51 protein-coding genes and 2 pseudogenes (2 of these 53 only partly in view) are annotated in these 56,879 nt (G+C 74.4%); 36 read left to right on the top strand and 17 right to left on the bottom strand.

Annotation, left to right across the window (positions count from 1 at the left end):
- On the top strand, window positions 1–503 hold the 3' portion of the coding sequence (locus AB0H53_RS09915; RefSeq protein WP_362109420.1) for a hypothetical protein. It extends 244 nt beyond the left edge of the window; only the last 503 of its 747 coding nucleotides appear in the window; its start codon lies beyond the left edge, outside the window; the stop codon is at window positions 501–503.
- 89 nt (window positions 504–592) lie between these two features.
- Window positions 593–1,675: a glycosyltransferase family 4 protein gene (locus AB0H53_RS09910; RefSeq protein ID WP_362109418.1), complete on the top strand. Its 1,083-nt coding sequence runs from the start codon at window positions 593–595 to the stop codon at window positions 1,673–1,675.
- Between the two features lie 81 nt (window positions 1,676–1,756).
- On the opposite strand, the gene AB0H53_RS09905 is transcribed toward AB0H53_RS09910, so the two are convergent.
- On the bottom strand, window positions 1,757–3,430 hold the full coding sequence (locus AB0H53_RS09905; RefSeq protein ID WP_362109416.1) for a PucR family transcriptional regulator: 1,674 nt from the start codon (window positions 3,428–3,430) through the stop codon (window positions 1,757–1,759).
- A 207-nt stretch (window positions 3,431–3,637) separates the two neighbouring features.
- A complete protein-coding gene (locus AB0H53_RS09900) occupies window positions 3,638–5,443 on the bottom strand; it encodes a glycoside hydrolase family 15 protein (protein ID WP_362109414.1) in 1,806 nt (601 codons plus the stop codon).
- Between the two features lie 412 nt (window positions 5,444–5,855).
- Here AB0H53_RS09900 and AB0H53_RS09895 point away from each other — a divergent pair, with 412 nt between their 5' ends.
- From AB0H53_RS09895 to AB0H53_RS09840, 12 genes are all read left to right on the top strand, one after another.
- Entirely contained in the window at window positions 5,856–7,505 is a 1,650-nt protein-coding gene (locus AB0H53_RS09895; protein ID WP_362109412.1) for a CTP synthase, read from the top strand.
- An 84-nt stretch (window positions 7,506–7,589) separates the two neighbouring features.
- The gene (locus AB0H53_RS09890; protein ID WP_362109410.1) at window positions 7,590–8,216 is read left to right on the top strand and encodes an NUDIX hydrolase; all 627 of its coding nucleotides are present in this window, start codon (window positions 7,590–7,592) and stop codon (window positions 8,214–8,216) included.
- A gap of 297 nt (window positions 8,217–8,513) precedes the next feature.
- Window positions 8,514–10,550, top strand: a complete 2,037-nt coding sequence (locus AB0H53_RS09885) for a tetratricopeptide repeat protein (protein WP_362109466.1) — start codon at window positions 8,514–8,516, stop codon at window positions 10,548–10,550.
- Between the two features lie 141 nt (window positions 10,551–10,691).
- Window positions 10,692–11,807 carry an alanine dehydrogenase gene (gene ald / locus AB0H53_RS09880; RefSeq protein ID WP_362109464.1) on the top strand — a complete coding sequence of 372 codons (1,116 nt, stop codon included), beginning with the start codon at window positions 10,692–10,694 and terminating at the stop codon, window positions 11,805–11,807.
- A gap of 353 nt (window positions 11,808–12,160) precedes the next feature.
- Window positions 12,161–13,330 (top strand): ParA family protein, encoded by a 1,170-nt coding sequence (locus AB0H53_RS09875; RefSeq protein ID WP_362109408.1) that lies wholly within the window; start codon window positions 12,161–12,163, stop codon window positions 13,328–13,330.
- The gene (locus AB0H53_RS09870; protein WP_362109407.1) at window positions 13,315–13,863 is read left to right on the top strand and encodes a hypothetical protein; all 549 of its coding nucleotides are present in this window, start codon (window positions 13,315–13,317) and stop codon (window positions 13,861–13,863) included. Before AB0H53_RS09875 ends, AB0H53_RS09870 begins: the two co-directional genes overlap by 16 nt.
- A gap of 51 nt (window positions 13,864–13,914) precedes the next feature.
- Window positions 13,915–14,979: a segregation/condensation protein A gene (locus AB0H53_RS09865; RefSeq protein ID WP_362109405.1), complete on the top strand. Its 1,065-nt coding sequence runs from the start codon at window positions 13,915–13,917 to the stop codon at window positions 14,977–14,979.
- Complete coding sequence (gene scpB, locus AB0H53_RS09860) at window positions 14,979–15,581, top strand: SMC-Scp complex subunit ScpB (RefSeq protein ID WP_362109403.1); 603 nt, start codon at window positions 14,979–14,981, stop codon at window positions 15,579–15,581. The genes AB0H53_RS09865 and scpB overlap by 1 nt, the downstream gene beginning before the upstream one ends.
- A complete protein-coding gene (locus AB0H53_RS09855) occupies window positions 15,581–16,693 on the top strand; it encodes a pseudouridine synthase (RefSeq protein ID WP_362109401.1) in 1,113 nt (370 codons plus the stop codon). Before scpB ends, AB0H53_RS09855 begins: the two co-directional genes overlap by 1 nt.
- Window positions 16,694–16,944: 251 nt before the next feature.
- Window positions 16,945–17,691: an NUDIX domain-containing protein gene (locus AB0H53_RS09850; RefSeq protein ID WP_362109399.1), complete on the top strand. Its 747-nt coding sequence runs from the start codon at window positions 16,945–16,947 to the stop codon at window positions 17,689–17,691.
- Window positions 17,688–18,713 (top strand): ADP-ribosylglycohydrolase family protein, encoded by a 1,026-nt coding sequence (locus tag AB0H53_RS09845; RefSeq protein WP_362109397.1) that lies wholly within the window; start codon window positions 17,688–17,690, stop codon window positions 18,711–18,713. Before AB0H53_RS09850 ends, AB0H53_RS09845 begins: the two co-directional genes overlap by 4 nt.
- A 4-nt stretch (window positions 18,714–18,717) precedes the next feature.
- On the top strand, window positions 18,718–19,473 hold the full coding sequence (locus AB0H53_RS09840) for a nucleotidyltransferase domain-containing protein (RefSeq protein WP_362109395.1): 756 nt from the start codon (window positions 18,718–18,720) through the stop codon (window positions 19,471–19,473).
- Here the strand turns inward: AB0H53_RS09840 and AB0H53_RS09835 are convergent.
- Together AB0H53_RS09835 and AB0H53_RS09830 are read right to left on the bottom strand one after the other, a co-directional pair.
- A complete protein-coding gene (locus tag AB0H53_RS09835) occupies window positions 19,405–20,142 on the bottom strand; it encodes a nucleotidyltransferase domain-containing protein (protein ID WP_362109393.1) in 738 nt (245 codons plus the stop codon). The two genes, AB0H53_RS09840 and AB0H53_RS09835, sit on opposite strands and share 69 nt — an antisense overlap.
- Window positions 20,143–20,153: 11 nt before the next feature.
- Window positions 20,154–20,570, bottom strand: coding sequence for a DUF952 domain-containing protein (locus AB0H53_RS09830; RefSeq protein ID WP_362109391.1), 417 nt, complete (start codon window positions 20,568–20,570; stop codon window positions 20,154–20,156).
- A 99-nt stretch (window positions 20,571–20,669) separates the two neighbouring features.
- On the opposite strand from AB0H53_RS09830, the gene aroH reads away from it, so the two are divergent.
- From aroH to der, 5 genes are all read left to right on the top strand, one after another.
- Complete coding sequence (gene aroH / locus AB0H53_RS09825; RefSeq protein ID WP_362109389.1) at window positions 20,670–21,032, top strand: chorismate mutase; 363 nt, start codon at window positions 20,670–20,672, stop codon at window positions 21,030–21,032.
- Window positions 21,029–22,114: a prephenate dehydrogenase gene (locus AB0H53_RS09820; RefSeq protein ID WP_362109387.1), complete on the top strand. Its 1,086-nt coding sequence runs from the start codon at window positions 21,029–21,031 to the stop codon at window positions 22,112–22,114. The genes aroH and AB0H53_RS09820 overlap by 4 nt, the downstream gene beginning before the upstream one ends.
- Window positions 22,115–22,335: 221 nt before the next feature.
- Window positions 22,336–23,007 (top strand): (d)CMP kinase, encoded by a 672-nt coding sequence (gene cmk / locus AB0H53_RS09815; RefSeq protein WP_362109385.1) that lies wholly within the window; start codon window positions 22,336–22,338, stop codon window positions 23,005–23,007.
- On the top strand, window positions 22,965–23,648 hold the full coding sequence (locus AB0H53_RS09810; protein ID WP_362109383.1) for a lysophospholipid acyltransferase family protein: 684 nt from the start codon (window positions 22,965–22,967) through the stop codon (window positions 23,646–23,648). The genes cmk and AB0H53_RS09810 overlap by 43 nt, the downstream gene beginning before the upstream one ends.
- A 58-nt stretch (window positions 23,649–23,706) precedes the next feature.
- Window positions 23,707–25,155: a ribosome biogenesis GTPase Der gene (gene der, locus AB0H53_RS09805; protein WP_362109462.1), complete on the top strand. Its 1,449-nt coding sequence runs from the start codon at window positions 23,707–23,709 to the stop codon at window positions 25,153–25,155.
- A gap of 88 nt (window positions 25,156–25,243) precedes the next feature.
- On the opposite strand, the gene AB0H53_RS09800 is transcribed toward der, so the two are convergent.
- The gene (locus AB0H53_RS09800; RefSeq protein WP_362109381.1) at window positions 25,244–25,582 is read right to left on the bottom strand and encodes a hypothetical protein; all 339 of its coding nucleotides are present in this window, start codon (window positions 25,580–25,582) and stop codon (window positions 25,244–25,246) included.
- 152 nt (window positions 25,583–25,734) lie between these two features.
- A complete protein-coding gene (locus AB0H53_RS09795) occupies window positions 25,735–26,541 on the bottom strand; it encodes a hypothetical protein (protein WP_362109379.1) in 807 nt (268 codons plus the stop codon).
- A 204-nt stretch (window positions 26,542–26,745) separates the two neighbouring features.
- On the opposite strand from AB0H53_RS09795, the gene AB0H53_RS09790 reads away from it, so the two are divergent.
- From AB0H53_RS09790 to AB0H53_RS09770, 5 genes are all read left to right on the top strand, one after another.
- The gene (locus AB0H53_RS09790; RefSeq protein ID WP_362109377.1) at window positions 26,746–27,396 is read left to right on the top strand and encodes a transglycosylase family protein; all 651 of its coding nucleotides are present in this window, start codon (window positions 26,746–26,748) and stop codon (window positions 27,394–27,396) included.
- 185 nt (window positions 27,397–27,581) lie between these two features.
- Entirely contained in the window at window positions 27,582–28,865 is a 1,284-nt protein-coding gene (locus AB0H53_RS09785) for a glycosyltransferase family 4 protein (protein WP_362109375.1), read from the top strand.
- Window positions 28,862–29,647, top strand: a complete 786-nt coding sequence (locus AB0H53_RS09780; RefSeq protein WP_362109373.1) for a hypothetical protein — start codon at window positions 28,862–28,864, stop codon at window positions 29,645–29,647. Before AB0H53_RS09785 ends, AB0H53_RS09780 begins: the two co-directional genes overlap by 4 nt.
- 57 nt (window positions 29,648–29,704) lie before the next feature.
- Window positions 29,705–30,745 (top strand): YafY family protein, encoded by a 1,041-nt coding sequence (locus tag AB0H53_RS09775; RefSeq protein ID WP_362109371.1) that lies wholly within the window; start codon window positions 29,705–29,707, stop codon window positions 30,743–30,745.
- A gap of 220 nt (window positions 30,746–30,965) precedes the next feature.
- Window positions 30,966–31,181: an I78 family peptidase inhibitor gene (locus AB0H53_RS09770; RefSeq protein WP_362109369.1), complete on the top strand. Its 216-nt coding sequence runs from the start codon at window positions 30,966–30,968 to the stop codon at window positions 31,179–31,181.
- A gap of 130 nt (window positions 31,182–31,311) precedes the next feature.
- On the opposite strand, the gene AB0H53_RS09765 is transcribed toward AB0H53_RS09770, so the two are convergent.
- Window positions 31,312–32,316: a phosphatase PAP2 family protein gene (locus AB0H53_RS09765; RefSeq protein WP_362109367.1), complete on the bottom strand. Its 1,005-nt coding sequence runs from the start codon at window positions 32,314–32,316 to the stop codon at window positions 31,312–31,314.
- 419 nt (window positions 32,317–32,735) lie between these two features.
- Here AB0H53_RS09765 and AB0H53_RS09760 point away from each other — a divergent pair, with 419 nt between their 5' ends.
- A complete protein-coding gene (locus AB0H53_RS09760) occupies window positions 32,736–34,445 on the top strand; it encodes an MFS transporter (RefSeq protein WP_362109365.1) in 1,710 nt (569 codons plus the stop codon).
- 132 nt (window positions 34,446–34,577) lie between these two features.
- Window positions 34,578–35,780, top strand: coding sequence for an acyl-CoA dehydrogenase family protein (locus AB0H53_RS09755; protein WP_362109363.1), 1,203 nt, complete (start codon window positions 34,578–34,580; stop codon window positions 35,778–35,780).
- A 13-nt stretch (window positions 35,781–35,793) separates the two neighbouring features.
- Here the strand turns inward: AB0H53_RS09755 and AB0H53_RS09750 are convergent, their stop codons facing one another.
- Window positions 35,794–36,228: a cell division protein SepF gene (locus AB0H53_RS09750; protein WP_362109361.1), complete on the bottom strand. Its 435-nt coding sequence runs from the start codon at window positions 36,226–36,228 to the stop codon at window positions 35,794–35,796.
- 290 nt (window positions 36,229–36,518) lie between these two features.
- Between AB0H53_RS09750 and AB0H53_RS09745 the strand changes: the two genes are divergently transcribed.
- From AB0H53_RS09745 to AB0H53_RS09730, 4 genes are all read left to right on the top strand, one after another.
- Window positions 36,519–37,757 (top strand): DUF5685 family protein, encoded by a 1,239-nt coding sequence (locus AB0H53_RS09745; RefSeq protein ID WP_362109359.1) that lies wholly within the window; start codon window positions 36,519–36,521, stop codon window positions 37,755–37,757.
- Between the two features lie 60 nt (window positions 37,758–37,817).
- Window positions 37,818–38,606 carry a DUF1684 domain-containing protein gene (locus tag AB0H53_RS09740; RefSeq protein WP_362109357.1) on the top strand — a complete coding sequence of 263 codons (789 nt, stop codon included), beginning with the start codon at window positions 37,818–37,820 and terminating at the stop codon, window positions 38,604–38,606.
- Window positions 38,607–38,849: 243 nt separating this feature from the next.
- A complete protein-coding gene (locus AB0H53_RS09735; RefSeq protein ID WP_362109355.1) occupies window positions 38,850–39,752 on the top strand; it encodes a S1 family peptidase in 903 nt (300 codons plus the stop codon).
- Window positions 39,753–39,999: 247 nt separating this feature from the next.
- The gene (locus AB0H53_RS09730; protein ID WP_362109460.1) at window positions 40,000–41,085 is read left to right on the top strand and encodes a S1 family peptidase; all 1,086 of its coding nucleotides are present in this window, start codon (window positions 40,000–40,002) and stop codon (window positions 41,083–41,085) included.
- Between the two features lie 60 nt (window positions 41,086–41,145).
- Here the strand turns inward: AB0H53_RS09730 and AB0H53_RS09725 are convergent, their stop codons facing one another.
- Window positions 41,146–42,171, bottom strand: a complete 1,026-nt coding sequence (locus AB0H53_RS09725) for a DUF3533 domain-containing protein (protein WP_362109353.1) — start codon at window positions 42,169–42,171, stop codon at window positions 41,146–41,148.
- Between the two features lie 155 nt (window positions 42,172–42,326).
- On the opposite strand from AB0H53_RS09725, the gene AB0H53_RS09720 reads away from it, so the two are divergent.
- Window positions 42,327–45,773 carry a DNA polymerase III subunit alpha gene (locus AB0H53_RS09720; protein ID WP_362109351.1) on the top strand — a complete coding sequence of 1,149 codons (3,447 nt, stop codon included), beginning with the start codon at window positions 42,327–42,329 and terminating at the stop codon, window positions 45,771–45,773.
- On the top strand, window positions 45,770–46,744 hold the full coding sequence (locus AB0H53_RS09715; RefSeq protein WP_362109349.1) for a hypothetical protein: 975 nt from the start codon (window positions 45,770–45,772) through the stop codon (window positions 46,742–46,744). Before AB0H53_RS09720 ends, AB0H53_RS09715 begins: the two co-directional genes overlap by 4 nt.
- Window positions 46,745–47,024: 280 nt before the next feature.
- Here the strand turns inward: AB0H53_RS09715 and AB0H53_RS09710 are convergent.
- A pseudogene (locus AB0H53_RS09710) lies at window positions 47,025–47,159 on the bottom strand (LAETG motif-containing sortase-dependent surface protein); the annotation flags it as partial.
- Between the two features lie 434 nt (window positions 47,160–47,593).
- On the opposite strand from AB0H53_RS09710, the gene AB0H53_RS09705 reads away from it, so the two are divergent.
- Window positions 47,594–47,986 carry an alpha-amylase gene (locus AB0H53_RS09705; protein WP_362109347.1) on the top strand — a complete coding sequence of 131 codons (393 nt, stop codon included), beginning with the start codon at window positions 47,594–47,596 and terminating at the stop codon, window positions 47,984–47,986.
- Here the strand turns inward: AB0H53_RS09705 and AB0H53_RS09700 are convergent.
- The 3 genes and pseudogenes from AB0H53_RS09700 to AB0H53_RS09690 form a co-directional block, all read right to left on the bottom strand.
- Window positions 47,968–48,140: pseudogene (locus tag AB0H53_RS09700) on the bottom strand (two-component system response regulator); the annotation flags it as partial. The gene AB0H53_RS09705 and the pseudogene AB0H53_RS09700 sit on opposite strands and share 19 nt — an antisense overlap.
- 122 nt (window positions 48,141–48,262) lie before the next feature.
- Window positions 48,263–48,763, bottom strand: a complete 501-nt coding sequence (locus AB0H53_RS09695; RefSeq protein WP_362109345.1) for a DUF402 domain-containing protein — start codon at window positions 48,761–48,763, stop codon at window positions 48,263–48,265.
- Complete coding sequence (locus tag AB0H53_RS09690; protein ID WP_362109343.1) at window positions 48,744–49,169, bottom strand: hypothetical protein; 426 nt, start codon at window positions 49,167–49,169, stop codon at window positions 48,744–48,746. The genes AB0H53_RS09695 and AB0H53_RS09690 overlap by 20 nt, the downstream gene beginning before the upstream one ends.
- Before the next feature lie 70 nt (window positions 49,170–49,239).
- Between AB0H53_RS09690 and AB0H53_RS09685 the strand changes: the two genes are divergently transcribed.
- Entirely contained in the window at window positions 49,240–49,614 is a 375-nt protein-coding gene (locus AB0H53_RS09685) for a GntR family transcriptional regulator (protein ID WP_362109341.1), read from the top strand.
- A gap of 172 nt (window positions 49,615–49,786) precedes the next feature.
- Here AB0H53_RS09685 and AB0H53_RS09680 read toward each other — a convergent pair whose 3' ends face one another.
- Window positions 49,787–50,884, bottom strand: a complete 1,098-nt coding sequence (locus AB0H53_RS09680) for a DUF5925 domain-containing protein (RefSeq protein WP_362109339.1) — start codon at window positions 50,882–50,884, stop codon at window positions 49,787–49,789.
- 716 nt (window positions 50,885–51,600) lie between these two features.
- Here AB0H53_RS09680 and AB0H53_RS09675 point away from each other — a divergent pair.
- Together AB0H53_RS09675 and AB0H53_RS09670 are read left to right on the top strand one after the other, a co-directional pair.
- The gene (locus AB0H53_RS09675) at window positions 51,601–52,410 is read left to right on the top strand and encodes an SGNH/GDSL hydrolase family protein (protein ID WP_362109337.1); all 810 of its coding nucleotides are present in this window, start codon (window positions 51,601–51,603) and stop codon (window positions 52,408–52,410) included.
- Between the two features lie 816 nt (window positions 52,411–53,226).
- Window positions 53,227–53,490: a hypothetical protein gene (locus tag AB0H53_RS09670; protein WP_362109335.1), complete on the top strand. Its 264-nt coding sequence runs from the start codon at window positions 53,227–53,229 to the stop codon at window positions 53,488–53,490.
- Between the two features lie 282 nt (window positions 53,491–53,772).
- Here the strand turns inward: AB0H53_RS09670 and AB0H53_RS09665 are convergent, their stop codons facing one another.
- The 3 genes from AB0H53_RS09665 to AB0H53_RS09655 form a co-directional block, all read right to left on the bottom strand.
- Window positions 53,773–54,975, bottom strand: coding sequence for a CaiB/BaiF CoA-transferase family protein (locus AB0H53_RS09665; RefSeq protein WP_362109333.1), 1,203 nt, complete (start codon window positions 54,973–54,975; stop codon window positions 53,773–53,775).
- 163 nt (window positions 54,976–55,138) lie between these two features.
- The gene (locus AB0H53_RS09660; RefSeq protein ID WP_362109331.1) at window positions 55,139–56,329 is read right to left on the bottom strand and encodes a type ISP restriction/modification enzyme; all 1,191 of its coding nucleotides are present in this window, start codon (window positions 56,327–56,329) and stop codon (window positions 55,139–55,141) included.
- Between the two features lie 14 nt (window positions 56,330–56,343).
- On the bottom strand, window positions 56,344–56,879 hold the 3' portion of the coding sequence (locus tag AB0H53_RS09655) for a GntR family transcriptional regulator (protein ID WP_362109329.1). The gene runs 214 nt beyond the window's last position; only the last 536 of its 750 coding nucleotides appear in the window; the start codon falls outside the window, past its right edge — the gene reads right to left on this strand; its stop codon occupies window positions 56,344–56,346.

The following is a 56,879-nucleotide window of genomic DNA, read 5'->3' as shown; positions in this document are numbered from 1 at the left end:
GCGCGTACGACGACGTCAGGGGTGACCACCGGCGGGGTTTCCGGGCCCACCTGGGGGCACTGCGGGACGGTGAGGTCACCAGTGGGGCGGTCAAGCTGTTCGGGATCGGCGCCGCCGGGCTCGTCGCGGGTGCCCTGCTCAAGGAACGGCCCCTGGACAGGGCGCTGGCCGGTGTGGTGATCGCGGGCACCGCCCACCTCGTCAACCTGGTGGACGTACGGCCCGGACGGGCGGCCCTGGCGGTGCTCGCGCTCGGGGCGCCCGGGTTGTCGCGCGGAGCGCTGGCCGCCGCGCCGATGGGCGCGGCGGCCGCCGTCGTCGCCGACGACCTCGGCGAGCGGGTCATGCTGGGGGACGCGGGCGCCCACGCGCTGGGCGCGGCGCTCGGCACCGCCGTCGCGGCCGGCAGCGGCAGGCTCGGGCTCGCCTGCCACGCGGCCGGGCTGATCGTCGCCGCCGGTTTCGGCGACCGGGTCAGCCGCCTGGCACGTTCACCCGTGTGAGTGATCCTCGGGGCGGGTTACGGCCCCCGCACCGGGAACAGGCGTCCCACCGGTGCCGGAACGTGCGTACGGACTGGCATCCTGGGCGCGTGACACAGCTGCGTACGGTCCAAGTGCTGGGCGGCGGCGGCGCGGGCAGCAGCGCCCATGTCAGATCACTGGCCGCCGGGCTGGTGGCGAGGGGCGTGCGGGTGACCGTGTGCGCACCGGCCGAACTGGACCACGCCTACGACTTCCTGGGCGCCGGGGCCCGCTTCGTACCCCTGCCGCGCCGCGGCGGCCCGCTCGCCACAGGGGCGCTGCGCACCGCCTGCGCGGGCGCGGACGTCGTGCACGCGCACGGGCTGCACGCCGCGGTGGGGGCCGGCCTGGCCCTCGGCCGGCGGCACGTACCGCTCGTCGTGACCTGGCACACCCGCACCCCGGCCGAGGGCGCCCGGGCCCGGTTGGCCGGGCTCATGGAGCGAAGGGCCGTGAGCGCGGCGGCCGTTGTCCTCGCCGCCTCCTCCGAACTCGTCGACCGGGCACGCGGACGGGGCGCCCGCGACGCCAGGCTCGGGCCCATCGCGCTGCCCGCGCCCCGGCCCGGCACCGACCTCGCCGACGGCAAGGCCCGGGCCGAACTCGGGCTGATGGACCGGCCGTTGGTCATGGCCGTCGGCTCGCTGGAACCGCACCGGGGGTACGGCACGCTGCTGGACGCCTCCCGGCGGTGGCTCGGCCACGACCCGGTCCCGCTGGTGGCCGTCGCGGGTGAGGGACGGCGCCGGGCGGCGCTGCAACGGCGCATCGACGCCGAGGAGTTGCCGGTCCGGCTGCTGGGGCGCCGGGACGACGTGACCGCCCTGCTCGCCGCCGCGGACGTCGCGGTGCTGCCGAGCCGCTGGGAAGCGCGCGCCCTGTTCGCCCAGGAGGCCCTGCGCCTGGGCGTCCCGCTGGTCGCCACCGCGGTCGGCGGGGTGCCGGAACTGGTCGGCGACGCGGCCGTCCTGGTCCCGTACGGCGACGCGCCCGCGCTGGCCGCCGCGGTGAGCGGCCTCCTCGCGGACCCGGCGCGGCGGGCGGACCTGGCGGCGGCGGGCCGGGCGCAGGCGGCGACCTGGCCCACGGAGGACGAGACCGTCGCACAGGTGCTCAGCGTCTACGACGAGCTGTGCGCGCGGGGCGGCTGACGCGGCACGGTCCCCGCCGCTGGCGGCGCGCCCGCCGGGGCACCCGGTGACGGGCCCCCGGGGCCCGGCCGGTGCCCCGGCTCAGGGGGTGTGCCGCCGGGCGCGCAGGGCCAGCGAGAGGGCCAGGACGGTCTGCGGGTCGTCCAGGTCCGTGCCCAGCAGGTCCCCGATGCGGGCCAGCCGGTTGTACAGGGTCTGGCGGTTGAGGTGGAGCTCGCGTGCCGTCTCCGCCTTGCGGCCCGCGTGCGCCAGATAGGTCTCCAGCGTCGGCAGCAGGGGCGGACGGGACGTCCGGTCGTGCTCCCGCAGCGGGCCGATCGCCCGGTCCACGAACGCGGCCAGCGCGGCGCCCTCACCGTGCCCGCGCAGCCGCCACAGCAGCAGGTCGATGTCCAGGCGCCGGGCGTCGTGCCAGGGCCGGTCCGGCAGGCCCCGCGCCGCGCTCGCCGCCTCCGCCGCGTGCCGCAGGCCCGCCGACGCCGCCGCCCACCCGCCGGCGACGCCCACCACGACGGCCGGAGGCTGCCCGCCCCGCCCCCGCGCCCCGCCCGCGCCCCCGGGCCCGGTGTCGGCCAGCCCGGCCCGCGCCACCCCGGCCCGCAGCGCGGCGGCCACCCGGTCGGCGACCGCCGTGCGCTCCGACTCGGTACGCAGGCCCAGCAGCAGCGGGACCCGGCCCTCCACCGGACGGACGCCCAGCAGGACCGGGACGCCCACCCCGGCCAGCTCCTCCAGCACCACGCGGGCCAGCAGCGCCCAGTTGCCGGACGGGGCCGGCTCGGGGCTCAGCCGCATCACCACCGGCAGCAGCGGGCCGTCACCGGGCCGGAAGCCCAGCACCCGGGCCTGCGCGGGCGCGTCCTCCGCCGTGATCCGGCCCTCGGCCAGGTCGGTGAGGAAGTCGCCCCGCCCGCGTGCCGCCAGCTCCTCCTCCTGTCGGGCCTGCATCAGCACCACCGCCAGGATGCCCGCCGCCCGTTCCGCCGCCATCCGGTGCACCGGCCGCAGCGCGCCCGACACCGCGGGTACCACCAGGCGGGCCCGCACCGGCCCGCCCGCCGGGCCGCCACCCGGCACGTCCACCAGCACCGCGCCGGCCGGCGGCCCGGCCTCGCGGGACTCCCGCTGGCCGCGCAGCCCGTCCCACACCTGGAGCGGATCGGCACAGGCGGGCGGCCCCGCATCGGTGCCCGCCGCGTACAGCAGCCGGCCGTCCGCCGTCTCCAGGAACACCGGGTTCGCCGCGAAATCGGCGAGGATCCCCAGCACCTGTGGTACTCCGCCACCGCCGAGCACCGCCCCGGTGCACCGCCGGTGCACCTCCTCGGCCTGCCGCAGCAGCGCGTAGTGCCCGTTGACGATCTCGGTGTGGACCTCCTCGGTCACCGAGACGAAGGCGACCTCCCGGTGCAGCTGGACCAGGGGCAGACCGGCCGCCCGGGCCGTCTCGACGATCGTGGCGGGCAGCCGCGAGAACCTCGGGCCCAGCTCCACCACCAGCGCCGCGATGCCGCGCTCGGCGAGCCGGCGCACGAACGCCCGCTGCTCGGCCGGCCGGGTACCGAGCCCGAGCCCCGTGGTCAGCAGCAGCTCACCGCCCTTGAGCAGCGAGGCGATGTTCGGCACCTCTCCGGCGTGCACCCAGCGCACCGTGCGGTGCAGCCGGTCCGCCCCGGCCACCACTTCCGGGAGCCCGCCGCGCAGCCCGGGCAGCTCCAGCGCCCGCTGCACGGTGATCCCGCCCTGTTCGTCCATGCAGCCGGACGCTACCCGTGCCGCTGTGCGCACGGCATCACCCGGCCGTCGCCGGACGGCCGGCCCGCGCGACAACTCGCCGCGCGCTCCGGGCGATTGCCCGGCCCCTCGCCGTTTGTGGCGTACGTCACCACGGAGGAGGCCGCGTGGACATCCCGGCGCCGGGACATCCCGGCGACGGCGGGCTGTCCCGTCGCCGGGTACCCCTCAGCCGCCGTACGCGCCCGACGCCGTCAGCCGCAGGGCCGTGTCGATCAGCGGCACATGGCTGAACGCCTGCGGGAAGTTGCCGACCTGGCGCTGGAGGCGCGGGTCCCACTCCTCCGCCAGCAGCCCCAGGTCGTTCCGCAGCGCCAGCAGCTTCTCGAACAGCTTGCGCGCCTCGTCGACCCGGCCGATCATCGCCAGGTCGTCCGCCATCCAGAACGAGCACGCCAGGAAGGCGCCCTCGTCGCCCGGCAGGCCGTCCACGCCCTCGTCGGCGCCCTCGGTCGGGTAGCGCAGGATGAAACCGTCCGAGGTGGACAGCTCCCGCTGGATCGCCTCGATGGTGCCGATGACCCGCTTGTCGTCCGGGGGCAGGAAGCCGACCTGCGGGATCAGCAGCAGCGAGGCGTCCAGCTCCTTCGAGCCGTACGACTGCGTGAACGTGTTGCGCTCGGGGTCGTAGCCCTTCTCGCACACGTCCCGGTGGATGGTGTCGCGCAGCTCGCGCCACTCCTCCAGCGGACCGTCCGCGTCCCCCGACTCGATCAGCTTGATCGTCCGGTCGACCGCGACCCACGCCATCACCTTGGAGTGCACGAAATGGCGGCGCGGCCCGCGCACCTCCCAGATGCCCTCGTCCGGCTGGTCCCAGTGGTCCTTGAGGTACCGGATCAGCTTCAGCTGGAGCAGCGAGGCGTAGTCGTTGCGCGCCAGCCCGGTCATGTGCGCCAGGTGCAGCGCCTCGGTGACCTCGCCGTACACATCCAGCTGGAGCTGGTTGGCGGCACCGTTGCCGACGCGCACCGGAGCGGAGTTCTCGTAGCCGGGCAGCCAGTCGAGCTCGGCCTCGCCCAGCTCGCGCTCGCCCGCGATGCCGTACATGATCTGCAGGTTCTCCGGGTCGCCCGCCACCGCGCGCAGCAGCCACTCGCGCCAGGCGCGGGCCTCCTCGCGGTAGCCGGTGCGCAGCAGCGAGGAGAGGGTGATGGCGGCGTCCCGCAGCCAGGTGTAGCGGTAGTCCCAGTTCCGTACGCCGCCGATGTCCTCCGGCAGCGAGGTGGTGGGCGCGGCGACGATCCCGCCCGTCGGGGCGTACGTCAGCGCCTTCAGGGTGATCAGCGAGCGGACCACGGCCTCCCGGTAGGGACCGCGGTAGGTGCAGTGCTCCACCCACTCCCGCCAGAAGGCGGAGGTGGCCTCCAGGGCGCCCTCCGGGTCGGGCAGCGGCGGCGGCTGGTGGTGGGAGGGCTGCCAGCTGATGGTGAAGGCGACCCGCTCGCCCGCCGAGACGGTGAAGTCGGAGTACGTGGTCAGGTTCTCGCCGTGCGTCTCCACCTCGGTGTCCAGCCAGACCGAGTCCGGGCCGGCGACGGCGACCGTGCGGTTGTCGACCTTGTGCACCCAGGGCACCACCCGCCCGTAGGAGAACCGCATCCGCAGCGCGGAGCGCATCCGCACCCGGCCGGTGACGCCCTCCACGATCCGCACGAGCTGCGGCGCGCCGTCACGGGGAGGCATGAAGTCGGTCACGCGAACCGTGCCGCGTCCCGGCGTGTCCCACTCGGATTCCAGGATCAGCGAGTCGTCGACGTACCGCCGCCGGTCGGCGGCCGGCGGCGGTGCCTCCTCGGCGTGCGCCGGGCCGATCCGCCAGAATCCGTGTTCCTCGGTACCGAGGATTCCTGCGAAGACGGCATGCGAGTCGAAGCGGGGCAGGCACAGCCAGTCGGCCGTGCCGTCCCGGCAGACCAGTGCGGCGGTCTGCATGTCTCCGATGAGTGCGTAGTCCTCGATGCGCCCGGCCACGTGCAATCTCCAGTCGAACGGCCACGTTCGCCCCTCGGGGCGCTTACTGGGGTCAGGGGTCAAGGTCGTCAACGAGCTCGTGTTCCCGCGGACGGGCGGGTGATTCCTCATGGGCCCGGCTCGGAGACGAATGTTTGAGCAGGATACGACGCGCCCCGCCCGTCTGTGTGATCGTCCTGGTAGAGCACTTGGGCCGATCGGGTGAGCCGGTAGCGGGCTGTGCGGAAGCGGGTGCCTTGCGTGGTCGGGAGCGGTCACCCCGGGTCGCTGATACCCTGGTAGCCCGTGGACCGGTGGGCGCCGCACCTCGAATCGGCGGCCCCCGAACCGCAGCGACGGCACCCCCGGAACCCTTCGGACCGGACGCCGGTACGCACCTCCAGACCGCGACCACGGGAGCCCCCTCTTGGCCATGCCGCCCAAATCCACGACGACCAAGCACATCTTCGTCACCGGGGGTGTCGCGTCCTCCCTCGGCAAGGGCCTGACCGCCTCCAGCCTGGGTGCGCTCCTCAAGGCCCGGGGCCTTCGGGTCACCATGCAGAAGCTCGACCCCTATCTGAACGTCGACCCGGGCACGATGAACCCCTTCCAGCACGGTGAGGTGTTCGTCACCAACGACGGCGCCGAGACCGACCTGGACATCGGCCACTACGAGCGGTTCCTCGACGTCGACCTCGACGGCTCGGCCAACGTCACCACCGGCCAGGTCTACAGCCAGGTCATCGCCAAGGAGCGGCGCGGCGAGTACCTCGGCGACACCGTCCAGGTCATCCCGCACATCACCAACGAGATCAAGCACCGCATCCGCCGGATGGCGGCCGACGACGTCGACGTCGTCATCACGGAGGTCGGCGGCACGGTCGGCGACATCGAGTCGCTGCCGTTCCTGGAGACCGTCCGCCAGGTCCGCCACGAGGTCGGCCGGGACAACGTCTTCGTGGTGCACATCTCGCTGCTGCCCTACATCGGCCCGTCCGGCGAGCTGAAGACCAAGCCGACCCAGCACTCGGTCGCCGCCCTGCGCAACATCGGTATCCAGCCGGACGCGATCGTACTGCGCGCCGACCGCGACGTGCCGACCGCGATCAAGCGCAAGATCTCGCTGATGTGCGACGTCGACGAGGCGGCCGTGGTCGCGGCCATCGACGCCAAGTCGATCTACGACATCCCCAAGGTGCTGCACACCGAGGGCCTGGACGCCTACGTGGTGCGCAAGCTGGACCTGCCGTTCCGTGACGTCGACTGGACGACCTGGGACGACCTGCTGGACCGCGTCCACAACCCCGACCACGAGGTCACCGTCGCGCTGGTCGGCAAGTACATCGACCTGCCCGACGCCTACCTGTCGGTCACCGAGGCGATGCGCGCCGGCGGCTTCGCCAACAAGGCCCGCGTCAAGGTCAAGTGGGTCACCTCCGACGACTGCAAGACGCAGGCCGGCGCCGCCAATCAGCTCGGCGACGTCGACGCGATCGTCATCCCCGGCGGCTTCGGCGAGCGCGGCGTCAACGGCAAGGTCGGCGCCATCCAGTACGCCCGGGAGAACAAGGTCCCGCTGCTGGGCCTGTGCCTGGGCCTGCAGTGCATCGTGGTCGAGGCCGCGCGCAACCTGGCGGGCATCGCGGACGCCAACTCCACCGAGTTCGACCCGGCCACCTCGCACCCGGTGATCTCCACGATGGAGGAGCAGCTCGCGTACGTCGAGGGCGCCGGCGACCTGGGCGGGACGATGCGTCTCGGCCTCTACCCGGCGAAGCTGGCCGAGGGCTCCATCGTGCGCGAGGTCTACGGCGACGAGCCCTACGTGGAGGAGCGCCACCGCCACCGCTACGAGGTGAACAACGCCTACCGCGCCGAGCTGGAGAAGAAGGCGGGCATCCTCTTCTCCGGCACCTCCCCGGACAACAAGCTGGTGGAGTACGTGGAGTACCCGCGCGAGGTGCACCCCTACCTGGTCGCCACCCAGGCGCACCCGGAGCTCCGCTCCCGCCCGACCCGCCCGCACCCGCTGTTCGCGGGCCTGGTCAAGGCCGCTGTGGAGCGCAAGACGGGCAAGTGACGCGCTAGCGATACGGTTGACCGGGGTACGTGCCTGATCAGGGCACGTGCCCCGGTTTTCTTCGTTCGAGGGAGGACGTCTTTCATGACCATCCAGGACACGCCCGAGGAGTGGCGGGTCACCGCGACCGCCGTGCCGTTCAAGGGGAACAAGACGAGTGTCCGCACCGACGACGTGGTCATGCCCGACGGCTCGGTCCACCGCCGCGACTACCAGGTCCACCCGGGCTCGGTGGCGGTCCTCGCCCTGGACGACGAGGGGCAGGTCCTGGTCCTGCGCCAGTACCGCCACCCGGTGCGCCACAAGCTGTGGGAGATCCCGGCCGGCCTGCTGGACGTGCCCGGCGAGAACCCGCTGCGCGCGGCCCAGCGCGAGCTGTACGAGGAGGCGCACGTCAAGGCCGAGCGGTGGCACGTCCTGACCGACGTGTACACCTCGCCCGGCGGCTGCGACGAGGCCGTGCGCGTCTTCCTGGCCCGTGACCTGTCGGCCGCGGACGGGGACCGCTTCGAGGTCGCCGAGGAGGAGGCCGACATGGAGCTGGCGCGGGTGCCGCTGGAGGAGCTGGTACGCGGCGTGCTCGCCGGCGAGCTGCACAACACCTGCCTGGTCGTGGGCGTCCTGTCCCTGCTGGCCGCCCGCACCGGGGACGGCCTGGACGCCCTCCGCCCGGCCGGGGCCCCCTGGCCGGCCCGCCCCTTCGAGTCCTGAGCCGGCCGGCGGGGGCCGGTGCCCGGGCCCCGGGCCGGGCGCGCCGGCGGGGCCGGGCGGGCCCTGGTCCGGCCCCTCGCACCACCCGTCCGGGGCGCCCGCCGGGACCGCTGGTGTGACGATCGGCTGATCCGATCGGGCGACCCGCCCGCCCCGCCCCGCTGGACCGCCCACGGGGCTGAACTACGCTCGGGATCACCCGTCCGGAGACCCGGCGGGGACCAGTTCGTGCGCAGGTGGACGGGAGCGTGGCCCGTGACGGATCAGGTGGTGGACCTCGGCGGCGCCGACCGGCCCCTGGAGGCCGCCGCCACACCGGCACACGCCCACCCCCGGCCCGCGCGCCGCCGTTTCCACGGCCGGCAGCGGGAGCTGAACGCGCTGCGGGCGGACATCGCCCGGGCCGGGCTGGACACGCTCTCCGGACGCAAGGCCCCCCGGGCCCGGGTGCTGCTGATCGCCGGCCGGCCGGGCAGCGGACGCACCGCGCTCGCCGAGGAACTGGTCGGTGACCTCGCCCGCGGGTACCGCGACGGCGTGCTGCGGGCCCGGCTCTCGGAGCCCGGCGGGTCGCCGGTGCCCACCGAGCGGGTCGCCCGGGGCCTCCTGGACGACCTGGGGATCCCGGCGCCCGCCGGGGCCGCCGAGGACGAGCTGGCCCAGCTCCTGCGGGACACCTTCGCCGAGCGCAAGGGCCTGCTGCTGCTGGACGACGCCGTGGACGCCGAGCAGGTCGACCCGCTCCTGCCGGACAACCCCGCCTGTCTGGTGGTGGCGGTCTCGCAGGGACCGCTCACCGGCATCCCGGACGTCCGGCCCTGCACGGTCGGCGGGCTGGACGCCAAGTCGGCCATCGAGCTGCTGGACGGCTTCGCCGGCTCGGTGCGCATCACCGTGGACCCGCAGGCCGCCGAGGCGCTCACCGAGCTGTGCGGGGGCCAGCCCGCCGCGCTGGTGCTCGCCGGCGGCTGGCTGGCCGCCCACCCCATGGCGTCCGTCGCCGACCTCGCCAAGCGGCTGCGCGCCGTGCCCGAGGAGCCGGAGCGCCCGGCCGCCGGCCGGCCGCTGGCCCGCGCCTTCCACGTCGCCTACGGGGCGCTGCCGCCGACCGCCGCGCGGATACTGCGACTGCTCGTCCTCGCCCCGCTGGGGACGGCCGACGCGCAGACCGCCTCGGCGCTGGCCGGCTGCTCGGTGTCGGCGGCGCGCACCGCGCTGGAGAGCTTCGCCGCCCTGGGATTCGTCCGGGAGACCGACGGGGACCGCTACGAGGTGCCCGGCTGTCTGATGCCGCTGGTGCGGGAGCGCCTGGAGAGCGAGGACCGTCCGGCCGAGGTGCAGCTGGCGCGGGCCCGCATGCTGGAGCGGACGGTTCGGCTGCTGCACTCGTGCCGGGCGGTCACCGAGCCCGAGGGCTCCCCGGGCCGCCGCAAGCTCGGCGGGACGCCCAGGGCCCTGCGGTTCCCGAACGCGCCCGTCGCCGGTGAGTGGCTGCGCACCCGGCAGCCCGCGCTGCTGGCCGCCGCGCGCCTGGCCGTCGCCGACGGGGACCTGGACACCCTGGCCCGGCGGCTGGTGGCCGCGCTGGTCCGGGCCCTGGCCGCGCACCGGGGCGCCGAGGCGGCGGCGCCCGAGCTGTACGGGCTGCACCGGCTGGTCCTCGATGTCGCCGAGCGGCGCGGGCTGCACCGGGAACGGGCCGCGGCGCTGCTCAACCTCGCCGACCTGGACGCCAGGACGGGCCGTACCCACGAGGCCCTGGCCCGTTACCGGGAGGCGCTGGAGGCCGGCCGGGCCGCGAACGACCCGTACGCCGCCAGCCGCGCGATGGAATCCGTAGGAGGCGCCTACCAGGAGCTGGGGGACTGGCAGCGGGCCGCCGACTGGTACGGCAGGGCGCTGTCCCAGCGGCTGGCCCGGGACGAGCGGGCCGACCAGGCCCGGCTGTACGGCAGGCTCGGCGCCGTGCACACCTACGCGGGCCGGTACGGCGAGGCGCTGCGGAGCTGGCGGGCGGCGGCGGCCGGATATCGCCGCCTGGGTGATCTCCCGGCACACGCGCGGGCGTTGAGCGAGGCCGCCCGGGTGCAGGAGTACGCGGGGCGTCCGCAGGACTCCCTGCGCACCTGCGAGGAGGCGGTGGAGTGGGCCCGGCGGGCCAAGGACGTGCGGCTTCACGCCGCGCTGCAGCTGCGCCTGGCGGACACGCTGGACCGGCTCGGTGACCCCGCGGCGGCCCGGCTGCACCGGGCGGCGGCCGACCGAATCCTTGGACCTAAGGATTCCACCCCCCGCGCGGCCTACGAAATCCGCAGTGCTTCAGCCAAAGATTAGGTCTTTGCAAGGCTAGACAACGGGAAGTCCTTCAATAGACTGGGCGAGTCGCGTTGAGCGCGATGTATCCCGGTGCGTCCAGTGCATCCGGGTATGTATTGCATTGCCCCCGTACCCCCATAGCCAAGGACCGTGATCGACGTGAAGGTCGGCATCCCCCGCGAGGTCAAGAACAACGAGTTCCGGGTGGCCATCACCCCCGCCGGTGTGCACGAGCTGGTGCGCCACGGCCACCAGGTCGTCATCGAGCGGAACGCCGGTGTCGGCTCCTCGATCACGGACGACGAGTACGTCGCCGCAGGCGCGCAGATCCTGCCCACCGCCGACGAGGTCTGGGCCTCCGCCGACCTGCTGCTGAAGGTCAAGGAGCCGATCGCCGAGGAGTACCACCGCCTCCGCAAGGACCAGACGCTCTTCACCTACCTGCACCTGGCCGCCTCCCGTGAGTGCACGGACGCGCTGCTGGAGTCCGGCACCACCGCCATCGCGTACGAGACGGTGGAGACCGCGAACCGCGCGCTGCCGCTGCTCGCCCCGATGTCCGAGGTCGCGGGCCGGCTGGCCCCGCAGGTCGGCGCCTACCACCTGATGCGCGCGGCCGGGGGCCGCGGCGTCCTGCCGGGCGGCGTCCCCGGCGTGATCCCGGCCAAGGCCGTCGTCATCGGCGGTGGCGTCTCCGGCTGGAACGCGGCGCAGATCGCCATCGGCATGGGCTTCGACGTGACCCTGCTCGACCGCGACATCAACAAGCTGCGCGAGGCCGACAAGATCTTCGGTACGAAGGTCAAGGCCGTCATGTCCAACTCCTTCGAGCTGGAGAAGGCCGTCCTGGAGGCCGACCTCGTCATCGGCGCCGTCCTCATCCCGGGCGCCAAGGCCCCCAAGCTGGTCACCAACGAGCTCGTCGCCCGGATGAAGCCCGGAAGTGTCCTTGTCGACATCGCGATCGACCAGGGCGGCTGCTTCGAGGACTCCCGTCCGACCACCCACGCCGAGCCGACCTTCCAGGTCCACGAGTCGGTCTTCTACTGCGTGGCCAACATGCCGGGCGCGGTGCCGAACACCTCCACCTACGCGCTGACCAACGCCACGCTTCCCTACATCGTGTCGCTGGCCAACAACGGCTGGGTCGAGGCGCTTCGCCGCGACGCCGCCCTCGCCAAGGGCCTCAACACCCACGACGGCAAGGTCGTGTACAAGGAGGTCGCCGAGGCGCACGGTCTCGCCCACCTCGAACTGAGCTCCCTCATCGGCTGATTCGCCGGTCCCGGCCGGTCAGGCCGGTTCCGTCAACGGCGGCCGTCAACCGCGCACCCGGCCGGACCTCGCTCGACGAGGTCCGGCCGGACGTGTGTCCGGGTCGGCCCGGCCGCGCTCCAAGTCGCCTCGAACGTAACCCTTCAACCGTTTCGCACACCCGGGAAAAGTGTCGATGAGTCGCCGTGCGCCCTTGACAGCGGGAGTGTTCCTTTGCCGACACATCGGCCCGCGTCCGGGCGATTGTGTTGCTGCGGAGCGGTGACACGCCATAGAGTCGCCAACCGTCGGCATGGTGCCACGCTGACCTATCGATAAGTTTCCTGGTCACGTCCGAGGAGGTAAGACGACTTGTGAATGAGTCGACATTTACTCCTGGGGGTGGTCAACCAGGAAGCCCCGCGACGGGCCGCAGCCCGTCTTCCGGGCCCGAGGCTGTCGGCTCCGTCGCTGTCCGAACCTTCGCGACGCACCAGCACCCGACGACAGCCCACACGATGAAGATGATGGACGGCCAACACGTGAACGCCATGGCCGGCAACGAGAGTGGCCGAGAGTCCACCCACTTCGCCGCCTACGACGAAGTCCCCGAGGGGCACTTCTACGACCCCGACGCCGAGTACGAGCCCGACCCGGAGTACGCGGCCACCCTCGCCCCGGACGCTGCCCGCCAGCGCCGCGAGCGGATCGGCCCGACCGGACGGCCGTTGCCGTACTTCCCGATCCCGGGACCGCTGACCGAACACGGCCCCGCGAAGATCATCGCGATGTGCAACCAGAAGGGCGGCGTGGGCAAGACCACGTCGACCATCAACCTGGGCGCCGCGCTCGCGGAGTACGGACGGCGGGTCCTGCTCGTCGACTTCGACCCGCAGGGAGCCCTGTCGGTCGGGCTCGGCGTGAACCCGATGGAGCTCGACCTCACCGTCTACAACCTGCTCATGGAGCGGGGCATGTCGGCGGACGAGGTACTGCTGAAGACCGCCGTGCCCAACATGGACCTGCTGCCCAGCAACATCGACCTGTCCGCGGCGGAAGTCCAGTTGGTGAGCGAGGTGGCCCGAGAGTCCACGCTCCAGCGCGCCCTGAAGCCGCTGCTCCAGGACTACGACTACATCGTCATCGACTGCCAGCCGTCGCTCGGCCTGCTGACCGTGAACGCGCTGACCGCCGCGCACAAGGTGATAGTGCCGCTGGAGTGCGAGTTCTTCGCACTGCGCGGTGTGGCGCTGCTGACCGAGACCATCGAGAAGGTCCAGGAACGGCTCAACCCCGACCTGGAGCTCGACGGCATCCTCGCCACGATGTACGACTCGCGCACGGTGCACAGCCGTGAGGTGCTGGCGCGGGTGGTCGAGGCGTTCGACGACCACGTGTACCACACGGTGATCGGCCGGACCGTGCGCTTCCCCGAGACCACCGTCGCCGGCGAGCCCATCACCACGTACGCCTCCAACTCGGTCGGCGCCGCCGCCTACCGCCAGCTCGCCAGGGAGGTGCTCGCCCGGTGTCACGCCGAGTGAGTCTGCCCGGTGCCGACGAGCTGTTCCGTACGACCGGGGGCATGGCGCTGCAGGCCTCGCAGCCGCGGCGCCAGCCGAACGGCGAGCCCCGGGTGCCCGCCCCGGCGGGCGAGAGCGATCCGGCGGCGACCGGCTCTCCGGGCCCCGGCGCGGGCTCCCGCCCCGGCACCTCCCAGGAGCACACGGCCGCCGAGGCCGAGACCGGGCAGCCGCGCAGCCGGGCGGCGGAGGACACCGCGGCGGAGTCCGCGTCCGACCCGGCGCCCGCCAAGGGCGGAGGCCAGGCGCGCCGCCGCGGCCGTGCGGCGAACCGGCGGCCCAGCGGGCGCGAACGGCACGACGAGAAGATCACGGTCTATGTCTCGGCCGAGGAACTGATGGACCTCGAACACGCGCGGCTGGTGCTGCGCGGTGAGCACGGGCTGGCCGTCGACCGGGGGCGGATCGTCCGCGAGGCGGTCGCCGTGGTGCTGGCCGACCTGGAGGCGCGGGGCGACGCGAGCATTCTCGTACGGCGGCTGCGCGGGCGCTGACGGTAGCCTGCGCCGCCCTGCCGCACCCTCCCTCACCCGCTCTGGACCACGATGCCCCCTGCCGACGACCCCGTCAGCCCCCGCCGCCCGCTGGGGCGAGGCCCGGTACCGCGGCTCGCCCACCCCCCGGACGGCTCCGCGGCCCCCGACGACGGTGAAGGCCCCTTCCCGGCCGCCACCACCGGACCGCGCGACGGGCCCGGCGCACCCGTCCCGGACACCGCCGTCGACACCGTCCCGGACACCGCCCCCGCGCCGCCCCCGGCCGGAACCGGTGACGCCCCGAGCGCGCCGCCCGCCACCGGGGCGGCCGGTCCGGCGCCGGAGGCCGGGACCGGGGCCGGGCGGTTCACCGTGCGGCTGGCGAACTTCGAGGGCCCCTTCGACCTGCTCCTCCAGCTCATCTCCAGGCACCGGATGGACGTCACCGAGGTCGCCCTTTCCAGGGTCACCGACGAGTTTATGGCGCACATCCGGGCCATGGGGCCCGACTGGGACCTCGACCAGACCACCGAGTTCCTGGTGGTCGCCGCCACCCTGCTGGACCTCAAGGCCGCCCGGCTGCTGCCCGCCGCCGAGGTGGAGGACGAGGCCGACCTCGCGCTGCTGGAGGCGCGCGACCTGCTGTTCGCCCGCCTCCTGCAGTACCGGGCCTACAAGCGGGTCGCCGACATCCTCAGTGAGCGCCTGGACGGCGAGGGCAGGCGCTACCCCCGTACCGTCGGGCTGGAGCCGCACCACGCCGAGCTGCTGCCGGACGTGGTGATCAGCGTCGGCGCCGAGGGACTGGCCGCGCTGGCCGCCAGGGCCATGCGGCCCAGGGCCGAGCCGCAGGTGTACGTGGACCACATCCACGCCCCGCTGGTCAGCGTCCGCGAGCAGGCCGAGGTGGTCGTCGCCCGGCTGCGGGAGCGGGGCGGGGCGACCTTCCGCGAACTCGCCGACGACGCCCCGGACACCCTGACGGTCGTCGCCCGGTTCCTGGCGCTGCTGGAGCTGTACCGCGACAAGGCCGTCGCCCTGGACCAGGAGGAGGCCCTCGGCGAGCTCGTGGTCCGCTGGACGGGCGGCGCCGGCGCCGGGGTGACGGACGAGTTCGACCAGGAGGAGACGTGATGGAGCTGAAGCCCGCCCTGGAGGCCGTCCTCATGGTCGTGGACGAGCCGGCGACCGAGGAACACCTCGCGAAGGTGCTGGAGCGCCCCCGCCGCGAGGTGGCGGACGCCCTGCGCGAGCTGGCCGACGAGTACGACGTCCAGGGCCGGGGCTTCGAGCTGCGGCTGGTCGCCGGGGGCTGGCGGTACTACACCCGCCCCGCCTACGCCCCGGCCGTGGAGAACTTCGTCCTGGACGGCCAGCAGGCCCGGCTCACCCAGGCCGCCCTGGAGACGCTCGCGGTCGTCGCCTACCGCCAGCCGGTGAGCCGTTCGCGGGTCTCGGCGGTACGCGGAGTCAACTGCGACGGGGTCATGCGGACCCTCCTCCAGCGGGGCCTGGTGGAGGAGGTGGGCGCGGAACCCGAAACAGGTGCGATCCTGTACAGGACGACGAACTACTTTCTGGAGCGGATGGGCCTGCGCGGCCTGGACGAGCTCCCGGAGCTCGCGCCCTTCCTCCCCGAGGCGGACGCGATCGAGGCAGAGACCCAGGAAGGGGTCCCGTCGTTCGATCCGGATGCACCGGATTCCGAGGACGCAGACGACAAGACGGAACTTTGATGCGAAGCAGCAGCGGCAGGAACAGCAGCGGAAACAACGGCGGGAGCCGTGGTGGCAACAGCGGCGGCCGCGGCAGTGGCGGTGGCCGCGGCAACTACCGGGGTGCCGGTAACAGCCGCGACGACCAGCAGAAGCGCGGCAGCAACCCGCGCAGGCCCCGCCCCGAGGAGCGGAGCTACGACGTCGGCGGCGGCCCCGAGGCCCCCAAGCGGGGGCGCGGCGCGGCGGCGCGCGGCGGCGCCAAGGGCGGGCCCAGGCAGTCCCCCCAGCGGGGCGGCGGCCGTACGGCCCCGGCGCGTCCGCGTGAGCTGGACGCCCGGATCGAGGAGCGCAACCGCGAGCGGTACGCGAACAAGCCCGAGATCAAGACCCCCAAGACCTTCGGGGACCAGGAGGGCGAGCGGCTGCAGAAGGTGCTGGCCCGGGCCGGCATGGGCTCGCGGCGCGCCTGCGAGGAGCTGATCGACGCGGGCCGTGTCGAGGTCAACGGCGAGATCGTCATCGAGCAGGGCAAGCGCGTCGACCCGGAGAAGGACGAGATCAAGGTCGACGGCCTGACCGTCGCCACCCAGTCGTACCTCTTCTTCGCGCTGAACAAGCCGGCCGGTGTGGTCTCCACCATGGAGGACCCCGACGGCCGCCAGTGCCTCGGCGACTACGTCACCAACCGCGAGACCCGGCTCTTCCACGTCGGCCGGCTCGACACCGAGACCGAGGGCATCATCCTGCTCACCAACCACGGTGAGCTGGCCCACCGCCTCACACACCCCAAGTACGGCGTGAAGAAGACCTACCTGGCGGCGATCACCGGCCCGCTGCCGCGCGAGGTGGGCAAGCGGCTCAAGGACGGCATCCAGCTCGAGGACGGGTACGCCCGCGCCGACCACTTCCGGGTGGTGGAGCAGATCGGCAAGAACTACCTGGTCGAGGTGGTCCTGCACGAGGGCCGCAAGCACATCGTGCGCCGGATGCTCGCCGAGGCGGGCTTCCCGGTGGAGAAGCTGGTCCGCACCGCCTTCGGCCCGATCGCCCTGGGCGACCAGAAGTCGGGCTGGCTGCGCCGCCTGACGAACACGGAGGTCGGCATGCTGATGAAGGAAGTCGGCCTGTAACCGCCCGAACCCGTACGAAAGCCCGTGGCCGTGAAAGGCCGCGGGCTTTCGTGCTTGTGGAGGACCTGTCCTCGCCTTTATAGTCATCTTGACTCTTAAGGGGGCGGTGTGCGAACCACCGGAAGGACCGGCCGCACCACCTCCGCCGGGTACGGCGGGTGGACCTGGACCCACGGGGGTGGCCCAGGATCACCCGCCCGCGCGGCGGGGGAGGTGAGGGCCCGCGCGGCGCACGCGGCGGGGAGTACGGCATGACGGCCGCCCGGCGCCCCGAGGGCTACGACCCGTACGCCTTCGAGCCATTCGCCGTCACCGTGGACCTCGCGGTCCTCACCGTCCGCGACGAACGGCTCCAGGTGCTCCTGGTCCGGCGCGGACAGGAGCCCCACCGGGGCCGCTGGGCCCTCCCCGGCGGCTTCGTCCTGCCCCGCGAGTCCGCCGGGCAGGCCGCCCGCCGCGAGCTCGCCGAGGAGACCGGGCTGTCCGGCGGCACCGTCGCCGGCCTCCACCTGGAGCAGTTGGCCACCTACAGCGACCCCGACCGCGACCCCCGGATGCGGGTGGTGTCGGTGGCGTACACCGCCCTCGTGCCCGACCTGCCCGAGCCGCGTGGCGGCGGGGACGCGGCGCACGCGCAGTGGCTGCCCTACGGGTCGCACGGGCCGCTGGCCTTCGACCACGACACGATCCTCGCCGACGCGCGCCGGCGCGTGGGCGCCAAGCTCGAGTACACCTGCCTGGCCACCGCCTTCTGCCCGCCCGAGTTCACCCTCGGCGAGCTGCGGCAGGTGTACGAGACGGTGTGGGGCGTGGAACTCGACCGCCCCAACTTCCGGCGCAAGGTCCTCGCCACGCCCGGCTTCGTCCAGGCCGTGGCAGGACCGCCGCGCCTGACCGGCGGACGGGGGAAACCGGCCGCCCTCTACCGGGCGGGCGGGGCCACCGCCCTGCACCCGCCGCTGCTGCGACCGGACCGACCGGAAGGACCCACGACATGACCACCACGGCGGGAACCGTCACCAGGCGCGCGGCCACCGGCTGTCTCGTCGGGCTCGCGCTCGGCGACGCGCTGGGCCACCCCACCGAGTTCCAGGACGTACCGTCCATCCTCGCCGCGTACGGGCCCTGGCGGGAGATGGCCCTGCCGGAGCCCGCCGTCGTCACCGACGACACCCAGATGACGCTCGCGGTGGCCCGGGCCGTCCGGACGGCGCTCGCCGGCGGTGAGCTCACCCCGCCGCGGCTGGTCCGGCCGCTGCGCGAGGAGTTCGTCACCTGGTACCACTCCCCGGAGAACGACCGGGCACCCGGCCACACCTGCCTGACCGCCTGCCGGGCACTCGACGGGGACCGGCCCTGGCAGGAGGCCGCCGCGATGGGCTCCAAGGGCTGCGGCGCCAACATGCGGGTCGCCCCGATCGGGCTGGTACCGGGGCTCAGCCGAGAACAGCGGGCCGGCGCCGCCCAGTTGCAGGCGGCCCTCACCCACGGCCACCCGACCGCGCTGGCCGCCGCCGACCTGACGGCGCACGCGGTCCACCTGCTGTCCCGGGGCGCGGAGCCGGCCGGCCTGGTCGGACAGCTCCGCTCCTACGGGTACGACAACCGCTCCCGCTACCACCGCGCCTGGCTCGGTGACCTGTGGACCCGCGCTGGGGACCGCACCGAACGGGCCTACATCGAACGGGGCTGGGACGAGTGCCTCGACGCCCTCGGCAGGCTGGCGGCCCTCGCGCGCACGGCCCACCCGGAGACCGACCCGTGCCTGCTCACCGGCGAGGGCTGGATCGCCGAGGAGGCGCTGACGGCGGGGCTGCTGTGCTTCCTGCTCTTCCCCGGCGAACCGGTCACCGCCCTGCGCAGGGCCGCCTGCACCAGCGGCGACTCCGATTCCATCGCCTGCCTGACGGGCGCCTTCGCCGGCGCCCACCTGGGCCCGGGCGCCTGGCCGGAGGAATGGGCCGAACGCATCGAGTACCGCGGTGAGCTGCTGACGCTGGGCGCGCTCTGGGACGCTTGACCGCATGACCGAAACCCTGGACCTCCCCGACCTCGAAACCGTCGTGGCCGAACAGCCCGACCCGCTGCTGTTCGCCACCGTCTCCGGCGCGCACCTGTACGGGTTCCCCTCCCGTGACTCCGACGTCGACCTGCGCGGGGTGCACCTGCTGCCGGTGGACGCGCTCATCGGACTGCGCGAGCCGGAGGAGACCCGGTCGCGGATGTGGGACCGGGACGGCGTGGAGATGGACCTGGTCACGCACGACCTGCGCAAGTTCGTCCGGCTGATGCTGCGGCGCAACGGATACGTGCTGGAACAACTGCTGTCCCCGCTGGTGGCCCACACCTCCGACGCGCACGCCGAACTGGTCGCCCTCGCGCCGGGGGTGCTCACCACCCACCACGCCCACCACTACCGCGGGTTCGCCGCCACGCAGTGGCGGCTGTTCGAGAGGAGCGGCGAGCTCAAGCCGCTGCTGTACACCTTCCGGGCGCTGCTGACCGGTATCCACCTGATGCGCACCGGCGAGGTGGTGGCCCACCTGCCGACCCTGCTGGGGGCGGTGCCCGCGCCGGAGTACCTGGCCGAGCTCATCGCGGCCAAGGCGGACGCCGAGCACGGCCCGGCCACCGGCGTGGACACCAGGCGGGTGAGGGCCGACACCGAGGGCCTGCACGCCGTCCTCGACGAGGCCCAGGCCGCCTCGGCGCTACCCGACGGCCCGGTCGCGCACGACGCGCTGCACGACTTCGTCGTACGGACCCGCCTCCAGGGCTGAGCGCAGCCTGGTCCGGTACAGGAAGTCCTCCACACGGGCCAGGTCCGGCCCGGCGGGCAGCGGTGAGCGCCCCGCCGCCTCGTCGGCCTCGTCGGCCAGCCGGGCCATCCACGACTGGACCCGGTCCCACGGCACCTCGCCACGCCGGACCGCCAGCAGCGGCTCGCGGTCCTCGCCGACCTCGACCACCAGCTCCCCGGTACGCAGCAGGTCGCGGCAGGTGGCCAGCAGACGCAGCAGGTGCATGGCGTGCTTCCAGCGGGGCGCGCCGTGCCGCCGTACGTCCGCCTCCAGCTTCCGGCGCTGGCCGGCCGCGTACCGGACGAAGGTCTCGTGGACCCGGCGGGACAGGAACGCCGCGCGCAGCGAGAGCAGTTCGCGGCCGGTGTCGTCGATCCGCTCGACCAGGGGGGAGTGCAGGCACTCCAGGATGTTGGGGTTGGCCCGCAGGGCCAGCTCGCAGAAACGTTCCAGCTCCCAGCTGAACTGCTCCTCCGCCGGGCCCTCGACATGCGTCGGCGGCTTGGAGAGGCGCCACTGGAGCGAGGTGGGGGCGAGGAAGACCCCCCGGCGGTCGGTGTCGCTGTCGCCGGTCGCCAGGCCGAAGGCGCGCGAACCCATGACACAGGAGTAGACGGTGTGGTCGCGGACCAGGTCTTCGGGACTCATGGGACCGCAGACTATGCCGGGCCACGGAGGTGCCCCCGAGGGCCCCGGGCGCCGCCGGGGCCGCCGTGCCACCGCTGTGCCCGGGGCACGAGCCCCTCCGCGCGACCGTCCGCGTCCCGGCGCACCTCCAGCAGGCCGGTGACCGCCGCGCGCTCCACCGGCCCGTACACATGCGGGAACAGCGGCCCGTCCGCGCCGTCCCCGCCGTCCGCGCTCTCCCAGCGGACGTCGGCCGACAGCAGCGACTCGTCGATCCGCAGCACCAGCAGCGGGCCCGGCGCCCGCCGGTGGAACGCGTCGGCGATGCCCAGCGCGGTCGCCTCGTCCGGCGAGCAGTGCACGAAGCCCTCGGCCGCCAGCGAGGGCGGGGCGTACGGCTCCTCCGGGTGGACGGACCAGTCGGCGAGGGGTACGACGTGATACAGCATGCGGACAGTCTCCGGCAGCCGCCCGGGGGTTGACTAGGCTTAAGGCGGCAGCACTCGCGCCGGCGGCATCCGCGGGCGCACGGGCGAAGGAGCAGGCACGTGGCGGTACGAGCGGTCCGAGGGGCCGTCCAGCTGGATCGGGACGACGCGGAGCACATGCGGGAGCGGGTCGGCGAGCTGCTCACCGCCGTCCTGGAGCGCAACAACCTGGTCCCCGACGACCTCATCAGCGTCTGGTTCACCGCGACCCCCGACCTGCGCGGCGACTTCCCGGCCGCGGCGGCCCGCAAGCTCGGCATCGTGGACGTGCCGCTGATCTGCGCGCAGGAACTGGACGTCGAGGGCGCGATGCCGCGCGTCGTCCGTCTGCTGGCCCACATCGAGACCGAGCTGCCCAAGTCGGAGGTCGCCCACGTGTACCTCGGCGCGGCGGCCGCCCTGCGCAAGGACATCGCCCAGTGAGAACCGCCCTCGTCGTCGGAACCGGGCTGATCGGCACCTCGGCCGCCCTCGCGCTGTCCGGGCGCGGTGTCACCGTCCACCTCGTCGACCACGACCCCGCCCGGGCCCGTACCGCGGCCGCGCGCGGCGCCGGTACCGACGAGGCGCCGGACGGCCCCGTCGACCTGGCGATCGTCGCCGTACCCCCGGCGCACGTGGCCACCGCGCTCGCCGAGGCCATGGGCCGCGGGGCCGCCCGGGGCTACCTGGACGTCGCCAGCGTCAAGGGCGGCCCCCGGCGGGAGCTGGAGGCGATGGGCCTGGACCTGACCGGGTACATCGGTACGCACCCCATGTCCGGCAAGGAGCGCTCCGGCCCGCTCGCCGCGACCGGCGACCTCTTCGAGGGCCGCCCGTGGGTGCTCACGCCCGGCCGGGACACCGACACCGAGGTGCTGAACCTCGCTCTCGAACTGGTCGCGCTGTGCCGGGCCGTGCCCGTCGTCATGGACGCCGACGCCCACGACCGGGCCGTCGCCCTGGTCTCGCACACCCCGCAACTGGTCTCCTCCCTGGTCGCCGCCCGGCTGGCGGACGCGGACGAGACGGCGGTACGGCTCTGCGGGCAGGGCATCCGCGACGTCACCCGCATCGCGGCCTCCGAGCCCCGGATGTGGATCGAGATCCTGTCGGCGAACCCCGGCCCGGTGGCGGACGTGCTCACCGAGGTGGCGGCGGACCTGGAGGAGACGGTACGGGCGCTGCGCTCGCTGCAGTCGTCCGACGAGGACAAGCGGCGCGACGGCGCGACGGGCGTCGAGGACGTCCTGCGCCGGGGCAACGCGGGCCGCTCCCGGGTCCCCGGCAAGCACGGCGGCGGCCCCGTCGTGTACGAGACGGTGGCCGTCCTCATCAGCGACCAGCCCGGTGAGCTGGCGCGCATCTTCGCGGACGCGGGTCGGGCGGGCGTCAACGTCGAGGACGTCCGCATCGAGCACGCCACCGGCCAGCAGGCGGGCGTGGTGCAGCTCATGGTGGCCCCCTCGGCGGCGGCGGACCTGGCGGCGGCCCTCCAGGACCGGGGCTGGGCCCTGCGGCACTGACCGGCCCCCGGCCCGGGCGGACCGGCCCGCCCGGCCCGCCCGGGGCACCGGTCCGGCGGGGCGCCGCCCCCGCGCGCACCCCGCCGGGGGCGTGCGCCGGGGCCGCCGGAGCGGTGCCGCTGAACGGGTGCATGTTCCGGCGGCCGCAGTCGGTAACCTTGTGGCGGGCCCCTCGGCAATCGGCCGGCCCTCTCCCGCGTACCAGGAAGGTGTCCGACACCGTGGAATCCGTCATCGTCGCCATCGACGGCCCCTCCGGCACGGGCAAGTCGAGCACCTCCCGGGCGGTCGCCGCCAAGCTGGGGCTCAGCTACCTGGACACCGGCGCGCAGTACCGGGCCATCACCTGGTGGATGATCGGCCACGGTGTGGACGTCGCCGACGCCGACGCAGTCGCCTCCGCCGCCGGCAAGCCCGTCATCGTCTCCGGCACGGACCCGTCCCACCCCACCATCACCGTCGACGGGGTGGACGCCTCCGGGCCGATCCGCACCCAGGAGGTCACCTCCAAGGTCAGCGCCGTCAGCGCGGTGCCCGAGGTGCGGGCCCTGATCACCGACCTCCAGCGTTCCATCGCCGCCGACGCGGAGAACGGCATCGTCGTGGAGGGCCGCGACATCGGTACGACGGTGCTGCCCGACGCCGACCTCAAGATCTTCCTGACCGCGTCCCCCGAGGCCCGTGCCGCCCGCCGCTCCGGCGAGCTCAAGGGCGCCGACGTGCACGCCACCAGGGAAGCGCTCGTCAAGCGGGACGCGGCGGACTCCAGCCGCAAGACCTCGCCGCTCGCCAAGGCCGACGACGCCGTCGAGGTCGACACCACCGACCTCACCCTCCACCAGGTCATCGAGTGCGTCGTCACCCTCGTCGAGGAGAAGCGGGCCGCCCGGTGACGCCTCCCTCGGCGAAGGGCGCCGCGATCGGCCGGGGCATCGGCGTCGGCCTGATGTACGGGCTGTGGAAGCCCCGTGTCCTGGGCGCCTGGCGGGTACCGGCCACCGGGCCGGTGATCCTCGCCGTCAACCACGCGCACAACCTCGACGGCCCCATGCTGATGGGCACCGCCCCCCGGCCCGTGCACTTCCTGATCAAGAAGGAAGCGTTCACCGGCCCGCTCGACCCGTTCCTGCGCGGCATCGGACAGGTGAAGGTGGACCGGTCCGCGCCGGACCGCACCGCCATCACCAGCGCCCTGGCGGTACTGGCGGACGGCGGCGTTCTGGGGATCTTCCCCGAGGGCACCCGGGGTCAGGGCGACTTCGCGTCGCTGCGCGCCGGACTGGCGTACTTCGCGGTGCGCGGCGGCGCCCCGATCGTGCCCGTGGCCGTGCTGGGAAGCACCGACCGGCGCGGACGGTTGATAAGGGCACTGCCCCCGCTGCGCAGCGGGGTCGACGTCGTCTTCGGCGACCCCTTCCGGGCCGGGGACGCCGAGGGACGGCGCACCCGTACGGCGCTGGACGACGCCACCGTACGTATCCAGGAGCGGCTCACCGCCCACCTGGAAAACGCCAGGCGCCTCACCGGGCGCTGAGCGAGACTTGAGTAGCGGATCACTCGATCCGCCGATGATGAACGAGGAAACGGACTTCATGAACGACCAGCACGACCACGGGGCACTTGGCGACGCCGAGTACGCGGAGTTCATGGAGCTCGCCGCCGAAGAGGGCTTCGACATCGAGGACGTCGAGGGCGCCATCCAGGCGGCCGGGCACGGCCCGCTCCCGGTCCTCGCCGTCGTCGGCCGGCCGAATGTCGGCAAGTCGACCCTGGTGAACCGCATCATCGGCCGCCGTGAGGCCGTCGTCGAGGACAAGCCCGGCGTCACCCGCGACCGGGTCACCTACGAGGCCGAGTGGGCCGGCCGCCGCTTCAAGGTCGTCGACACCGGTGGCTGGGAGCAGGACGTCCTGGGCATCGACGCCTCCGTCGCCGCCCAGGCCGAGTACGCCATCGAGGCCGCCGACGCGGTGGTCTTCGTGGTGGACGCCACCGTGGGTGCCACCGACACCGACGAGGCCGTCGTCAAGCTGCTGCGCCGGGCCGGCAAGCCCGTGGTGCTGGCCGCCAACAAGGTCGACGGCCCCTCCGCCGAGGCCGACGCCGCCATGCTGTGGTCACTCGGTCTCGGTGAGCCGTTCCCGGTCTCCGCGCTGCACGGCCGGGGGACCGGCGACCTGCTGGACGAGGTCCTCAAGGCGCTGCCCGAGGCACCGGAGCAGACGTTCGGCACCCCCGTGGGCGGCCCCCGCCGCATCGCGCTGATCGGCCGCCCCAACGTCGGCAAGTCGTCCCTGCTCAACAAGGTCGCCGGCGAGGAGCGGGTGGTCGTCAACGAGATGGCCGGCACCACCCGCGACCCGGTGGACGAGCTGATCGAGCTCGGCGGCAAGACCTGGAAGTTCGTGGACACCGCCGGCATCCGCAAGAAGGTCCACCTCCAGGAGGGCGCCGACTACTACGCCTCGCTGCGTACCGCCGCCGCCGTGGAGAAGGCCGAGGTCGCCGTCGTCCTGATCGACACCACCGACTCCATCTCGGTCCAGGACCAGCGCATCATCACGATGGCCGTCGAGGCCGGGCGCGCGCTGGTGATCGCGTACAACAAGTGGGACGAGCTGGACGAGGAGCGCCGCTACTACCTGGAGCGCGAGATCGAGACGGAGATGCAGCAGGTGGCCTGGGCCCCGCGCGTCAACGTCTCCGCCCTCACCGGCCGCCACATGGACCGGCTGGTCCCGGCGATCGAGACGGCGCTGGAGGGCTGGGAGACCCGTGTCCCCACCGGCCGTCTGAACGCCTTCCTCGGTGAGCTCGTCGCCGCCCACCCGCACCCGATCCGCGGCGGCAAGCAGCCCCGCATCCTCTTCGGTACGCAGGCGGGCACCAAGCCGCCGCGGTTCGTGCTGTTCGCGTCGGGCTTCCTGGAGCACGGCTACCGCCGGTTCGTCGAGCGGCGGCTGCGCGAGGAGTTCGGCTTCGAGGGCACCCCGATCCACATCTCGGTCCGGGTGCGCGAGAAGCGCGGCCGGAAGAAGTAACCGGGGGGACCCGGCCGGGCCCGTACCACGACGGCGGGGCCGGAGCGAGTGGCGCACACTCGTTCCGGCCCCGCCGTCGTGCGTCCGGTCACAGACCCCTGCGGGGGCCGGGCGGCAGCGCCGCCGGGACGTGGTGGCCGGCGTGCTGGCGCACCCCGGCCGGCTGCCACACGTTCGGGTAGCCGCCCGAGTGGTGCTGCTGGTGGCCCAGACCGTGCCCGAGCTGGTGCGGGCCGGCGCCGAAGGCCTTGAAGCCCAGGTCCTCCTCGCCGCTGCGGTCACCCGGCAGCGTCCGGAACGACCGGCGGTACTCGGAGTACAGCGCGTCGTAGATCGGTGTGGCCGACGGGCCGGACGGCCCGTCGTACGCCGGGCGCATGGCGGGGATCTGCTGGTACGGCTGGCGGGAGGGCTCGTATGAGTGCACGTAGGTGCCAACGACCCCGCCGCCCGTCGGATGCGGCCCCGCGCCGGGGAACGGCGGCCGCCCGGTCCGCGGCGCCTGCTCCCCGGCCCGGTCCGGCACCTGGTCCCGGGGGCGCGACGGGGCCGTTCCCCGCGCGGTCGGCGCCGCCTCCATCAGGTGCCCGCCAGCGGCATCGCGGCGGCCACCAGCCGTCCGTCGGCCGTCGCCTTCTCCAGCGCGTCACGCAGCAGGTCCTCGCGCGGCTGCGTGCCGATCACCCCGACCGGGGCCGCGAAGACCAGCACCGTGCGGGTCTTGTTGGCGGCGGCCCGCCAGCCGTCGGTGACCTGGAGCGGCTGGTGCGCCTGCCACCAGGCGACCGGGCTGCCGCCGCCCGTGCCCGGCTGCAGGATCGCGTGCAGCTGGCCCATGGCGAGCAGCACCGACCAGCCCGGCAGCGGGCCGGGCCGCTGCGACATGTCGGTCACCGGCAGGAAGCCGTGCTCCATCAGCAGCGGCAGGAAGACATCGCCGCCGCCGGTCGTGCCGGGCCGGCCGATGGGCACGGTCGGCTCCACCACCAGGGCGGGGTGCAGCTCGTTGTCGACCAGCACCAGGCCGCTGGTGACCCCCAGGACGGCCTGGTCGCCGGTGACGGGGATCCGCTGCGGAGGGGCGACGGGCCGCTGGACGGCGGCCGGCTCCTCACCCGTGATGGACCGGACCGCGCCCTGGAGGTGCTCCTCGGCGACCCTGACCACCTGGGAGGGGATGCAGGTGGCGTGGGCGAACGCCAGTACGGCGGTCTCCTCGCCGACGAACAGCACGGTGCTGGTCCGCTCCTGCTCGGCGTCGCCCGGGGTACGGCAGGAGGTGCAGTCGTAGCTGCCCGGGGCGTTGTCGCCGGCGAGCAGCCGTTCGGCCTCTTCGTCGCCGATCTCGGCGCGTACGTCCTCGCTGACGTCGAGCATGCGCTGCACGGGTGGCTCCTCGGACTCGTTCGCGTGCGATGCCGGGCGGTTCCCGGCTCGTCTCATGAAGGGTTCAACGGGGGATGCGCGGATGGAGTCACGCGCCCGGGCGGAAAGGCGGGCCGGCGGCGGCCCCTCGGCCGACCGGGTGGGGCTCGGCGGCGCCCCGCGCGGCGGCGGCGCGGTCCGGGCGGGGCTGCCTAGCGTGGCCCGATGCCGAAGATCCGCCTCTGGCCGGCCGTGGTGCCGGCCGTGACCACGCTGCTGGTGTCCGTACCCGCGAGTGCGGGTGCGGCTGTCCCGTCCCGGGCCGCGCAGGCCGCGCCGGCCGCCCGCTCGGCGCCGGCCGCACCGCCGGCGCGGGCCGTCCCCGCCTGGTACCCGCCGCCGCCCGCCCCCGGTCCCGGCGCGGGGTACACCATGGCCGACTGCGCCACCGACCAGTGGCCGTGGGGCTGTGTCGCCCTGTGCGAGAGCGGCGGGCGCTGGCACATCAACACCGGGAACGGTTACTACGGCGGGCTGCAGTTCCGGCAGTCGACCTGGGAGGCGTACGGCGGCCTGGAGTACGCCCGCCGCGCCGACCTGGCGACCCGCCAGCAGCAGATCACCGTCGCCGAGGAAGTGCTGCGCTGGCAGGGCTGGGGCGCCTGGCCCACCTGCTCCAAGCGGTACGGACTGTCCGGCCGGGCCCACACCGTGCAGCCGGGGGACACCCTCAGCGGCATCGCGCACCGCTTCGGGGTGAAGGGCGGCTGGAAGGCGCTCTACGCCGCCAACAAGAAGGTCATCGGCAAGGACCCGAACCGCATCCGGCCCAAGGCGATGCTCAGCCTCCCGGCGACCACCAAGAACGGGAAGTGAGCCCGCCGGCCCCCTCGCCGCCGGCCCGGGGCCGCCCCGGAGCTGCCCGCCGGAGCGCGTCCCCCGTGTACGCCCGGCCGTTCCCCCGACTCGGCCACCGGCCGTGAAGCGGCCGGTGGCCCACCAAGTACAGTCCATTTCCGATGACCATCGGCCCAGTGGGACCAGGGGGACGCGGCAGCGCGATGCATATCTCTTTTCTGCTCCACAACGCGTACGGAATCGGTGGCACGATCCGCACGACGTTCAACCTCGCCCAGGCGCTGGCCGAGCGGCACGACGTCGAGATCGTCTCCGTCTTCCGCCACCGCGAGGAGCCGACCCTGGGCGCCCCCGCCGGGGTGACCATGAAGCACCTGGTCGATCTGCGCAGGAACAGCCCCACGTACGACGGCGGGCACCCCGACCACCGGCGGCCCGCCCAGGTGTTCCCGCGCGGCGACGGCCGCTGGAAGCAGTACAGCCGTCTGACCGACACCCGGATCGCCGAGCACCTGAGGTCCCTGGAGGCGGACGTCGTGGTCGGCACCCGCCCGGGGCTCAACATCCACATCGCCCGCCAGGCCCGGCGCGGTCCGGTCCGGGTGGGCCAGGAGCACCTGACCCTCGACAGCCACGGCTACCGGCTGCGCCGCGAGATCAGTCACCGCTACGCGCTGCTCGACGCCGTCACCACCGTCACCGAGGCCGACGCCCGCTCCTACCGGACCCGGCTCTCGCTGCCCGGGGTACGCGTCGACGCCGTCCCCAACAGCGTCCCCGCCCCGTCCGTCGAGCCCGCCGACTCCACCGCCAAGTGGGTCGTCGCGGCCGGCCGGCTGACCCGGGTCAAGCGGTACGACCTGCTGGTCGAGGCGTTCTCCAAGGTGGTCGCCGCGCGCCCCGACTGGCGGCTGCGGATCTACGGCTCCGGCGACGCCACCGGCAACGAGAAGAACGCGCTGCGCGCCCTCATCGAGGAGCGCGGCCTGCACAACCACGTCTTCCTGATGGGCCCGGCGAACCCGCTGGAGCCCGAGTGGGTCAAGGGCTCCGTCGCGGCCGTCACCTCGCGCCTGGAGTCGTTCGGCATGACCATTGTGGAGGCGATGCGGTGCGGTCTGCCGGTGGTCTCCACCGACTGCCCGCACGGCCCCGGCGAGATCATCGAGGACGGGGTCGACGGGCGGCTGGTGCCGGTGGGCGACGTGGACGCGATCGCCGGCGCGCTGCTGGAGCTGATCCAGGACGACGACCTGCGGCGCCGGACCGGGCAGGCCGCGCTGGCCGCGGCACGGCGCTTCGATCCGGCCCGGATCGCCGAGCGGCACGAGGCCCTCTTCGCCGAGCTGGTCGCGCGGGGCGCCGGCGGCCGGTCCCGCAGCCGGGTCCGCGACGGGCTGCACCGCGCCCGCGGCGCGCTGCTCGACGCGGCGTACACCGTGCGCTACAAGGCCGCCGACGTGATCCGGAAGGGAAAGCCCGCATGACCGACCCGACCACCGCAGAGCAGTCCGGGCGCGGCGAGCCGCGCGCGGACTGCGTCGTGGACTCCGCGGGCGGGATCACCTTCGACATAGCGGTCATGGACGCCACCGAGCCCGCCCTGGTCCTGCGCCGGCGCGGCGGCACCGCTCCGGCGGACGAGCTGCGGCTGCCGCTCACCCCGGCCGGCGAGGGCCATCTGCGCGCCGTGCTGCCCAGCACGGTGGAGCTCGCCGAGGGCCGCTGGGACGCCTATGTCGACGGCCGCGCCGTCGAGCCCGGGGTCCGGGACGTACGGGCGCTGGTCGACCGCGTCCCCGAGGAGGGCCGGGTCACCGCCCGGGTCCCGTACCCGACCGCCGACGGGCGGCTCGCGGTGCGCAGCTGGGTGCGCGCCCCGCACGCCGAGGCCGGTGACATCACCTTCGGCGCGGGCGCCTGCACGGTCGAGGGCGCGCTGTACGGCGCCGAGCTGGGACCGGGCGCGGTGGCCGAGGCACGACGGGGCGGGGAGGTCCACCAGGTGCCCGCCGGCGGCGGCGGGGGCAGGTTCGCCTTCACCCTGCGCTACGACGCGCTCGCCGAGCCGCCCGTCGAGGGCGAGCAGCTCTGGCAGCTCTGGCTGCGCCCGGACGCCGACGCCGGGCCGGTGCGGATCTCCCGGATCCTGGACGACGTCTGGGACCGGAAGAACATCTGCGTCTACCCCGAGCACCGGGGCGAGGGTTACCGGGCGGCACCCTGCTACACCACCGACAACGACCTCTGCGTACGGCTGACGGGCTGACGCCGGCGGGCACCGTCGCGGACCGTGGCTGTCCGCGACGGCTGGCAGACTCGCCCCATGTTGGAGACCTCGGCACGACTGCTGCGCCTGCTCTCACTGCTCCAGGCCCACCGGGAATGGTCCGGCGCCGATCTCGCGCGGCGGCTCGACGTCACCCCGCGCACGGTGCGGCGGGACGTCGACCGGCTGCGCGAGCTGGGCTATCCCGTGCACGCCAGCCCCGGCACGGGGGGTGGCTACCGGCTCGGCGCGGGCGCGGCGCTGCCGCCGCTGCTGCTGGAGGACGACGAGGCGGTGGCGGTCGCCGTGGGGCTGCGCACGGCGGCGGGCAGCGGTGTCGAGGGCGTGGGGGAGACCTCGGTACGCGCCCTGGCGAAGCTGGAGCAGGTGCTGCCCGACCGGTTGCGCCGCCGCGTCAGCACCCTGAACACCTTCACCGTGCCCATGCTGCGCGCCTCCGCCGACCGGGTGGACCCCGCCGTCCTCACCGAGCTGGCGAGCGCCTGCCGGGACAGCGAGCGGCTGCGCTTCGAATACCGCGACCACAACGGCTCGGTCAGCCGCCGCACGGCCGAACCGCACCGGCTGGTGTGCACCGAGCGGCGCTGGTACCTGGTGGCGTGGGACGTGGACCGCGGCGACTGGCGGACGTTCCGGGCCGACCGGATCGTCCCGACGCCGCCGCACGGACCGCGTTTCGCACCGCGCCGGCCGCCCGCCGACGACCTGGCGGCCCATGTCTCCAAGGGCGTGTCCACGGCCGGGTACGCCGCCAAGGCGGTCGTGCGGCTGTACGCGACGGCCGAGGAGGCCGCGCGGGTGGTCGGCCCGGTGGACGGTGTGCTGGAGGCCGGGAGCGGGTCCACCTGCCTGCTGCGCACGGGTGCCGCGAGCCTCGACGCCCTGGTGGTCCACGTGGTGATGATGGGTTTCGAGTTCGAGGTCGTCGAGCCGCCCGAGCTGGCCGACCGGATCGGATCGGTGCGCGACCGGCTCACCCGGGCGCTGGACAGGTCCGCCCGAGAGGCCGGAATTCCACCGGATGGCCGGAACACCGCTCTGGGGGCCGGGCATTCCCATGATGATGCGCCGAAGTGAAATAAGAAGGCCGGGGTAATTCCCCGGGGCGGGGCCGACCCGGGGGGTGCGGAATTCCCTCGCTGCCGGTGCGGGGTGGCCCGGGAGAGGGAGAACCGCGCGGCAAACACATGTCGTGATCCTGTGACAGAAATGTGACCGGTGAGGTACATGGGGCTCGTACCGCCATGCGCCGCGCCCCGGCTTCCGTCACTGTGCGCCGCCGCCTACGGTGAGGGGCATGGCACCGATACCGACCTCTTCCGCACAGCCCGACGACACCCCCGAGACCTATGTGGGCCTCGACGAACGCCGGGCCGAGCGGCTCGCCCGCGCCCGTGGCTGGACCACCGTGCGGTCGCTGCCGCCCGGTACCTTCATCACCATGGAGTTCGTGGCCGGCCGGATCAACTTCGAGGTGGCGGACGACACCGTCACCCGCTGCTGGGTGGGCTGAGGCCCCCGGCTCGACGCTCGCGGCGCCCGCTACGGAAAGCTCCCCGGTCCGGGGAAGCCCCGGGCCCCGGGAAGCGCCCCGGGTACGGGAAAGGCCCCGGCGTCGGCCGGGGCCTTTCGCTGTGCGCGGATCAGCCGCCCGTCAGCGGGCGGGAGCGCGGTGGGCGCCGGCTGCCCGCCGGGGTGAGCGGCGTCCGCTCCGAGCGCACCACCGCGTGCGGCCGGGGCTGGGCGAGGGTGGTCCGGACGGTCGCGGTACGGCCGCCGCTGCCGGCTCCCACCGGTTCGGCGGCGGGCTCCCTGACCGGCTCCGCGGCCGGCCCGCCGTCCGCGGTGACCGGCAGTCGCGGGTAGGGGGCCGGCCGCGGCCCGCCCGTGGCGACGGGCACCGACGGCACCCGCCGGCGGTGTGCCCGGAGCTGTTCGCGCACCGCGAGGATCATTGCCTCGGCGCGGGCGATCAGCGGCTCGCACCAGGGCAGGCCCAGCAGGATCAGCAGGCCGGCGGCCCAGCCCAGCAGCACATCGCTCAGCCAGTGCGTACCGAGGTAGACGGTGGTCAGGCCCACGCCGAGGGCGACCACGGCCGACAGCGCCGACAGATGGCGCCGGGCGCGCGGCGTGGTGGCCAGGTAGGCGAGAATGCCCCAGGTCACCACGGCGTTGGCGGTGTGCCCGGACGGAAATATATCGCCGCCCGCGAACAGCTCGGCCGAGCCGATCTGTGTCGCGTAGTGGGGGCCCAGCCGGCCCAGACCCAGCTTGACCGCGCCCACGGTCACGTTCAGCGCCAGCAGCGCGGCGCCCAGCGCCAGCAGCGGCCGCAGCGTGTGCTGCCGCCAGGAGCGCCAGCCCAGCCAGGCCGCCACCATCACCGCCGTCGGGCCCCGCTGGCCGAGCACCACGAAGTAGTCGAGGGTCGCGTGCAGTTCTGGCCACTGCTGGTAGGGCCGGAACAGCATGACCTTCCAGTCGAGGGTCACCAGCCACGACGACAGGAGTACGGCCACCACGATGGCGAGATAGAACGCCGACGTCCCGCCGAAGAGCGCGAGACGGGTGCGGCTCATCCGCGGGATCTCAATCTTCGGCGGTTCCGGCTCCCGGTCCAGACGGGCAAAGATGTCGGTACGCACCCAATCGACGTTACAGCGAGTGAGTGTGGACCCAGGCACATCCGCTCTCTTCGTGATGACGATGTGATGTGGCGCGGTTCCCGGACGGACGCTTATCGGTTGCTTATCCATAAACGCCGACGACCTTCCGACCTAATGCCCCCGGGCTTCTTCCGGAAGTTTGTTTGTCCGTCGCGGAAATGGCCAGCGGTCGCGGCCGCCGGTCATTCTTCCCCGCGCGGGCCCGTCCAGCGGAAGCCGGTGAGTGGCGTACGCCACACTCCCGCCCGCGCTCCGGTGAGAGCTGGGCCACGCGCCTTCGCCCTGAACTCGCGTACGCTGACGGCTCACTCGCCCGTCGATGCCGGGCCGCCCGGGGACGTCCCTCCTCCGGCCGCTGCCCACCGAGCGCGAGGGATCCATCTGTGGGAGGTACGTACATGTCCCTGACGGCCATGGCCGGAGCGCGCGCGCGTGCCGCCGGCGGCGGTGCCAACCGCTGGGTCGTCCTCGTCGTCCTCTGCGTCAGCCTGCTGCTGGTGGCGCTGGACGCGACGGTGCTCCATGTCGCCGTTCCGGCCGTCACCGAGGACCTGCGCCCGAGCTCCACCGCGCTGCTGTGGATCGTGGACGCCTACCCCCTGGTCTGCGCCTCACTGCTGATCCTGTTCGGCACGCTCGGTGACCGGATCGGGCGGCGCCGGGTGCTGCTGGGCGGGTACGCGCTGTTCGGGGTGGCCTCGGCGGTCGCGGCGATGGCCGACACCCCGGCCGTACTGATCGGGGCCCGCGCGCTGCTCGGCATCGGCGGCGCCATGATCATGCCGGCCACGCTGTCCATCCTCCGCGCGGTCTTCCCCGACCGGCGCGAGCGCGCCACGGCGATCGGTGTGTGGACGGCCACCGCCGCCATCGGCGCCGCCACCGGGCCGGTGCTCGGCGGGTTCCTGGTCGAGCACTTCTGGTGGGGCTCGGTCTTCCTGATCAACATTCCGCTGATGGCGCTGATCCTGCCGCTCGGCCGCTGGCTGCTGCCGGAGTCCAGGGGCACCGGCGACGGCCCCTGGGACGTGCTCGGCGCCCTGATGGCGGCGGCCGGCGTGCTGGGCGCGGTCCTCGGCGTCAAGCGGATCGGCGCCGGCGAGCCCGTCCTGAGCGCCGCGACGACCGGCCCGCTGCTGGCCGGCGCGGTCCTGCTGGCGCTGTTCGTACGGCGGCAGAGGCGCCGCGAGCAGCCGCTGATCGACATGCGGATGTTCTCCCGGGCGGCCTTCACCACCTCCGTCGGCTGCATCGTGCTGGCCATGCTGGCGCTGGTCGGCCTGGAGCTGGTGGCCGTCCAGTACCTCCAGCTCGTCCTCGGCCTGAGCCCGGTGGAGACCGGACTGCGGCTGCTGCCGCTGACCTTCGCCGCGATGGCGGCGGGCGCCACCGGCTCGTACACCCTGGCCCGCGTCGGCCCGCGCCGGATGGTCGGCTGGGGCTTCGTGCTGACCGCCGGGGCGGTGCTGCTGCTGACGCTGATGGGCCAGCACGATCGCCCGCTGCTGCTCACGGCCGGCTTCGTCCTGCTCGGCTTCGGGCTGCAGACCACCCTGTTCGGGGCGTACGAGTCGATGCTCAGCGAGGCTCCCGCGCACAGTGCCGGCGGGGCCGCCGCGATCGGCGAGACCTCCTACCAGCTCGGTGCCGGCATGGGCATCGCCATGCTCGGCAGCGTCATGAACGCCGCCTACGGGCCGGGTCTCGCGGCCGTCCCCGGGGTGCCCCCGGCCGCCGGTTCGGCCGCCGCCAACTCGCTGGGCGAGGCCTATCAGGTGGCCGCCCAGCTGGGCGGCCCGGCCGGCCAGGCGCTGCGCACGGCGGCGCGGCACGCCTTCGTGCACGGCCTGCACATCACCCTGCTGGTCAGCGCCGGGCTGCTGCTGCTGGGCGCGCTGGCGGCGCAGCGGTTGCCGCGCGTGATGGAGTGCCCGCCCGACCCGGACACCCGGCTGGGCGGTGACCCGCCGCCCGGCGGGGAGGTGCGGGCCCCCGCCACGGCCCGGCCCTGCCCCGGGACGGCCCGCCCCACGGGCGGGCCGCGGGTGCCCGGGCGGCGCGAGCCGGTCGAGTCGGCCAAGGGCTGGTCGGTGGACCGGGCCCGCTGAACCGGGCCGCGGCGGACCGGCGGGGGAGCCCCGAACGGGGGCTGGACGCGCGGCGGACTGAGCCGTAACGTCTGCGCCGAGTTGCAACTAACACCGCTAGTTTTGCGGTGCGCCAGCCGCCGGAGGTCCGCCATGTCCGCATCCTCGAAGCCGCCCGCGAAGCTCCCGCCCTTCGACCCCGGCGACCCCCTCGGCCTCGACGACCTGCTCGGCCCCGAGGACCTCGCGGTCCGCGACACCGTCCGGAGCTGGGCCGCCGGGCGGGTGCTGCCGCACATCGCCGACTGGTACGAGCGCGGTGAACTGCCCGGCGTCCGGGAGCTGGCCCGCGAGCTCGGCTCGATCGGCGCGCTCGGCATGTCGCTGGAGGGCTACGGCTGCGCGGGCGCGAGCGCCGTCCAGTACGGACTGGCCTGTCTGGAGCTGGAGGCCGCCGACTCCGGGATCCGCTCCCTGGTCTCCGTCCAGGGCTCCCTCGCCATGTACGCGATCCACCGCTTCGGCTCCGAGGAGCAGAAGCGGCGCTGGCTGCCGTCGATGGCGTCGGGCGAGGTGATCGGCTGCTTCGGGCTGACCGAGCCGGACCACGGCTCGGACCCGGCGGGCATGCGCACCCACGCGAAGAGGGACGGCACCGACTGGGTGCTGAGCGGCCGCAAGATGTGGATCACCAATGGCTCGGTGGCCGGGGTGGCCGTCGTGTGGGCGCGAACGGACGAGGGCATCCGCGGCTTCGCCGTACCGACCGACAGTCCCGGCTTCGCGGCGCCCGAGATCAAACACAAGTGGTCGCTGCGGGCCAGTGTGACCAGTGAGCTCGTCCTGGACGACGTGCGGCTGCCCGCCGACGCGGTCCTGCCGGAGGTCACCGGGCTGAAGGGGCCGCTGAGCTGTCTGTCGCACGCCCGCTACGGGATCGTCTGGGGCGCGATGGGCGCCGCGCGGGCCTCGTTCGAGGCGGCGCTCGACTACGCGAGGACGCGTGAGCAGTTCGGCCGGCCGATCGGCGGCTTCCAGCTCACCCAGGCCAAACTCGCCGACATGGCGGTGGAACTGCACAAGGGCGTTCTGCTCGCCCACCACCTCGGGCGGAGGATGGACGCCGGCAGGCTCCGCCCCGAGCAGGTCAGCTTCGGCAAGCTCAACAACGTACGGGAGGCGATCGAGATCTGCCGCACCTCGCGCACCATTCTCGGGGCGAACGGGATCTCGCTGGAGTACCCCGTCATGCGGCACGCCACCAACCTGGAGTCGGTGCTCACCTACGAGGGCACCGTGGAAATGCACCAGCTGGTGCTGGGCAAGGCGCTCACCGGCCTCGACGCCTTCCGGTGAGCGGTGCCGCCCGTCAACTCTGGTTGAAGAATCCGTCCGCGGCGCGCGATCCGGGCTCACCGTTGACGATCTGCGTGTCCGCGGGCGTCAGCAGGAAGACCCGGGTCGCCACGCGCTCGATCGAGCCGCGCAGCCCGAAGGTCAGGCCGGCCGCGAAGTCGACCACGCGCTTGGCGTCGGCGGGCTCCATGGCGGTGAGGTTCATGATGACCGGGACGCCGTCCCGGAAGAGCTCCCCGATGCTGCGGGCGTCCCGGAATCCGTCCGGTGCGACCGTGGCGATCCGGCGGTCTTCCTCCTGAGCGGTCTCGGAGGCGACCCGCACCCGCGGGTCGGTCACCCAGGCGTCGCCGCTTTGAGCACTCTCGGCGTACTCGTCGTCGTAGTAACGCTCGTCGTTGTCCTCGACGAGTCCGAGCCATGCACTCGCCTTGCGCACCGATCCCATGGACGCCTCCTTTCGTCGCGGTCACTTGTGGTTCCGCTGTCCCTATGGTCGACCATCATGCGGATCGCGCGCCAAGTGGATAGTCGCCGCGCAGGCAATTCGTGACGGTACTGGTGCAGAAGATATGGCGATTCGTCAAGATTCTTCGGGCGTACGAGCCCTGGCAAGGGCTTCGCGCAACTCATATATGACATTCGGTCCAGACGGGTGAGCGAGCGGACGTACGGGTGAACGACAGGTGGCTCGGTACGATTGCCCGCCGCACCGCCACCTGACACGGGGGAATCACCATGTTCGGAATTGTCAGACCCTGTACGCACCGGCTCAGCAGCGGACTGCGGACGGAGTGGATGGCGCATCTGTGCGGACTCTGCCTGGCGCTGCGCGCCGACCACGGCCAGTTCGCGCGGGTGGCCACCAACTACGACGGTCTCATCGTCTCCGTGCTGACGGAGGCTCAGTCCGAGCGCACCCCCGCCGCCCGGCGCACGGCCGGGCCCTGCCCGCTGCGCGCCATGCGGACCGCGCCGGTCGCCCGGGGCGAGGGGGCGCGGCTGGCCGCGGCCGTCTCCCTGGTGCTCGCCTCGGCGAAGGTGCGCGACCATGTCGCCGACCGGGACGGGCTGCTGGCCCGCCGCCCGGTGGCCGCCGCCGCGCGCAGGGTGGCCGGTGGCTGGGACCGGGCGGGCGCCCGGACCGGACGCGCCCTGGGCTTCGACACCGCCGTCCTGATCGACGCGGTGGACCGGCAGGCCGGTATAGAGGCGCTGGCCGGTCCGGGCACGCCGCTGCTGACGGTGACCGAGCCGACGGAGACGGCCACCGCCGCCGCGTTCGCGCACACCGCCGTACTGGCCGGCGAGCCGCGGAACGCGGCGGCGCTCGCCGAGGCCGGCCGGCTCTTCGGGCGCCTGGCCCACCTGCTGGACGCGGTGGAGGACCTGGAGGCCGACACGGTGTCGGGCGCCTGGAACCCGCTCACGGCGACCGGCACGGACCTGACCGAGGCGCGGCGGCTCGCGGACGACGCGCTGCGCGGCATCCGGCTGGCGCTGCGGGACGCGCGGTTCGTGGACGACGGGCTGCTGCACATGCTCCTGGTGCACGAGCTGCGGCAGTCGGTGGACCGGGCGTTCGGCACGACGAGCTGCTCGCACCAGGGCTACGGAGGCCAGGGCGGCGGGAACCCCTACGGCGGGAACCCCTATGGCGGGAGTCCTCACGGCGGGAATCCCTACGGCGGGAACCCGTACGGCGGCCACCCTGGCGTCCCGGGCGGATCCGGCGGCGGCCCCGGTGGCCCCGGTGGCCTGCCGCCGGGGCCCGGGGGCGGTCCCTCCAGGCCCGGGCCGCGCGGCTTCTGGGCCGGCTGCGCCGCCTTCACCGGGCTCTTCTGCACCTGCCGGATCTGCTGTGCCCGGCAGTACGAGGGCCCCTGGTCCCGCAAGAAGAGGGAGGGCTGCTGCCGTGACTGCGACGGCGGCTGCGGTCCCGGCTGCGACTGCTGCTGCCCCTGCGACGGCTGCTGACGGCCCGTCCGGGCCCGGGACGCGCTCCGGGCCGCCCGGCCGGTGTGGAAACGTGGGCGCATGAGCACTGACGCACAGCGGGACTGGCAGCACTGGCGCGACCGGCGCGCCGCGGCGGTCACGGCACCGTACGGCCCGCTCTCCCTCACCGGTACGCACTGGCTCGCCGACCACCCGGAAGGGCGAATTCCGGCCGTCCCGGGAATCTGGCGGGAGAGCGGTGACGAGGTGGTCCTCACCGCCTCGGCCGGCGACGGCATCACCGTCGACGGCCGCCCGCCGGCCGGTGAGGTCAGGCTGGCCGCCGACCACGCCCCGGCCCAGCGCTCACGCGTCGCGGCCGGTGACCGCCGGCTGGTCGTGCTGCGCCGCGAAGGGCTGTGGGCGGTGCGCGACTTCGACCCCGGCGCGGCGGCGCGGCGCGCCTTCCCGGGCATCGAGGTCGCCCCGTACGACGAGCGCTGGGTGCTCCCGGGGACCTTCCGGCCGTACGGGCGGACGCGGAGCGTCCGGGTGGTGAACGCCGACGGGCGGAAGCGCGGTCTGGGGCTGGCCGGTGAGCTCGCCCTCGTACGCGACGGCACCGAGTACACGCTGCGGGCCGCGGTCGAGGACGACGGCTCGCTGTGGGCCGTCATCGCCGACGCCACCAGCGGGAACGGCTCCTATCCCTTCCGTTTCCTGCGGCCCGCGCCACCGGCCCCCGACGGCACGGTGACCGTGGATTTCAACCGGACGCAGTTGCCGCCCCGCGCCTTCGCCGACCACTTCATCTGCCCGTTCCCGCCGCCCGGCAACACCCTTCCGTTCGCCGTCCCGGTGGGGGAGCGGAGGCTGCGGGAGCGCTGAGGGGCCCAGCGGGAGCGCGCGGCCGAAAGGTGCCCTTGCGCCGGTAGTTGACCACGCCAATACTCCCGAACAGCGCTTGTCAGGAGCACGACGTGTTCGGAATCCGGACGACCCCCCGGACCACATCCTGGCCACATCCCGGACACCGGGAGGTGGCCGGAGACGGCACCACCGCCCCTGACTGCGCCTCACGGGCCCGGCACCCCACGGCGGGCCCCCGATCCCCCCATGGAGGAACGACAAGTGAGGAACGAGCGCACCACCCCCCGCAGCGGCACGGCCAGACGATCCCGTCTGCTCGCCGTCTCCCTCGGTCTGACCGCCGCCGCCGCTTTCGCGGTCCCGGCCGCGAACGCGGACTCCCCGCAGACCTTCGGCGCCGACCGGCTCGCCGCCGCGAGCTCGGCCGTCCTCAAGGCCGACATCGCCGGTACCGCCTGGCACGTCGACCAGAAGACCGGCACCGTGGTCGTCACCGCAGACTCGACCGTGTCCCAGGCCGAGATAGCCAGGATCAAGCGGGAAGCCGGCGCCAACGCCGGTGCCCTGCGCGTCGAGCGCACCCCGGGCAAGTTCAGCAAGCTCATCTCCGGCGGTGACGCCATCTACGGCGCCAGCTCGCGCTGTTCGCTCGGCTTCAACGTCCGTGACAGCGCCGGTACCACGTACTTCCTCACCGCCGGGCACTGCACCGAGAGCGGTGGCACCTGGTACGCCAACTCGGGCCGCACCACCGTCCTGGGGCCGACCACCGGCTCCAGCTTCCCGAACAACGACTACGGCATCGTCCGGTACTCCAACACCTCCATCGACAAGGCCGGCACCGTCGGCAGCGTCGACATCACGAGCGCCGCCAACGCCACCGTGGGCATGTCCGTCACCCGCCGGGGCTCCACCACCGGCACCCACAGCGGCAGCGTCACCGGCCTCAACGCCACGGTCAACTACGGCGGCGGCGACGTCGTCTACGGGATGATCCGCACCAACGTGTGCGCCGAGCCCGGCGACAGCGGCGGCGCCCTCTACTCCGGCAACCGCGCCATCGGTCTCACCTCCGGCGGCAGCGGCAACTGCTCCTCCGGCGGAACGACCTTCTTCCAGCCCGTCACGGAGGCCCTGAGCGCCTACCGCGTCAGCGTCTACTGATCCAGACCCGCGCACGCGGCGCGCCGGCCCGCGCACGCGGCACGGAAACCGTCATGAGCCCCCGCCCGTCCCCGGGCGGGGGCTCGTGCGTGATGGGCGGGGGCGTGAAGTGAAGATCGCGTGCGCGTCCGTCGGACGACCTTGTGTTCGGCGGGGCCGCGCCGGAAGAGTGGGCTCCTCATCCCATCCTCCGTGCCAGGGCGGCCCCCACGCATGCCCCGGCACGGGCCCCCACAGGAGGTCGATGTTGCAGCACCGACGCATACGCAGGAAGCGCGCGGTATTCGCCGGCGGAGCCGTGGTGGCTCTGCTGGGTGCGGGAATCACCCTGCAGACCGCGAACGCCAGTGAGGAACCGCCGCAGCCCCCCGTGAAGGCGCTGTCGGCGACGGCGGCCGGGGACCTCGCCTCCTCGCTCGACAAGAAGCTCGGCGACGACGACGCCGGCGCCTACTACGACGCCGGGGCCCGGGCCCTGGTGGTCAACGTGGTGGACGAGGCCGCGGCCGACTCGGTGCGCGAGGCGGGCGGCCGGGCGAGAGTCGTCGAGCACTCGCTCGCCGAACTGCAGGGCGCCGGCCGGACGCTGAAGAGCCGGGCGACCATACCGGGCACGTCCTGGGCCGTCGACCCGGTGACCAACAAGGTCGTCGTCACGGCCGACAGCACGGTCGAGGGGGCGTCCTGGAAGCGCCTCAACGAAGTGGTGAAGGGGCTCGGTTCCAAGGCCGAACTGAAGCGCTCCGCCGGGGAGTTCAAGCCCTTCCTGGCCGGCGGTGACGCCATCCACACCGGCGGCGGGCGCTGTTCGCTCGGCTTCAACGTGGTCAAGGACGGGCAGCCGCACTTCCTCACCGCGGGCCACTGCGGTGACGCGGGCAGCAAGTGGTCGCAGTCCGCCGGCGGCCCGGCGGCCGGCACGATGACCGACTCGCAGTTTCCCGGCAATGACTTCGCGCTGGTCAAGTACGAGGCCGGCGCCGAGCACCCGAGCGCGGTGAACCTCTACGACGGCGGCACCCAGCAGATCGCCCGGGCGGACGACGCGACCGTCGGGATGAAGGTGACCCGCAGCGGTTCCACCACCCAGGTGCACGACGGCGAGGTCACCGGCCTGAACGCCACGGTGAACTACGGCAACGGCCAGGTCGTCGAGGGGCTCGTCCAGACCACGGTCTGCGCCGAGCCGGGCGACAGCGGCGGCGCGCTCTTCGCCGGTGACGCGGCCATCGGTCTGACCTCGGGCGGCAGTGGTGACTGCACCTCGGGCGGGGTGACCTTCTTCCAGCCGGTGACCGAGGCGCTGACCGCCTACGGCGCGCAGATCGGCTGACCCGGGAGGGCGGCCGGTCCGCGAGAGCGGTGGCGGTGGGCGGGGACCCCGCGGTGTGTGTCACGCCGGGTCCCCGCCCACCGCCTTTTCGTCGTCCGGCCGGCGCGCCGAGGACATGACCACCGTGATCGCCGTGCCGATGATCGCCCAGACGGCGAGGACCTGCATCGGCCCGGAGATCGCGTTGCCCTCGAAGTAGGCGATCGAGCGCGCCGCCCAGGTGCCCGCGCCCGGCGGCAGCGCCGGGCCGATCGCCCGCCAGAAGTCGGGCAGCATCGGGCTGGGGAAGGCGCCACCCGCGCTGGGGTTGCCCGCGATCACCACCAGCAGGACCGCCAGGCCGATCCCGACCACACCGGTGAGCGCCTGGAGCGCGAGCGTGGTCGCGCCGACCGAGAGGACGACCAGCGCGCCCAGGCCCCACAGGGCGGCCACACCGCCCGGCAGGGCGCCCAGGACCGGGCCGACGATGATCGCGCCACCGAGGCCCCCGACGACCGCGGAGAGTGCCAGGACGGCCAGCCGGATGACCGCGCGCTGGGGGTTGGCGGGCCGGGAGCCGGCGCTGATCGCCAGGATCGAGGCCAGCAGGTAACCGCCCACGCACCACCCCACCACCAGGTAGAAGGCGGACAGGCCGTCGAAGTCCTGCGGGGAGGCCGGGGCCACGTCCACGGTCCGTACCGTGCGGCGCTGCGGCGCCTCGATCCTGCTGGTGATCGTGTGCAGCGCGTTGGAGAGCACCGTCCCGCCGCCGGAGGCGACGAGCAGGGTGTCCGTGGTGCCGCGCGGGTCCACCACCAGGGCGCCGTCGATCTCCCGCTCCATGATCCGGGCCCGGGCCTCGGCCTCGTCGGCGAGCGGGCGCGGGTCGAGCGGACCGCCGGGCAGTCGGGCCAGCCGGTCGGCGGTCCGCTGGGCCTCCGGGCCGGGCGCGACCACGCCGAAGGGCACGTCCTTGGGCCGGGGGCTGTGCAGGGCGCCCACGTAGGACGCGATGAACAGCAGCTGGAGGGCGAGGACGCCGATGACCAGCAGCGCGGCCCGGGGGGTGACGGCGTTCCTCAGCTCGTCGGCGAACTTCATGCCCCCACGGTCCTGGCTGCCCCGCGTTCGCGCAGGTGGGGCAGGCCGAATGGTGGACGGGTACCCGCGCCGCACCGTTGTCGTACAGGCGTTCGAAACTTGGTCTATGGTGGAAGAGAGGGGGAGGTGAGTTCGGATCGATCCAGGAGGTGCGGGTGCCAGGGTTCACGCATCTGCGCACCGTTTCGGGCTTCTCCCCGCGGTACGGGGCCTCGCACCCGGAGCGGCTGGCCGCACGCGCGGCCGAGCGGGGCATGGACGCCGTCGCCCTGACCGACCGCGACACCCTCGCGGGAGCGGTCCGGTTCGCCAAGGCCTGCGCCGAGGAGGGCGTCCGCCCGCTGTTCGGGGTGGACCTCGCGATCGGTGAACGGCTCCGGGAGGAGGGCGGCACCACCCGTACCGAGCGCCGCCGCACCCCCGTGCGCGGCGGTGCCTTCATCGACGAGTCCGCGCCCCGCGCGCTGTTCCTGGCCCGCTCCCGGCGGGGCTGGGCAAGCCTGTGCCGGCTGGTCACGGTGGCGCACGCCGCGGGGAGCGGCGCCGGCCCCCTGCTGCCCTGGCAGGACAACCACGGCGACGACGTGACCGTCCTGCTCGGCCCCGACTCCGAGGTGGGCCGCGCGCTGGCCGCCGGCCGCCCCGACCGCGCCGCCCGGCTGCTCGCGCCCTGGCGCGAGGCGTACGGCGACGCCCTGCGCCTGGAGGTCGTCCACCACGGCCGCACCGGCACCGGCCCCGGCTCGCTGCGGCAGGCCGCCCGCACCCTGGGGCTCGCCGCCGAGCAGGGCGTGCGGGCCGTGCTGAGCAACGCCGTGCGGTACGCGGACCCGGGCCAGGGGCCGGTCGCCGACGTCCTGGACGCGGCCCGGCGCCTGATCCCCGTCGACCCCGCCAAGGGCCTGGACAGTGGCGAGCGCTGGCTCAAGGACCCGGCCGCCATGGCCCGGACGGCCGAGCGGGTGGCGGAGGCCGCGGGGCTGCGCCGCGACACCGCGCACCGGCTGCTCGCCATGACCGAGGAGGCGGCGGCCGGCTGCGCCGTGGACCCGGAGGACGACCTGGGCATCGGCACCGTGCACTTCCCCGAGCCGCAGTTGGTGGGCGCCGGCCGGCGCACCGCCGACCGGGTGCTGCGCTCGCGCTGCGCGGCCGGGATGGTGCTGCGCGGCCGTGACCGCGACCGGGCGTACTGGGAGCGGCTGGAGGACGAGCTGCGCACCGTGGAACGGCTCGGCTTCGCCTCGTACTTCCTCACCGTCGCCCAGGTCGTCGACGACGTGCGCGGCATGGGCATCCGGGTCGCCGCCCGCGGCTCGGGCGCGGGCTCCCTGATCAACCACCTCCTGGGCATCGCGCACGCCGACCCGGTGGAACAGGGCCTGCTGATGGAGCGCTTCCTGTCGGTGCGGCGGCCCGCGCTGCCCGACATCGACATCGACGTGGAGTCCGCGCGCCGCCTGGAGGTCTACCGCGCGATCCTCGGCCGCTTCGGCCCCGAGCGGGTCGCGGCCGTCGCCATGCCCGAGACCTACCGGGTGCGCCACGCGGTACGGGACGTGGGCGCCGCGCTGTCCATGGACCCCGCCGAGATCGACCGGATCGCCAAGTCCTTCCCGCACATCCGCGCCCGGGACGCCCGGGTCGCGCTGGAGGAACTGCCCGAGCTGCGGTCCCTGGCGGGCGAGAAGGAGAGGTACGGGCGGCTGTGGGAACTGGTGGAGGCGCTGGACGCGCTGCCGCGCGGTGTCGCCATGCACCCGTGCGGGGTGCTGCTCTCGGACGCCTCGCTGCTCTCCCGTACGCCGGTGGTGCCCACCAGCGGCGAGGGCTTCCCGATGTCCCAGTTCGACAAGGACGACGTGGAGGAGCTGGGGCTGCTCAAGCTCGATGTGCTCGGCGTGCGGATGCAGTCGGCGATGGCGCACGCGGTCGCCGAGATCGAGCGGGCGAGCGGCGAGGTGGTGGACCTCGACGACCCGGCCCAGGTCCGGCCCGGTGACCCCGACACCTACCGGCTCATCCGCTCCGCCGAGACCCTCGGCTGCTTCCAGATCGAGTCGCCGGGCCAGCGCGACCTGGTCGGCCGGCTCCAGCCGTCCACCTTCCACGACCTGGTCGTGGACATCTCGCTCTTCCGGCCGGGGCCGGTGGCCGCCGACATGGTGCGGCCGTTCATCGAGGCCCGGCACGGGCGCGCCCCGGTCCGCTACCCGCACCCCGATCTGGAGGAGGCGCTGCGGGAGACGTACGGAGTGGTGGTCTTCCACGAGCAGATCATCAAGATCCTCGACATCATGACCGGCTGCGGCCGGGACGAGGCCGACGCGGTGCGGCGCGGGCTGTCCGATCCCGAGTCGCGGGGGCGGATCAAGGTCTGGTTCGCCCGGCGGGCGGAGGCGCGGGGGTACGAGGCCGGAGTGATCGCCCGCACCTGGGAGATCGTCGAGGCCTTCGGCAGCTACGGCTTCTGCAAGGCGCACGCGGTGGCCTTCGCCGTGCCGACGTACCAGTCGGCGTGGCTGAAGGCGCACCACCCGGCCGCCTTCTACGCCGGGCTGCTCACCCACGACCCCGGGATGTACCCCAAGCGGCTGCTGCTGGCGGACGCGCGGCGGCGCGGGGTGCCGGTGCTGCCGCTGGACGTGAACCGGTCGGCGGTCGCCCACCGTATCGAACTGGTGTCCGGTTCACTGGGGAAGTGGGGGCTCCGGCTGGCCCTCTCGGACGTCCACGGCATCAGTGAGGAGGAGGCCGCCCGGATCGAGGCCGGCCGGCCGTACGCCTCACTGCTGGACTTCTGGGAGCGGGCCCGGCCCAGCCGGCCCGTCGCCGAACGGCTGGCCCAGGTCGGCGCGCTCGACGCGTTCGGCGCTAACCGCCGCGACCTGCTGCTGCACCTCGCCGAACTCCACCGGGGCCGGCGGGGCTCCGCCTCGTACGGGGACCAGCTCCCGCTGGCGGGCGGCAGGAAGGCGGCCCCGCTCGGGCTGCCGGACCTCACCGACACCGAACGCCTCAGCGCCGAGCTGGGCGTGCTGTCCATGGACGCCTCCCGGAACCTGATGAGCGACCACCACGCCTTCCTGGCGGAGCTCGGCGTCGTCACCGCCCAACGGCTGCGCGCCGCCCGGCACGGGCAGACCGTGCTGGTCGCGGGCTCCAAGGTGGCCACCCAGACCCCGCCGATCCGCTCCGGCCGGCGGGTCGTCTTCACCACCCTGGACGACGGCACCGGCCTGGTCGACCTCGCCTTCTTCGACGACAGCCACGAGGCGTACGCGCACACCGTGTTCCACTCCTGGCTGCTGCTGGTGCGCGGAGTGGTGCAGCGGCGCGGGCCGCGCAGCTTCAGCGTGGTCGGCTCGGCCGCGTGGAACCTCGCCGAACTGGTGGAGCTGCGGCGCGAGGGCGGCCTGGACGCGGTGGCGGCCCGGCTGGCCGAACCGGCGCCGGCCGGCGGGCGCGAGGGGGACGGCGGACGGCGGATCGTGATGCCCACCGGATACGAGATGAATCCCTGGGCGGACCTGCGCCCGGCGGGCGAAGGGACGGCGGGAACCAGGAAGTTGTGGCACCGGAGTCAAGGGAGCGCGGGATGATCCTCCAGATACGGTTCCGGCTCGAACCGGCTGCCGGAGCGGGCGGGGTCGAGACGCTGCTGCCCCCGCTGATCGGGATGCTCGGGGAGTTCACACCGGTCGTCGAGGCCTCCCCGCCCGACGCCGCGCTCGCCGATGTGGGCGGCGCCCTGCGGTACTTCGGGCGCGGCCCCGCCGAACTGGCCGCCGTGATCCGGGTCCGCGCCCTCGCCCTGTACGGCGTGGACTGCGCCATCGGCGCCGGACCCAACCCGATGCTGGCCCGGATGGCGGCGCGGGCCGCCGTACCGGGCACCACCCTGGTCGTCACCGAGCCCGAGGGCTTCCTGCGCGACCAGCCGGTCGCCGCGCTGGACGGGGTCGGCCCGGCCACCGCCCGCACCCTCTGCTCGTACGGTCTCGACTCGGTCGGCCGCCTGGCCGCCGCCCCGCTGGGGGTGCTCCAGCGGATCGTGGGCGCCCGGGCCGGACGTGAGCTGTGGGAGCGGGCACGGGGCGTCGACCGTACGGTGGTCGTCCCCAACGCCGCCTCACGGTCGGTCGCCGCCGAACGGGCCTTCCCCCGCGACGAGCTGGACCAGGACCGGCACCGGCGCGCCCTGCTCTCGCTCACCGAGGAGCTGGGCGCGCGGATGCGGGACGAGGGCCAGGTGTGCCGCTCGCTGGCGCTCACCGTGCGCTACGCCGACCGGTCGGCCACCACCAGGTCCCGCACCCTGCGCGAACCGACCGCGCACTCGGCCGCGCTCACCGCCACCGCGTACGCCCTGCACGAGGCGCTCGGGCTGCAGCGGGCCAGGGTGCGGGGCATCGGACTGCGCGCCGAGGGGCTGCTGCCCGCCGAGCGGGCCGCGCGACAGCTCGCCCTCGACCCGGCGGACGAGAAGGCGCGGCGGCTGGAGGCGGTGGCGGACCGGGCGCGGGCGAGGTTCGGGCCCGGGGCGATCGTGCCGGGATCACTCGCGGCGTAGGGGGAGCCGGCGCCCGGCCGGTCCCTACCGGCGCGCGCCTTCCCACCCACCGCCGGAGCACGTGGCGATCGCGATCCTCGACCGGATCGCCCACCACGAGGTCACCGAAGCCCTCGACCCGGCCACGGCCACCCCCAACGACCCGCGCGTCGGGGGTGGGCTGACCGGCACGCACCGGGGGCCCGTCCACCGTGGACGGGCCCCCTGGTGCCGTGGCCGCGCGGTGCCGCCCGCCCGGCACACCGCGCGGACACTTCCCCGGCGACGGGGAGCCGGCGGGTCAGCCGCCGTGGCGCCCGGCCTGAGCGGCCTTGCGGCGGCCGGCGCCGAACAGCACCGCGGCACCGACGGCCAGCACCGAGGCGCCGCCGAGGGCCAGGTACGGCGTGGTCCCCGAACCCCCGGTCTCGGCGAGACCGGCGCCGGCGGCGGCCGTCACGACGGGCGACGGGGACTGGGACATCGCCACACGGCCGGGCCCGGTGCCGGCCGGTGCCCGGTACCGGCCGGGGTGCGCACCCGCCAGGGGCGGGACGTTTTTCGGCCAGGCTCGGCCCGCCCCGCCGGGAGCGCCCGGCACCCGGCCCGGCCTGCGCGGCTGCGCGTCGCGGCCGGACGCGCCCCGGCCGTCGTACCCCGGAGCGGAAGGGCGCCGCACGGTGTCCCCTCCGGCCGGGGGCGGCCGTGACCAGGTGCGCGGGGGTGCCGCGGCCGGGTTCGGGGCTCGCCCGGTCAGCGGCACGGAAAAGCGCCCCAAAGCGCGCACCTTGGCGCGGATCGTTTCATCTCCTGAACGCTCGCCCCTAGGATCGGCGCGAATCCGTTCGAGTCTCGAAGGAAGTCAACGACATGTCTGGTCGAGTACGCACCGGTCGAGTACGTCCGATCGTCCACCTTGTCGTCTCCGGGGTGCTGGCCGCCGCCGTGGCCGGTCTCGCCGCGCCCGCCGCCGGCGCGCACACCCCCGCGCGCGCCGAGGCCTCGGCACCGGACTGCGTCGGTTACTCGGTGAGCTGGCGCTACACCCTGGTCACCAACGGCTGCGGCGACGCCCACGAGGTCACCGTCCGGTACCGTGACGGCGCCGAGGTGCCCTGCCGCGCCGTCGCCCCCGGACAGACGGTGACCTTCCCCGGCTACGGCACGCAGGGCGACGAGGTCCAGGGCCTCCGCCTCTGCGTCGCCACCGCCACCGCCACCGTCGAGCCCGCCGCCCGGCAGGCTCACCCCACCGCGCGGTAACGGCGCTCCGGGCGGCCCGTGCCGCCGCGGCGGAGGGCCACTTCGGCGCGGCCGGTCTCCGCGCAGTGCTCCGGGCGGCGGCTCGTCCGTCCCGGGCGCCCACCCGGGACGGGCGGGCCGCCTCGGCGCACTCCGCGTCCGACAGGCCCGCCGGCTCGGCCCGCCCGAGGTCCGGCTCCTGGCCAACGCCCCGGTGTGGGCGAACCGGGCGATGCGCGAGCGGCACGGCTACGAGGTCGTCGAGCGGTGCGAGGAGCGCGCCCACGACCGCGTCCACTACCGCGAGCCGGTCCGCTGAACACCCGGCAGGCGGCCCGAACGGGCAAGCGCCTCCAGGGTGTCCAGCGCCCCGCGGGCCGCCGCGGCCGCCTCCGGGTCACGGGCCGCCAGGCCGCTCGCCTCGAACTCGTCCTCGTCCAGCCGCCGGACACCCCTCCCGTCCGCCGGCACCCACAGGTCCAGGTCCAGGTCCTCCACGACCACCTCACCGGCGCCGCCGTCGACCACGGCGGGCCGGGTGATGTCGCAGTACCAGCCCTTGAGGTCGCCGTTCCCGCTCCGGACCTCCTTCACCGCGTACCAGCGGTCCCGCCAGTAGTGCTCCGTGAGGACATCGCCCGGCTCGAAGCGCACGAAGCCGAAGTCCCGCACCTCGCCGGCCGCCCACGGGGCGCGGACGGTCAGCCGGGTGCCGTCGTCGGCGACCACCTCGGCGGGGTAGCGCTTCTTCGTACGCCCCGCCTTGACGAGCACCACGTCAATCCAGCGTGCGGACATGCCGTACCTCCGTCTCGCGCGTCTCGTACCCCGACCACTCGCCGACCACCGGCCCACCGGCCCCGGCGTCGCCGGTGTACGCCTCCGTGCGGCCGTCCGCCCGGGCCCGCGGCGGCGGACCGGCCTCGGCGAACTCCGCCGGGCCCCGGCCGCGGTGGGCGCGCGGCGGCCCGGTCACACCCGACGGACAACGGCTCGCGCCGTCCGTGAGGGCGGCGGCGAAGGCCGCCACCTCACCGTCCACCGTGACGACCGTGGCCGGCCCGCGGTCGAGCGGCGGATGGTTCCAGGTGCGGTGCGGCAAGTCCGCGCGATCGCCGGGGCCGGGGCCGGTGCCGCCCGGCCCGTCCGGGGTGGTTTCCGCGCCGGCCGGTACAGCGGGCGCGGCGCGCACGATCACACTCATGTCGCGGCACGGTACGCGTGCCCGCCGCCGTGGCGCCTCCCGATTTTCCCGGGTGGGGGAGAATCGGCCCGTGACCTTGCAGATCTCCATCGACGCGGACTCCGCGACCGCCCCGTACGAGCAGGTACGGGCACAGATCTCCGCCCAGGCCCGGTCCGGCCGGCTGCCGGTGGGCCGCAAACTGCCCACCGTGCGCGGGCTCGCGCAGGAACTGGGCCTGGCCGCCAACACGGTCGCCAAGGCGTACCGGGCGCTGGAGGGCGACGGCGTGATCGAGACCCGTGGCCGGGCGGGCACGTTCGTTGCGGCCGCCGGGGACGCCGCGGAGCGCCAGGCCGCCGCGGCCGCCGCCGCGTACGCGACCGAGGTCCGGCGCCTGGGCCTGACACATGCCGAGGCCCAGGCCGCGGTGACCGACGCGCTGCGCGCCACGTACGGCGCCTGAGGCGGGCCGACCTCGCCGGTGCGGGCAGGGCGGGCAGGGCGGCCCGGTGCGGGCGGTGCGGGCGGTGCGGGCGGTGCGGGCCGGGATGTGCCCGGGTCCGGTGCCGGCTCGCGCGGCCGGTACGGCGCCCGGGGCGCGGACTCCCGGTCCGGGCGCCCTGCCGGGCCCGGCTCTACAGGTACAGCCCCGCGTCCGGGCCGTCCTTCGGCTGGCCGGGGACCGACGCGGGCGCGGTGCCGCGGCGCAGCGCGTACAGCTCCGCCAGGGTGGCGCCGTCGCGGCCCACCCCCTCCTCCCGGCCGAGCCAGCTCACCGCCTCGTTCCTGGTCAGCGGGGAGACCTCGATACGGGCCAGGCAGCGGCCCGGCCGGACCACCGCGGGGTGCAGCCGCTCCAGGTCCTCGTTGGTGGTGACCCCGACCAGGACGTTGCGGCCCTGGCCGAGCAGTCCGTCCGTCAGGTTCAGCAGCCGGGACAGTGCCTGGCCCGCCGTATGCCGGGCCTCGCCGCGGATCAGCTCGTCGCAGTCCTCCAGGAGCAGCAGACGCCAGCGGCTCCTCGCGGTGCCCTCGTCCTCGCCGATGGCGATGTCCATCAGGTACCCGACGTCGTTGAACAGCCGTTCCGGGTCCAGCACGCAGTCCACCTGGCACCAGTCGCGCCAGGACCGGGCCAGGGTGCGCAGCGCCGAGGTCTTGCCGGTGCCGGGCGGGCCGTGCAGGAGCAGCAGCCGCCCAGCGATGTCGTCCGGGGTGGTCTTCATCAGCCGGTCCATGGCGCCGGCCACCGGGGCGGTGTAGTTGGCCCGCACCTCCTCCCAGGCCCCGGCGGCGATCTGCCGTGCGGTGCGGTGCGGGCCGCGGCGCGGCGACACGTACCAGAAGCCCATGGTCACGTTCTCCGGCTGTGGCTCCGGTTCGTCCGTGGCGCCGTCCGTCGCCTGCTGGAGAACCCGCTCGGCCAGTTCGGGGCCGACCGCGGTGACGGTGACGTCGGCGCCCCGGCTCCAGCGGGAGACCAGCAGCGTCCAGCCGTCCCCCTGGGCGAGCGTGGCGCTGCGGTCCTCGTCGTGGGCGGCCCGCAGGACCGTCGCACCCGGCGGGAGAAGGGTCGCGCCGGGTTTGACGCGTTCGATGGAGCGGCTGTGCGAGAACGGCTGCTCACCCGTCGCGAAGCGCCCCAGGAACAGCGCGTCGACGACGTCGGACGGTGAATCGCTGTCATCGACGTTGAGCCTGATCGGCAGGGCGTCCTGAGGGTTGGCAGACATGCGCCCCATGATCCGGCACACCGCCGCTCCCCGCACGGTGTTCGGCCACGTACCGGAACCGGCGGGGCGCGGGCGGCCGAGCGGGCCCCGCGCGCCACCGGACCGCACGGTCACCCGCCGCAGGGCGTACGGTCCCCGCGCCCCCGGTCCCCGGTGCGGGTCCGGAACGGGCGGGGGGACCGGCGGACGCGGCGCTCCCGGCGGGTCGCCGGCGGCCGGGCGCGAGAACGAGTTCACGGGTGACTGCCCCCGTGTCCGGTGGACCGCCGCTCAGGGGGTGGTCCTGTGGTGTCCGGTGCGAAAGGCGGCTGCTCCCTCCGGCCGTACGGAAAGGATTTCCGTACGGAACGACGGAGTGGGCGAGTTGAATTCCTGGCCGTTGGCCGAACGCGGGCCAGGGCCCGACAGGGCATGCCGGTATGACGAATAGGAACAAGACGCCGGACGGGGGAACGTCGGCGTGTCGAATCCGCTCGGTGCCGGTCGTCGCCGACTTGGCCCGGCCCGGCGCGGCGGCCCCCGCCGGCGCACCTGGGTCCGGTTCCGCCCAACCGGTCCGTTCAGCAGGGGAATTGACCCATGAGGTGCCGGTTCTCCCGTCCGTGCGGCGGGTGCCCCGTGCGGACCCGCGCGGAGCCGCTCCGCCGCTGCCCTTGTCATGAACACTGCGGGCTGCTAACACATGCTCAGCAGAAAGCCTGCTAAAGGGAGGTTCCATGAAACTGTCCCGAGCCGCGGCGTTCACCAGCTCACTCCTCCTCAGCGCCGTCCTCGCCCTCACCGGGGCAGGGGCGGCGCAGGCCGACCCCACGGCCGCAGCCCTCGACTACGTGGCCCTCGGCGACTCGTACTCCTCCGGAGTGGGCGCCGGCGGCTACGACAGCGCGAGCGGATCCTGCAAACGCACCCCCCGCGCCTACCCCGCCCTGTGGGCCGCCGCGAACTCCCCCTCATCGTTCGCCTTCACCGCCTGCTCAGGCGCCCGGACCGACGATGTGACGGCCGGCCAGCTCGGCCCCCTCTCCGCCGCCACCGACCTCGTCTCCCTCACCGTGGGAGGCAACGACGCCGGGTTCGCCGACGTCATGACCACCTGTGTCCTCGAATCGGAGGCCAAGTGCCTCGCCCGCATCAACCAGGCGAAGGGGTACGTCGACACGATCCTGCCCGGCCGCCTCGACTCCGTGTACTCGGCGGTCCGCGACCGGGCGCCGTCCGCGCATGTCGTCGTCCTCGGCTACCCCCGCTTCTACAAGCTCAACGGCGCCTGCGTCTCCGGAATGACCGAGAACGAGCGCCGGGCGATCAACGACGCGGCGGACCACCTGAACGCGGCGACCGCCAAGCGCGCCGTCGACCACGGCTTCACCTTCGCCGACGTCACCCCGGCCTTCACCGGCCATGAGATCTGCTCCAGCACGCCCTGGCTGCACAGCGTCAAATGGCTCGACATCGGTGAGTCCTACCACCCCACCGCCGCCGGGCAGTCCGGTGGCTACCTGCCCGTCTTCAGGACGGCGGTGTAACCGCGCCGCTCGGTGCCGACGGCCCGTCCCTCGGGGCGTGTCCTCGCACGTGAGGAGGCAGGCCACTCAGTTCGAACGCGCCTCGACCGGGCTCCGGATCTCCAGCCGGACCCGGTCGTGGTGCGTTCCGGCCTCCGCGCCGGCCACCGCCGCGGGGGGTGGACCTCCCGCTCGTTCCGGCGGCCGGACGGCCTCGCCGGTGGTGCACTCCGCGCTCGACCCGGCCTGTTCGGCGCCTCCCGGGCCGCGTGGCGGCCCGGGGCGCGGTGAGCATCTCCACGCCGGTCCGGCGCCGCCCGGTGCGGTGGCACCGGCCCGGCGCGTCCGGCGTCTCGGCGGCGCCGGCCCGCGCGCCGGCTCCGTCACGGGCCAGGGCGGGGCCCTCCTCGGTGGCGCGTCGTGGACGGTGACCACCACCTTGCCGTGCGTGACCCGCGCCACGGCCCACGCCCGGCGCTCCAGGCGCGCGTACGGCGGGCCCTCGTCCACCGCGTCGGGGACGCCGGGCACGCACCTCCTCGACCGCGACCCCACGCCCCGGCGCCTCGTCGCGGGCCCCGCCGAACAACTCCCGTACCTCCCGCGCCGGATGGGCCGGCGGGCACTACCGACCCGCCATCGGCCCCTCGCCGCCCGGCGCACCGGTCATGGCACGTATCCTGGCCAACTCAGGCCGGAATCAGCCATATTCACGGAGTGACCGTCAACCCTCGTACCGGTGTGGTGAATCCGGTCACCGGGATACACGCGCGTGATCCGGGGACGATAGGGTTAACGTGGCCCGGGCCGGGTGCCCTCGTACGGGTGGGGAGTGACATGGAACAGATAACGGTGCGCAGCAGGCCACGTGTGCCTGCGATCACATGCGGAAGCGGTGCGACCAGCTCGCGTCTCGACCGCCATCTCGCGGTGCTGGGCGGTCCCGCCGTCCCGCAGCGCGAGGCGGCCGAGGCCACGCTGCTGATGCGCGAGCTGACGACGCGTGATGTGGCGCACACCCGCAGCAGCAGGAGCGCGCGGGTCTCGCTCTTCGCGCCGCTGCGCCGGCTGCGCCGCTCGCTCTTCGGCAACCACGGCTGAGCGGGCGGAGACGCCGCCGGGCACGGCGGGCCGGCGTGCCGTGTCACGCGCACCCGCCCCGCTCACGGCCCGCCGCCCGGCCGGCCCCGGCCGCCGGAGTCCCGGCGCGCCGGGACGCCCGGTGACCCCGTGGCGGATCGTCCCCCGGCCCTCCCGCCCCGCACCCGCATCCGGGCCCACCGCACCGGCCCCGGCGCCCACGCGCTCCGCGGCGGCCCTCACCGCCCGCCCCTGACCACTGCGGCGCGCCGGACCGGAACGCCGGAGTCCGGGTCGCCGGTGTCAGGGCGCCGCTGTGACACCTTCCCGGCGCAGTTCCGCCCGCTCCTCCGGTGACAGGCCCAGCTCCCGGAGCACCGCGTCCGTGTGCTCGCCCAGTGCCGGTACCGGACCCATCCGCGCTTCCGGGGCACCCGGCAGGGTGATGGGCGGCAGCATCGCCCGCAGCGGACCCACCGGGGTGTCCACCTCCCGCCAGCGGTCGCGGGCCGCCAGTTGCGGGTGCGCGGCCAGATCCGCCACCGTGTTGAGGCGGGCGCAGGCGACACCCGCCTCCTCCAGCCGCCCGACCGCCTCCGCCGCGCCGAGCGTGGCCAGTACTCCGGCCACCACCGCGTCGGTCGCCTCCCGGTGCGCCACCCGCGCCGTGTTCGTGGCGAACGCCGGGTCGTCAGCCAGTTCGGGACGGCCGAGCACCCGCTCGGCCAGGCGGCGCCACTCCCGGTCGTTCTGCACCGACAGCAGCACCTGGCCTCCGTCGGACGTCGGGTAGGCGTTGTACGGCGCGATGACGGCGTGCGCGACCCCCGTGCGCGCCGGGGCTCGCCCGCCGTGCATACCGTGGTGCAGCGGGTGCCCCATCCACTCGGCGAGCGACTCCAGCATGGAGATCTCCACCGGCCCGCCCCGCCCGGTGGTGGCCCGCCGCAACAGCGCCGCCAGCACCCCGGAGAAGGCGTACATCGCGGCGGCGATGTCGGCCGCCGGGACACCCGCCTTGACCGGCTGCTCCGGTGTGCCCGTCACCGACACCAGCCCGGCCTCGCACTGCACGAGCATGTCGTAGGCCCGCTTGTGCGCGTACGGGCCGCCCGCGCCGTATCCGGAGATGTCCACCGCCACCAGCCGCGGCCGCTGCGCGCACAGGGTGGCCGCGTCCAGGCCCAGCCGGGCGGCCGCGCCCTGCGCCAGGTTCTGTACGAACACGTCCGCCCCGGCGACGAGCCGCCGGACGACCGCGATGCCCCGAGGGTCCTTCAGATCGACGGCCACCGACTCCTTGCCCCGGTTGCACCACACGAAGTGGGAGGCCAGACCGGCCGCCGCGGTGTCGTAGCCGCGTGCGAAGTCCCCGCCGTCCGGGCGTTCGATCTTGATGACACGGGCGCCGAGGTCGGCGAGCTGCCGGGTGGCGAAGGGCGCGGACACGGCCTGCTCGACCGAGACGACCGTGATGCCCGCGAGGGGCAGGGGCTGAGTGCTCATGACAGCCGTACCTACCGTGTACGCACCACCCTTGTCACCCCCGCGGCGCCGCGTCCCACCGGACGGGGCCGGCCGGCGGGCTCGGCGCCGGCCGCCGGGGCCGCTCGGCGCGGACACGGCTCCGGCGGGGGCGCCGCGACGGGCCCGGTGACCCGCCGGACGATCACAGCAGGGCGAACTGCCCCTCGGGGCCCTCCTCGTGGTGGTCGAGCACGGAGGCCGGCCGGCGCGCGGCGGTGGGCACCGGCAGCACTCCGGCGGCGCGCAGTTCGCCGCGCGTGATGCCGTCCGTCACCCGGGGACGCGAGGCGTCGAGGCCGGCCATGAGGGCCAGGACCGTGATCAGCTCCAGCAGCTCGGATGTCCACTCCTGGAGCCAGGCGGCCGGGCGGACGGCGTCCAGGGTGCCCGGCCCGGCGGCGGCGGTACGGCGCTCGAACCAGAGCTCCAGCACCCGTGCGCCGCCCACCCGGTAGTCCCAGGCGCCGGCGGGGACGGGGGCGATCCGCCCTTCGCCCAGGTACAGGGACTCGTCCGGCGCGTCATAGCTGAGCGCCCCGGGGCGGGCCGGGACGGCGGCACGCACATAGGGGCGGCGGCCACCGGGCAGCCGGGGCCGCTCGCCGCCCCGGGCACCGCGTGACTGGACGGCGGTCATGCGGTGGCCCAGCGCGACACCGGACGCCCAGACCTCCGGGCCGGCCGGCAGCGGTACCCGGCACCCGGCGGGGGAGGGGCGGCCGGCGGCCAGCGCCCATGCCAGCAGGTCCCCGGCGGTGACCTCGGAGCCGTACCGGTCGGCCAGCAGTTCCAGCAGGCCGGGGGCGACGTTCGGGTCCCGGCCGCCGGGACGCCGGTGGAGCGGCCGGACGCGGCCGGAGCGGCCGTCCGGGGAGCGGCCCTCCGGGAGCACGGCCGTCACCAGCAGGGCGGGGCCCGCCGCCCGTGGCACGTACCCCTGCTCGACCGCGAAGAGCTGCCGGTCGTCCGCCACCCGCCACAGCTCCGGCCGGGCGGCGTCCAGCAGCCGGTGGTCCGGCAGCAGCCACTGTTCGTCGAACGGCCCGCGCGCCAGGCGGACCGGCTCCGGGCACGGCCCCGCCTCGCGTGCCAGACGGACCGTCGCGGTGCGCTGCCCGGGCAGCGCGGCCACCGAACTGTGCGCGGTACGCGCCCGGGTGGGCCCGAACAGCGCCTCCCGCTCGTCGCCCTCGGCCGCCGCCAGCACCGCCCAGCGGGCCCGCAGCGACCGTACGTCGGGGGCGGCGACCCACGACCGCCCGAGCCGCAGCGGTGCCACGGACCACGGCATGAGGTCGTCGAGCAGCGGCACGTCATCCGTCACGCCGTGCATGCTAGGCGGTGCGCTCAGTCCGCCTCCACCGTCACCGAGAAGGAGAACCGGTCACCCCGGTAGCGGATGCGCGCCACGTCCACCACCCGGCCCTCCTCGTCGTACGTCACCCCGGTGTAGTGCAGGATCGGCGATAGCAGCGGCACCCCGAGCAGCTCCGCCGTCTCCGGGTCGGCGAGCCGGGCCTCGACGGTGTCGGTGACCCGGCTGATCCGCACCCCGACCCCGTCCCGCAGCACCTTCGTCATGGGCCAGCGCTCCAGGTCGGCCAGGTCGATGCCGGCCGCGACCTCCGGGCGGACGGCGTTCTCCGCCCAGTTCGTCGGTTCACCGGTCCCGCCGTCGCAGCGCAGCCGCCGGTACGTGACGACCTCGGCCACGTCCGGGAAGTGCTCGGCGAGGTCACCGGGCACCTTCGCCGGACCGTGGCCGAGGATCGTCGTCCGCTCGCCCGACTGCTGGGCCACGATCGCGTCGATCGAACCCAGCAGCCGGCGCGGGGCGCCGCGCCGCGCGCCCGGCTCGATGAACGTGCCGCGCCGCCGGTGCC

This window comes from Streptomyces sp. NPDC050856, assembly GCF_040653855.1.
GTDB lineage: Bacteria > Actinomycetota > Actinomycetes > Streptomycetales > Streptomycetaceae > Streptomyces.
The sequence above is the reverse complement of the archived record's forward strand: the minus strand, read 5'-3'. Positions and strand labels throughout refer to the sequence as shown.

Coding starts and splice junctions, on each gene's coding strand:
- AB0H53_RS09755 (WP_362109363.1), top strand. CDS start 34,578: ATGTCCGCATCCTCGAAGCCGCCCGCGAAGCTCCCGCCCTTCGACCCC.
- AB0H53_RS09705 (WP_362109347.1), top strand. CDS start 47,594: ATGTCTGGTCGAGTACGCACCGGTCGAGTACGTCCGATCGTCCACCTT.
- AB0H53_RS09845 (WP_362109397.1), top strand. CDS start 17,688: ATGACCACCACGGCGGGAACCGTCACCAGGCGCGCGGCCACCGGCTGT.
- AB0H53_RS09780 (WP_362109373.1), top strand. CDS start 28,862: ATGACCGACCCGACCACCGCAGAGCAGTCCGGGCGCGGCGAGCCGCGC.
- AB0H53_RS09695 (WP_362109345.1), bottom strand. CDS start 48,763: ATGTCCGCACGCTGGATTGACGTGGTGCTCGTCAAGGCGGGGCGTACG.
- AB0H53_RS09725 (WP_362109353.1), bottom strand. CDS start 42,171: ATGAAGTTCGCCGACGAGCTGAGGAACGCCGTCACCCCCCGGGCCGCG.
- AB0H53_RS09850 (WP_362109399.1), top strand. CDS start 16,945: ATGACGGCCGCCCGGCGCCCCGAGGGCTACGACCCGTACGCCTTCGAG.
- AB0H53_RS09670 (WP_362109335.1), top strand. CDS start 53,227: ATGGAACAGATAACGGTGCGCAGCAGGCCACGTGTGCCTGCGATCACA.
- AB0H53_RS09895 (WP_362109412.1), top strand. CDS start 5,856: ATGCCGCCCAAATCCACGACGACCAAGCACATCTTCGTCACCGGGGGT.
- AB0H53_RS09745 (WP_362109359.1), top strand. CDS start 36,519: ATGTTCGGAATTGTCAGACCCTGTACGCACCGGCTCAGCAGCGGACTG.
- AB0H53_RS09865 (WP_362109405.1), top strand. CDS start 13,915: ATGCCCCCTGCCGACGACCCCGTCAGCCCCCGCCGCCCGCTGGGGCGA.
- AB0H53_RS09905 (WP_362109416.1), bottom strand. CDS start 3,430: ATGGACGAACAGGGCGGGATCACCGTGCAGCGGGCGCTGGAGCTGCCC.
- AB0H53_RS09770 (WP_362109369.1), top strand. CDS start 30,966: ATGGCACCGATACCGACCTCTTCCGCACAGCCCGACGACACCCCCGAG.
- AB0H53_RS09835 (WP_362109393.1), bottom strand. CDS start 20,142: ATGAGTCCCGAAGACCTGGTCCGCGACCACACCGTCTACTCCTGTGTC.
- AB0H53_RS09750 (WP_362109361.1), bottom strand. CDS start 36,228: ATGGGATCGGTGCGCAAGGCGAGTGCATGGCTCGGACTCGTCGAGGAC.
- AB0H53_RS09665 (WP_362109333.1), bottom strand. CDS start 54,975: ATGAGCACTCAGCCCCTGCCCCTCGCGGGCATCACGGTCGTCTCGGTC.
- AB0H53_RS09675 (WP_362109337.1), top strand. CDS start 51,601: ATGAAACTGTCCCGAGCCGCGGCGTTCACCAGCTCACTCCTCCTCAGC.
- AB0H53_RS09855 (WP_362109401.1), top strand. CDS start 15,581: ATGCGAAGCAGCAGCGGCAGGAACAGCAGCGGAAACAACGGCGGGAGC.
- AB0H53_RS09760 (WP_362109365.1), top strand. CDS start 32,736: ATGTCCCTGACGGCCATGGCCGGAGCGCGCGCGCGTGCCGCCGGCGGC.
- AB0H53_RS09790 (WP_362109377.1), top strand. CDS start 26,746: ATGCCGAAGATCCGCCTCTGGCCGGCCGTGGTGCCGGCCGTGACCACG.
- AB0H53_RS09740 (WP_362109357.1), top strand. CDS start 37,818: ATGAGCACTGACGCACAGCGGGACTGGCAGCACTGGCGCGACCGGCGC.
- AB0H53_RS09690 (WP_362109343.1), bottom strand. CDS start 49,169: ATGAGTGTGATCGTGCGCGCCGCGCCCGCTGTACCGGCCGGCGCGGAA.
- AB0H53_RS09840 (WP_362109395.1), top strand. CDS start 18,718: ATGACCGAAACCCTGGACCTCCCCGACCTCGAAACCGTCGTGGCCGAA.
- der (WP_362109462.1), top strand. CDS start 23,707: ATGAACGACCAGCACGACCACGGGGCACTTGGCGACGCCGAGTACGCG.
- AB0H53_RS09830 (WP_362109391.1), bottom strand. CDS start 20,570: ATGCTGTATCACGTCGTACCCCTCGCCGACTGGTCCGTCCACCCGGAG.
- AB0H53_RS09890 (WP_362109410.1), top strand. CDS start 7,590: ATGACCATCCAGGACACGCCCGAGGAGTGGCGGGTCACCGCGACCGCC.
- AB0H53_RS09660 (WP_362109331.1), bottom strand. CDS start 56,329: ATGCACGGCGTGACGGATGACGTGCCGCTGCTCGACGACCTCATGCCG.
- AB0H53_RS09775 (WP_362109371.1), top strand. CDS start 29,705: ATGTTGGAGACCTCGGCACGACTGCTGCGCCTGCTCTCACTGCTCCAG.
- scpB (WP_362109403.1), top strand. CDS start 14,979: ATGGAGCTGAAGCCCGCCCTGGAGGCCGTCCTCATGGTCGTGGACGAG.
- AB0H53_RS09680 (WP_362109339.1), bottom strand. CDS start 50,884: ATGTCTGCCAACCCTCAGGACGCCCTGCCGATCAGGCTCAACGTCGAT.
- AB0H53_RS09715 (WP_362109349.1), top strand. CDS start 45,770: ATGATCCTCCAGATACGGTTCCGGCTCGAACCGGCTGCCGGAGCGGGC.
- AB0H53_RS09785 (WP_362109375.1), top strand. CDS start 27,582: ATGCATATCTCTTTTCTGCTCCACAACGCGTACGGAATCGGTGGCACG.